Annotated in this window: 53 protein-coding genes and 1 tRNA gene (2 of these 54 only partly in view); 33 read left to right on the top strand and 21 right to left on the bottom strand. The window is 44.2% G+C overall.

The features are described 5' to 3' along the window. From gloA to rpmE, 3 genes are all read left to right on the top strand, one after another. Window positions 1–323: the 3' portion of a lactoylglutathione lyase gene (gene gloA, locus FTU44_RS07825; RefSeq protein WP_005096493.1), read on the top strand. 79 nt of this gene lie to the left of the window's left edge; the window shows 323 of its 402 coding nt (coding positions 80–402); its start codon lies off the left edge, out of view; the stop codon is at window positions 321–323. A gap of 145 nt (window positions 324–468) precedes the next feature. Then, complete coding sequence (locus FTU44_RS07820; protein ID WP_005171651.1) at window positions 469–1449, top strand: bile acid:sodium symporter family protein; 981 nt, start codon at window positions 469–471, stop codon at window positions 1447–1449. A gap of 195 nt (window positions 1450–1644) precedes the next feature. Next, complete coding sequence (rpmE, locus tag FTU44_RS07815; RefSeq protein WP_005096496.1) at window positions 1645–1869, top strand: 50S ribosomal protein L31; 225 nt, start codon at window positions 1645–1647, stop codon at window positions 1867–1869. 85 nt (window positions 1870–1954) lie between these two features. Here rpmE and FTU44_RS07810 read toward each other — a convergent pair whose 3' ends face one another. The 3 genes from FTU44_RS07810 to epmB are packed head-to-tail and all read right to left on the bottom strand — an operon-like array spanning window position 1955 to window position 6879. After that, window positions 1955–4120, bottom strand: a complete 2166-nt coding sequence (locus FTU44_RS07810) for an EAL domain-containing protein (RefSeq protein ID WP_180050015.1) — start codon at window positions 4118–4120, stop codon at window positions 1955–1957. Next, window positions 4102–5847 (bottom strand): GTPase, encoded by a 1746-nt coding sequence (locus FTU44_RS07805; protein WP_180050013.1) that lies wholly within the window; start codon window positions 5845–5847, stop codon window positions 4102–4104. The genes FTU44_RS07810 and FTU44_RS07805 overlap by 19 nt, the downstream gene beginning before the upstream one ends. Window positions 5848–5856: 9 nt before the next feature. Then, a complete protein-coding gene (gene epmB / locus FTU44_RS07800; RefSeq protein ID WP_100358087.1) occupies window positions 5857–6879 on the bottom strand; it encodes an EF-P beta-lysylation protein EpmB in 1023 nt (340 codons plus the stop codon). Between the two features lie 386 nt (window positions 6880–7265). Here epmB and efp point away from each other — a divergent pair, with 386 nt between their 5' ends. The 8 genes from efp to FTU44_RS07760 all read left to right on the top strand — a co-directional run bounded on the left by efp (window position 7266) and on the right by FTU44_RS07760 (window position 16226). Then, window positions 7266–7835 (top strand): elongation factor P, encoded by a 570-nt coding sequence (gene efp, locus FTU44_RS07795; protein WP_005171644.1) that lies wholly within the window; start codon window positions 7266–7268, stop codon window positions 7833–7835. A 171-nt stretch (window positions 7836–8006) separates the two neighbouring features. After that, entirely contained in the window at window positions 8007–10106 is a 2100-nt protein-coding gene (locus FTU44_RS07790; protein ID WP_180050011.1) for a carbon starvation CstA family protein, read from the top strand. 10 nt (window positions 10107–10116) lie between these two features. After that, a complete protein-coding gene (locus tag FTU44_RS07785; RefSeq protein WP_180050009.1) occupies window positions 10117–10419 on the top strand; it encodes a YbdD/YjiX family protein in 303 nt (100 codons plus the stop codon). Window positions 10420–10850: 431 nt separating this feature from the next. Then, the gene (locus FTU44_RS07780) at window positions 10851–11813 is read left to right on the top strand and encodes a MoxR family ATPase (RefSeq protein ID WP_005096506.1); all 963 of its coding nucleotides are present in this window, start codon (window positions 10851–10853) and stop codon (window positions 11811–11813) included. A 12-nt stretch (window positions 11814–11825) separates the two neighbouring features. Next, the gene (locus FTU44_RS07775) at window positions 11826–12731 is read left to right on the top strand and encodes a DUF58 domain-containing protein (protein ID WP_180050007.1); all 906 of its coding nucleotides are present in this window, start codon (window positions 11826–11828) and stop codon (window positions 12729–12731) included. A 13-nt stretch (window positions 12732–12744) separates the two neighbouring features. Next, on the top strand, window positions 12745–14736 hold the full coding sequence (locus FTU44_RS07770; protein WP_180050005.1) for a DUF3488 and transglutaminase-like domain-containing protein: 1992 nt from the start codon (window positions 12745–12747) through the stop codon (window positions 14734–14736). Between the two features lie 47 nt (window positions 14737–14783). Next, window positions 14784–14860, top strand: a tRNA-Val gene (locus FTU44_RS07765). Between the two features lie 328 nt (window positions 14861–15188). Further along, entirely contained in the window at window positions 15189–16226 is a 1038-nt protein-coding gene (locus FTU44_RS07760) for a metallophosphoesterase (RefSeq protein WP_180050003.1), read from the top strand. An 88-nt stretch (window positions 16227–16314) separates the two neighbouring features. On the opposite strand, the gene FTU44_RS07755 is transcribed toward FTU44_RS07760, so the two are convergent. Continuing rightward, window positions 16315–16737 carry an OsmC family protein gene (locus FTU44_RS07755; RefSeq protein ID WP_005171632.1) on the bottom strand — a complete coding sequence of 141 codons (423 nt, stop codon included), beginning with the start codon at window positions 16735–16737 and terminating at the stop codon, window positions 16315–16317. 147 nt (window positions 16738–16884) lie between these two features. Here FTU44_RS07755 and crp point away from each other — a divergent pair, with 147 nt between their 5' ends. The 4 genes from crp to FTU44_RS07735 all read left to right on the top strand — a co-directional run bounded on the left by crp (window position 16885) and on the right by FTU44_RS07735 (window position 23503). Further along, entirely contained in the window at window positions 16885–17592 is a 708-nt protein-coding gene (gene crp / locus FTU44_RS07750; RefSeq protein WP_005171629.1) for a cAMP-activated global transcriptional regulator CRP, read from the top strand. Window positions 17593–17783: 191 nt separating this feature from the next. After that, a complete protein-coding gene (locus FTU44_RS07745; protein WP_180050001.1) occupies window positions 17784–18833 on the top strand; it encodes an NADP(H)-dependent aldo-keto reductase in 1050 nt (349 codons plus the stop codon). A gap of 578 nt (window positions 18834–19411) precedes the next feature. Next, window positions 19412–21991 (top strand): ATP-dependent chaperone ClpB, encoded by a 2580-nt coding sequence (gene clpB / locus FTU44_RS07740; RefSeq protein ID WP_180050000.1) that lies wholly within the window; start codon window positions 19412–19414, stop codon window positions 21989–21991. A gap of 228 nt (window positions 21992–22219) precedes the next feature. After that, a complete protein-coding gene (locus tag FTU44_RS07735) occupies window positions 22220–23503 on the top strand; it encodes a DUF945 family protein (protein ID WP_074382984.1) in 1284 nt (427 codons plus the stop codon). A gap of 90 nt (window positions 23504–23593) precedes the next feature. Here FTU44_RS07735 and rlmKL read toward each other — a convergent pair whose 3' ends face one another. Beyond that, entirely contained in the window at window positions 23594–25798 is a 2205-nt protein-coding gene (rlmKL, locus tag FTU44_RS07730; RefSeq protein WP_005096529.1) for a bifunctional 23S rRNA (guanine(2069)-N(7))-methyltransferase RlmK/23S rRNA (guanine(2445)-N(2))-methyltransferase RlmL, read from the bottom strand. Between the two features lie 238 nt (window positions 25799–26036). Between rlmKL and FTU44_RS07725 the strand changes: the two genes are divergently transcribed. The 4 genes from FTU44_RS07725 (at window position 26037) to FTU44_RS07710 (ending at window position 30540) form a co-directional block, all read left to right on the top strand. Continuing rightward, complete coding sequence (locus tag FTU44_RS07725) at window positions 26037–26381, top strand: hypothetical protein (protein WP_159137940.1); 345 nt, start codon at window positions 26037–26039, stop codon at window positions 26379–26381. A 219-nt stretch (window positions 26382–26600) separates the two neighbouring features. Next, a complete protein-coding gene (locus tag FTU44_RS07720) occupies window positions 26601–27617 on the top strand; it encodes an aspartate carbamoyltransferase catalytic subunit (RefSeq protein WP_005171612.1) in 1017 nt (338 codons plus the stop codon). Window positions 27618–27627: 10 nt separating this feature from the next. Further along, on the top strand, window positions 27628–28863 hold the full coding sequence (locus FTU44_RS07715) for a dihydroorotase (RefSeq protein ID WP_100355093.1): 1236 nt from the start codon (window positions 27628–27630) through the stop codon (window positions 28861–28863). A gap of 192 nt (window positions 28864–29055) precedes the next feature. Next, entirely contained in the window at window positions 29056–30540 is a 1485-nt protein-coding gene (locus FTU44_RS07710; protein ID WP_100535529.1) for an OmpA family protein, read from the top strand. A gap of 55 nt (window positions 30541–30595) precedes the next feature. Here FTU44_RS07710 and FTU44_RS07705 read toward each other — a convergent pair whose 3' ends face one another. The 8 genes from FTU44_RS07705 to FTU44_RS07670 all read right to left on the bottom strand — a co-directional run bounded on the left by FTU44_RS07705 (window position 30596) and on the right by FTU44_RS07670 (window position 40082). Next, window positions 30596–32008 carry a short-chain fatty acid transporter gene (locus FTU44_RS07705; protein WP_005096535.1) on the bottom strand — a complete coding sequence of 471 codons (1413 nt, stop codon included), beginning with the start codon at window positions 32006–32008 and terminating at the stop codon, window positions 30596–30598. A 97-nt stretch (window positions 32009–32105) separates the two neighbouring features. Then, on the bottom strand, window positions 32106–32744 hold the full coding sequence (locus FTU44_RS07700; RefSeq protein WP_005096536.1) for a CoA transferase subunit B: 639 nt from the start codon (window positions 32742–32744) through the stop codon (window positions 32106–32108). A gap of 2 nt (window positions 32745–32746) precedes the next feature. Continuing rightward, window positions 32747–33451: a CoA transferase subunit A gene (locus FTU44_RS07695; protein WP_074382978.1), complete on the bottom strand. Its 705-nt coding sequence runs from the start codon at window positions 33449–33451 to the stop codon at window positions 32747–32749. A gap of 101 nt (window positions 33452–33552) precedes the next feature. Further along, complete coding sequence (locus FTU44_RS07690; RefSeq protein WP_100329795.1) at window positions 33553–34455, bottom strand: hydroxymethylglutaryl-CoA lyase; 903 nt, start codon at window positions 34453–34455, stop codon at window positions 33553–33555. After that, window positions 34452–36446 carry an acetyl/propionyl/methylcrotonyl-CoA carboxylase subunit alpha gene (locus tag FTU44_RS07685; protein ID WP_005096540.1) on the bottom strand — a complete coding sequence of 665 codons (1995 nt, stop codon included), beginning with the start codon at window positions 36444–36446 and terminating at the stop codon, window positions 34452–34454. Before FTU44_RS07685 ends, FTU44_RS07690 begins: the two co-directional genes overlap by 4 nt. Window positions 36447–36465: 19 nt before the next feature. Continuing rightward, window positions 36466–37260, bottom strand: coding sequence for an enoyl-CoA hydratase/isomerase family protein (locus FTU44_RS07680; RefSeq protein WP_074382975.1), 795 nt, complete (start codon window positions 37258–37260; stop codon window positions 36466–36468). A 12-nt stretch (window positions 37261–37272) separates the two neighbouring features. Next, complete coding sequence (locus FTU44_RS07675) at window positions 37273–38874, bottom strand: carboxyl transferase domain-containing protein (RefSeq protein ID WP_180049998.1); 1602 nt, start codon at window positions 38872–38874, stop codon at window positions 37273–37275. Between the two features lie 35 nt (window positions 38875–38909). After that, window positions 38910–40082 carry an isovaleryl-CoA dehydrogenase gene (locus tag FTU44_RS07670; RefSeq protein ID WP_005096545.1) on the bottom strand — a complete coding sequence of 391 codons (1173 nt, stop codon included), beginning with the start codon at window positions 40080–40082 and terminating at the stop codon, window positions 38910–38912. A gap of 147 nt (window positions 40083–40229) precedes the next feature. Here FTU44_RS07670 and FTU44_RS07665 point away from each other — a divergent pair, with 147 nt between their 5' ends. The 5 genes from FTU44_RS07665 to FTU44_RS07645 all read left to right on the top strand — a co-directional run bounded on the left by FTU44_RS07665 (window position 40230) and on the right by FTU44_RS07645 (window position 45410). Then, entirely contained in the window at window positions 40230–40865 is a 636-nt protein-coding gene (locus FTU44_RS07665; protein ID WP_035337915.1) for a TetR/AcrR family transcriptional regulator, read from the top strand. Between the two features lie 98 nt (window positions 40866–40963). Next, entirely contained in the window at window positions 40964–42652 is a 1689-nt protein-coding gene (locus FTU44_RS07660) for an AMP-binding protein (RefSeq protein ID WP_180049996.1), read from the top strand. Window positions 42653–43018: 366 nt separating this feature from the next. Further along, complete coding sequence (locus FTU44_RS07655; protein ID WP_180049994.1) at window positions 43019–43690, top strand: class I SAM-dependent methyltransferase; 672 nt, start codon at window positions 43019–43021, stop codon at window positions 43688–43690. Between the two features lie 63 nt (window positions 43691–43753). Then, on the top strand, window positions 43754–44551 hold the full coding sequence (locus FTU44_RS07650) for a thioesterase family protein (RefSeq protein ID WP_180049992.1): 798 nt from the start codon (window positions 43754–43756) through the stop codon (window positions 44549–44551). An 82-nt stretch (window positions 44552–44633) separates the two neighbouring features. Next, window positions 44634–45410, top strand: coding sequence for a Rossmann-like and DUF2520 domain-containing protein (locus FTU44_RS07645; RefSeq protein ID WP_159138064.1), 777 nt, complete (start codon window positions 44634–44636; stop codon window positions 45408–45410). A gap of 92 nt (window positions 45411–45502) precedes the next feature. Here FTU44_RS07645 and trmB read toward each other — a convergent pair whose 3' ends face one another. After that, on the bottom strand, window positions 45503–46219 hold the full coding sequence (gene trmB, locus FTU44_RS07640; RefSeq protein WP_100355085.1) for a tRNA (guanosine(46)-N7)-methyltransferase TrmB: 717 nt from the start codon (window positions 46217–46219) through the stop codon (window positions 45503–45505). Window positions 46220–46370: 151 nt separating this feature from the next. Beyond that, on the bottom strand, window positions 46371–47816 hold the full coding sequence (locus FTU44_RS07635; protein ID WP_180049990.1) for a SulP family inorganic anion transporter: 1446 nt from the start codon (window positions 47814–47816) through the stop codon (window positions 46371–46373). Between the two features lie 215 nt (window positions 47817–48031). Here FTU44_RS07635 and FTU44_RS07630 point away from each other — a divergent pair, with 215 nt between their 5' ends. From FTU44_RS07630 to FTU44_RS07620, 3 genes are all read left to right on the top strand, one after another. After that, complete coding sequence (locus FTU44_RS07630; protein WP_005171574.1) at window positions 48032–48643, top strand: glutathione binding-like protein; 612 nt, start codon at window positions 48032–48034, stop codon at window positions 48641–48643. A 73-nt stretch (window positions 48644–48716) separates the two neighbouring features. Continuing rightward, window positions 48717–49127 carry a DUF4878 domain-containing protein gene (locus tag FTU44_RS07625; RefSeq protein ID WP_100329791.1) on the top strand — a complete coding sequence of 137 codons (411 nt, stop codon included), beginning with the start codon at window positions 48717–48719 and terminating at the stop codon, window positions 49125–49127. Window positions 49128–49224: 97 nt separating this feature from the next. Further along, window positions 49225–49731 (top strand): YiiX/YebB-like N1pC/P60 family cysteine hydrolase, encoded by a 507-nt coding sequence (locus FTU44_RS07620; RefSeq protein WP_157797502.1) that lies wholly within the window; start codon window positions 49225–49227, stop codon window positions 49729–49731. 64 nt (window positions 49732–49795) lie between these two features. On the opposite strand, the gene FTU44_RS07615 is transcribed toward FTU44_RS07620, so the two are convergent. From FTU44_RS07615 to FTU44_RS07595, 5 genes are all read right to left on the bottom strand, one after another. Continuing rightward, window positions 49796–50578, bottom strand: a complete 783-nt coding sequence (locus FTU44_RS07615) for a thiazole synthase (RefSeq protein WP_100329789.1) — start codon at window positions 50576–50578, stop codon at window positions 49796–49798. Window positions 50579–50592: 14 nt separating this feature from the next. After that, window positions 50593–50790, bottom strand: a complete 198-nt coding sequence (gene thiS, locus FTU44_RS07610) for a sulfur carrier protein ThiS (protein WP_100329788.1) — start codon at window positions 50788–50790, stop codon at window positions 50593–50595. A 35-nt stretch (window positions 50791–50825) separates the two neighbouring features. Beyond that, window positions 50826–51191, bottom strand: coding sequence for a DUF423 domain-containing protein (locus FTU44_RS07605; protein ID WP_005096565.1), 366 nt, complete (start codon window positions 51189–51191; stop codon window positions 50826–50828). A 119-nt stretch (window positions 51192–51310) separates the two neighbouring features. Beyond that, window positions 51311–52180 carry an RNA polymerase sigma factor RpoH gene (gene rpoH, locus FTU44_RS07600; protein ID WP_005096567.1) on the bottom strand — a complete coding sequence of 290 codons (870 nt, stop codon included), beginning with the start codon at window positions 52178–52180 and terminating at the stop codon, window positions 51311–51313. A 136-nt stretch (window positions 52181–52316) separates the two neighbouring features. Beyond that, window positions 52317–52550 carry a sulfurtransferase TusA family protein gene (locus tag FTU44_RS07595; RefSeq protein ID WP_180049988.1) on the bottom strand — a complete coding sequence of 78 codons (234 nt, stop codon included), beginning with the start codon at window positions 52548–52550 and terminating at the stop codon, window positions 52317–52319. Between the two features lie 385 nt (window positions 52551–52935). Here FTU44_RS07595 and FTU44_RS07590 point away from each other — a divergent pair, with 385 nt between their 5' ends. Both FTU44_RS07590 and rhlB read left to right on the top strand, forming a co-directional pair. Beyond that, window positions 52936–53151, top strand: a complete 216-nt coding sequence (locus tag FTU44_RS07590) for a cold-shock protein (RefSeq protein WP_004280099.1) — start codon at window positions 52936–52938, stop codon at window positions 53149–53151. Between the two features lie 101 nt (window positions 53152–53252). Continuing rightward, window positions 53253–54404, top strand: coding sequence for an ATP-dependent RNA helicase RhlB (gene rhlB / locus FTU44_RS07585; protein WP_005096570.1), 1152 nt, complete (start codon window positions 53253–53255; stop codon window positions 54402–54404). A gap of 58 nt (window positions 54405–54462) precedes the next feature. Here rhlB and FTU44_RS07580 read toward each other — a convergent pair whose 3' ends face one another. Then, window positions 54463–54840, bottom strand: coding sequence for a hypothetical protein (locus FTU44_RS07580; RefSeq protein WP_005171568.1), 378 nt, complete (start codon window positions 54838–54840; stop codon window positions 54463–54465). Window positions 54841–55104: 264 nt separating this feature from the next. Here FTU44_RS07580 and FTU44_RS07575 point away from each other — a divergent pair, with 264 nt between their 5' ends. The 4 genes from FTU44_RS07575 to gspL form a co-directional block, all read left to right on the top strand. Then, the gene (locus FTU44_RS07575; protein ID WP_074382970.1) at window positions 55105–55686 is read left to right on the top strand and encodes a nitroreductase family protein; all 582 of its coding nucleotides are present in this window, start codon (window positions 55105–55107) and stop codon (window positions 55684–55686) included. Between the two features lie 33 nt (window positions 55687–55719). Next, window positions 55720–56793 carry an NAD(P)H-dependent glycerol-3-phosphate dehydrogenase gene (locus FTU44_RS07570; RefSeq protein WP_005096576.1) on the top strand — a complete coding sequence of 358 codons (1074 nt, stop codon included), beginning with the start codon at window positions 55720–55722 and terminating at the stop codon, window positions 56791–56793. A gap of 78 nt (window positions 56794–56871) precedes the next feature. Then, complete coding sequence (gene sixA / locus FTU44_RS07565; RefSeq protein WP_005096577.1) at window positions 56872–57327, top strand: phosphohistidine phosphatase SixA; 456 nt, start codon at window positions 56872–56874, stop codon at window positions 57325–57327. Window positions 57328–57356: 29 nt separating this feature from the next. Next, on the top strand, window positions 57357–57671 hold the 5' portion of the coding sequence (gspL, locus tag FTU44_RS07560; RefSeq protein ID WP_100329786.1) for a type II secretion system protein GspL. Its footprint extends 825 nt past the window's final position; only the first 315 of its 1140 coding nucleotides appear in the window; it begins with the start codon at window positions 57357–57359; its stop codon lies off the right edge, out of view.

The raw sequence follows: 57671 nt of genomic DNA, 5'->3' as shown, positions 1-57671 counted from the left end.
CTTTGCTTCGTAAACGTGATTACGAAGAGGGCCGTTTTACCCTGGCTTTTGTCGGTTATGGCGATGAAGAAAATCACACCGTACTTGAATTGACGCATAACTGGGATACAGACAGCTATGAGCTGGGCAATGCCTATGGTCATATCGCGATTGCAGTCGATGATGCTTATAAGGCATGTGAAGAGATCAAGGCACGTGGTGGTAATGTCGTGCGTGAAGCTGGTCCAATGAAAGGCGGTGTGACTGTCATTGCATTTGTAGAAGACCCAGATGGCTATAAAATCGAGCTGATCCAGCAAGATCAGGATGCACGTAATAACTAAGTGGGATGTAGAGTGATAGATGAAATGTATTCACGTATAGATGAAAATATTACATCAACCTGAGTGCATAGCATGGGCCCGGCATCTGTTAAGATAGCCGGGCATTTTTTTATCGAACAATAAAACTTTAAGGGAAGAACAGCAGATGCTTAAATTGTTGGCATTGGACCGCTTTACGATATTGCTATTTGTCATGGTGCTGTTGGCCAGTGTAGTGCCTGTCTCCGGACAGGCCGCTGAAGTTTTTGGCTGGATCACGACAGGCGCGATTGCCATTCTATTTTTCCTGCACGGTGCCAAGCTGTCCCGCGAAGCGGTGGTGGAGGGGATCATGCACTGGAAATTACATACTTTGGTCTTTGCACTGACTTTTGCCTTGTTTCCTATTCTAGGTTTGCTGGCCAAGCCGATTTTATTGCCAATGCTCGGGCAGGAGCTGTACTGGGGCTTCCTATTTATGTGCTTCCTGCCATCTACCGTTCAGTCTTCGATTGCTTTTACTTCCGTCGCACATGGGAATGTGGCCGGTGCTGTCTGTAGTGCATCATTTTCTAATATTATCGGCATGTTTATCACCCCGGTATTGGTGGCATTTTTTATTTTAGGTCAATCTGAGCACGGGTTTGACCCAACCGCTTCGATTATCCAGATTACGCTGTTGTTATTGGTACCTTTTATCTTGGGGCAAATTTTACGTCCCTGGATTTATCCAAAAATGATGAAAATGCCAAAAATCGTCAAGGTCTTCGATCAAGGCTCAATTTTATTGGTGGTCTATGGTGCTTTTAGTAGCGCCGTAGTAGCGGGACTTTGGAATGAAGTCAGTCTCAGTACATTATTGCTGTTATTGCTAGCCTGTTCGGTGCTTTTGACCCTAGTGATGCTGTTGTCGCTGTATATCCCACGCTGGCTGGGTTTTAGTCGCGCTGACCAGAAAACGGTATTTTTCTGCGGTTCTAAAAAAACCCTGGCCAGTGGCGTGCCGATGGCACAAATTCTATTTATTGGCCAGCCACTGGGCATGATTGTCTTGCCGATCATGATTTTTCATCAGATTCAATTGATGGTTTGCGGGATTATTGCCAATGTGTGGGCCAAAGAGGCTGAGTCAGAAGCTGAAGAATAATTCGCATATTGAATTTGTTTCACGTATAATAATGCCCACTTGTTGTGCTTAGCTCTGACGGTATCCGTCTCGGTGGGCCAAAAGAATGGTCTGTTGTGGTGTTGATCTGCATGAACTTTGTTCCTGCTTCCTCATTTGAGAGTGATCAATAGCGATGACAGCTAAACCTTCTTGAATCTAATGGAGTAATCGACCATGCGCGCCGATATTCACCCAAAATATGAAACTTTAGTTGCGACTTGTTCATGTGGTAACGTAATCGAAACTCGTTCAGCTGCTGGTAAAGAAACACTTTACCTAGACGTATGTTCAGCTTGCCACCCATTCTACACTGGTAAGCAAAAGAACGTTGACACTGGCGGTCGTATCGACAAGTTCAAACAACGTTTTGCTGGTATGTCACGTTCTGTTAAACGTTAATACCCAAAATAAAAGAAACGGGTCTCAAGCCCGTTTTTTTGTGCCTGCCATTTGGAAAGTAACCGCATGGCAGGCATATAACTATTTAATGCTCTTGTACATCAATCAGGTGATCGAGTTTTTTCTGGAAATAATCCCCTTGAATAAAGCGGGCATCGACATTCCAGGCATTGGCGAACAGGGTCATATCATTTAATTCGCGGACCAGAATATTCAGCGGTTTGATATCATTATAGCTGGTGATTTTTTCCTGCAGCTGCTCGACTTCAGTCTCGTTATTCAGCATCTGGGTCAAGCTGGAATGCAAGCTGACACCATCTATTTCCAGCTCACGCAGCAAATTCGGACTATACATCGATTGACCAAAATCACGCAGCGCAATCAGCGCGCCATGTTCATGCAGAACACGTAGATATTTCTGTGCATCCTGTTGATTCAGCAGAATATCTTCTTCTGAGAATTGCAGGATCAGCGGATGTCGGACTTTGCTACGAATAATCGTAATCAGCTTGGAAATAAATTCCGGGAAGCTACGGTCTTTAAACAGTACCGCACGGTTCAAATTCACGATTAAGGTCGCATCCGGATACTGGGTAATAAAATTGTGCAACTGTTTACTGGCTTCAACCAGAATCCAGCGATCCAGTTTAATTGACAGCTCATCATCTTCATGCAGTTCAAGCAGTGTAGAAATATCCTGCCATTTATTCTCATAAATGAAGCCGCTGGTCACTTCATAAGTATAAAGACGGGTATCTTCTTTATCATACAACTGCTGATATTTTAAATGGATTTCACCACGATCCAGACATTCACTCAAAGCTTTCAGGATATGAGGTGTCGCCGCAGGAATAGAGCTGACTGCTGGACTGATCGCCGTAACTGTTGGGCTTTCGATTGGTGTTTCAGCCACACTAAAATCGATCTGCGGCATTTCTAGAGATGGCTGGTTGCTCAGTGAAGCAGGAATATCCAGTACAAATTCAGGTGCTACTTCTGCTTGAGGTAAAGACGTAGAGAAGGCTCGTGCAATCAGTTCATTGCAGTGCGCTTCATCATTTAAACCCTGTTCCAGAACCACATAACCCATGCGTAAATTGAGCGGGAACGAATGTTGTCCCACTGTCACTAATTGCGGCTTGCTGAGCGCATTTAATCCGATCAGTTTGGATTCAAGAATTGCTTTGGAATCTGCCTGGAACAGACCGACAAGGACGTCATATTCCAGCTTAAATAATGGAACATGGGTTTGTTCTTTGAGGAATTCTTTAACAGCTTTGAAATATCCACTAAACGTCGTCCACTCAGACTGTAGAACTTCTGGTTCATAGGAACTTAAAGAGAAAGTTACCATGGCATTTACAGGTGCGGACTGTTTGGTTATTTCACGTTTAAGGAGCTGGAAAGTACTTGGTTTTCCGGCCGGCTTCTCGGTATTGCCTGCTTGAGCCTGAGTATCAATAGTAATTTGTAGTGCATCTTCTTCAGCGCTGGATGGCAAGAATTCCAGTTTTAATGGCTTAGATGCGGCGACACGCGGATTAAGAGAGTGGATTTCAACCCGGCCTAAATCGACCTGGCCTTGAGAAATCTTTTTGAAACGTGTTTTAAAGTCGTTTAGATCAGAAGGTTGTAATAGATCTAGCAGCGGCAGGCCAATAATCTCGTCTTCACTTTGTAAGCCAAACAGTTTCAGATAGTCTGCATTGGCCTGAATATGAATCCCTTCTTGAATGGTTGCGATGGCACGATTACTATCTTCGACTAAGGATTGTGTCTGACTTTGTGCTGCTTCCAGTTCATTGAGCAAATGTTGCTGAGTCTGCGATATACGGCTAAATGACAATGCCCGAATCAATCCCACATAAAAGCGTTCCAGGTAGTCAAAATTGAGAATGTCATAAATTCCTTTATGAATATACTGGGCATAGTGTTCAGCCTGATAGTCATCCGGTTTAAGCAAAATCATCGGCAGATGAGGCTGCTGGGAAAGACGCACCAGACTTAAGGCCTGTTCATATTTCAGATCATAAGCACGGCCAAAGATAATCAGATCCCAGTTAAAATTTAACTGTTTTTCAAAAGATTGCAAATCATCAAGCAGGACAGCATCAACCTGATAGTCATTGCTGGTCAGAAGATCACGGATTTGGTTATATCTAATTTGATTATCATCAATAATCAGTAAACGTGTTTCGGTACGTTTTAACTTTTTAGACAATAATGGATTTCTCACTTCAATGCTTCCCATAAATCATGATTTCTGCTTTCATTCATGTGCTGACCGATAAAGTTTTCTATCATTTCTTCTTCTTGATCATTCAATAATTCATAATCAAAACGGATAAAACTCTGCGTAATCAGTTGTGCTTTGGTCAGATAGATTTTTAATTCTTTCTGACCGAGGCGTAAATGAATGGTTTGTTTTTCCCTAAACATCTGTGAACCAGAGACAATCACACTGGTCGTGACCTGATCCAGTTGCGTCATTTTTACCAGCAGTGCAGGCTGATAATTGACATGATGGCGTTCGGTACGGCTATAAGCCGCGCAAGGGAATAATTCCTGAGCCAGAACTTCCAGACCAATTTCCAGACTCTTGTCGGTCGATTGCTTGATCCAGCGAATCACACCACCACGCCACTGACGCTGTGATTTTTCCTGAACCAGAATAAATTCACCGGTTTTCAGATTGGCAGGGGTAATGCCTGACCATTTAATCCGGTAACCATTGACACTAATATCCAGAACTTCAGCGCTATGAATCTGTTTGGTTTCGCGATCGAGGGCCTTGATGCTGCTAAAACCACTTGGAATGGCATTTTCCATTGAGCTGACAAAACTGCTTTCACTCTGGAAATTATAATTGGCCTCAAGTTCCAGGGTCTCGTTAAAGTTTTTACCTTTGGATAGATAAAAATGTGCCACCGTCAAGCCAAAGCAGATATTGATCTGGGCTGAATATTCATAACGTTCGTGACGGCGTTCGATATTATTCGAGAGCAGATTGTAGATATGAAAATGTAGTGCAGGGGTCAGGAACAGTTTTTCATTACGCGACAGATACTGAGCATTTTTGCTTTGAGTATGGGTCAAATGTTCCATCAGATTCTGGGTGGAAATATAGAAGCTTGGCTGAAAATGTTCACCCTGATGTGAATTAAAGATCGGGGGGTGATCTTTGCTGGCGTCGACTACATAGCGCGAAAGTGTGGTTTCTTTCGGCAGAATCTGCACCAGTTTGGCCCAGTCAAAACTGCATAAATACAGCCCTTGAATTTCTGCAGGGCGAATCTGATGGGTATTAAAAATATCCAGTAAAATCAGTTGAGCATAAGCATGTGCAATATTCTGGATCTCGTGCTGGGTGCCTAAGACCTGATTGATATTGCTTTGGTAGAAATTATTTTCGATTGCACATTCAAGCAGTTGATGTGCAGCCAACCATTGCCCCATACCCGGTGTGCTATATAACATATGCTGTTGATATAACAGCAGGCTGAGCTGTTGCAAAGCATAATAAATCGACACCATACGCGCAGTTTGAATGCTTTTCTTTTTACCCAGAGAAAACAGGGAAAATTTTTGATGGGTCAGTTGATGATTACAGCGTTTGACGATATCAATATAAATTTTGGCAAAATGGCTACGCAGCAGCATGGCCAGTTCAATGATTTGATCGTTACGATCCGAAGTAATCAGCCCCTGATTGACAAAATGCTTTTCCAGACTGGTCAGAACATTTTCAAGGGTCGGATGCAAGACCTGAATCAGGTCAAAGCGCAGGGTTTCTGTGCATTTCAGCTCAGAAATTTCTAATAAGGCATTAAACAGGGATTTGGATGAATTTCCCAGTTGCAAAATTGAAATACCGGAAACCCACTCTTGCAAAGCTTTGGCAGTCGTCGGGCAAAAGCTCAGCTGATCCCGTGTGAGTTCCGTCGGTGTCTGAAAAATGTCGGACGTATGCTTGCTCATCTTTATTATTTAACTCAAAAATGTTGAAACCCCAAAAAGCGGTGTCTTATTGTTCTCGCCCGCTATTTCTCGAACCAGTTTAGGAACCAAATACCCCGGAAGGTTCGCTAAAACTTCAGTATAAATCTCATAAATGTCATCAGGTGGTAAATCAAAATGATGTGCACCTTTTACTTTATCAAGTACATGTAAATAATACGGCATCACCCCGGCATCAAACAAGCGATAGCTTAAATCTGTCAAAACCTGAGCAGAATCATTCACACCTTTTAATAAAACTGTCTGATTCAGCACAGTAATCTGTTGTTGAACCAACTGGTTCAAACGCTTGCAGGTGAAGTCATCCAGCTCCGATGCATGGTTGGAGTGTACCACCAGAATAATACGTAGCCTACTGTTTTTTAACATGCTAAGTAGCTCTTCGTCCACCCGGTTAGGGATCACAATGGGAACTCGTGAATGTATTCTTAAAAATTTGAGCTGTGGTAGAGATTCTAGTCGCTCAATCCAGAGTTGCAATTTCCGGTTGGATAAGGTCAGTGGATCACCACCGCTCAGAATCACTTCATTAATATCAGGCTGGCTTTGCAGATATTGCTTGATATTGATCCAGTCTTCATTTTTAGGCAGGTTGTCCTGATAAGGAAAATGCCGGCGGAAACAGTAACGACAATGCACGGCACAGGCACCGGTCAGTGTCAGCAAGAAACGCGATTTATATTTATGTAATACACCGGGCTGCTGATTGGCCTGTTCTTCGCCCAAGGGATCGGTAACAAATCCCGGATGATCTTCCAGCTCCAGATGATGCGGCAGGACTTGTAACAGTAGCGGGTCTAAAGGATTGCCTGGCTGCATTTTGCCGACAAAAGCACGTGGCACGCGTAATTTGAACTGTTCACTAGCCAAAATGGCACCTGAGAGCAGCTGCGCCGGGGCGAGTTGCAGCAGTTCAAGCAGTTCGTGCGGATCGGTAATCAGGTCGCTAAGCTGTGATTGCCAGTTTTGTTCTTGATATAAATAATTCGTCATGCTGGAAGATTAACAGTAGAAGTGGGAGGGCAAGGCCAGAGGGTTGCAGTTTAACAGTTTGTCGAGAACCAGAATAATCTGCTGTGCGATAAAATTTGTCGTCATGACTATATGTCATGTCAAAAATGATGACAGCCGGATGGCATTTTAGCGTCCAGCAAGACATGAATAAACAAAGGATTTTCATGCCTGATGCTAACTTAGGCAGTGTGAAGGGCTGAAAGCGGAATTTTTCATTGCGGCGAGCGCCATTGCTCATTTAGAATACGTAACATTAAATGAATGTGCATGTGGCAACTTAATGTTCGTGTCAGACTTGCTAAATGACATTGCAACAGCCCTTAGCATCGATAGATTAAAGTTAGTAAGTTTGGAGAGCGCCAGTCATGGCCTATTATTCTACGAATGATTTCAAGTCAGGCCTTAAGGTTATGCTTGATGGTAACCCATGTTCAATCATGGAAAACGAATACGTAAAACCAGGTAAAGGCCAAGCCTTCAACCGCGTAAAATTACGTAACCTTAAATCAGGTAAAGTTCTGGAAAAAACATTCAAATCAGGCGAGAACCTAGAAGCGGCTGATATCGTTGAAGTAGAAATGGAATACTTGTACAACGATGGCGAAATGTGGAACTTTATGGATCCTGTATCGTTTGAACAAATCGCAGCTGATAAAACAGCGATGAGCGATGCTGCAAAATGGTTAAAAGACGATTCAAATGAAAAATGTACCATTATGCTGTTCAATGGCGTGCCGTTAAACGTGACTCCACCGAACTTCGTGGTACTTAAAATCGTTGAAACTGACCCAGGCGTTCGTGGTGATACTTCTGGCGGCGGCGGTAAGCCGGCGAAACTTGAAACAGGTGCTGTGGTACGTGTTCCATTATTCGTACAGCAAGAAGAAAGCGTTCGTGTAGATACCCGTACTGGTGATTATTTAGAACGTGCATAATGGTTTTAAAATAGACTATTATCGAGAGGGATGATCTAGATCATCCCTTTTTTTATGCCAAAGTCTTAGAGGAAAGTGAAAAGAACAGGCGTAAAGTCGCAAGGGAAAACAGCAGTACTTCGAACAACAACAACCGCGCTGATTTGTATGCATCACAATATGAGGGATTGAATGGAAACTTTACAAAAGAAGTCCACGCTGACTTCGAAAATAATTTGGCTTTTGGTAGCCATAGTGGGTGCAGTCTCCTTTGGAGTGCTGGCCCTGAGTCGGGGTGAGCATGTCAATGCAGTCTGGCTGGTACTGGCAGCTGCCTGTGTCTATAGCATTGCTTACCGTTTCTATAGCCTGTTTATTGCCACCAAAGTATTCGAGCTGAATGAGCGCCGTTTAACCCCTGCGCATCGTCTGGCCGATGGTCTGGACTATGTGCCAACCAATAAAAGTGTTTTGTTTGGCCATCACTTTGCTGCAATTGCCGGTGCAGGCCCGCTGGTCGGTCCGATCCTGGCTGCGCAAATGGGTTATTTGCCCGGAACCATCTGGCTCTTGGTCGGTGTAGTACTGGCCGGTGCGGTACAGGATTTTCTGGTGCTGTTTATTTCGACCCGTCGTGACGGTCGTTCACTTGGTGAAATGGCCAAGCAGGAACTCGGCACCTTTGCCGGTATTATCGTCATGCTGGGTGCCTTGGGTGTGATGATTATCATCCTGGCGGTGTTGGCACTGGTGGTCGTCAAAGCCTTGACCAATAGTCCGTGGGGCGTGTTCAGTATTGCTGCCACGATTCCGATTGCGATCTTTATGGGCGTGTATATGCGTTTTATCCGTCCGGGTAAAATTGCAGAAGTGTCGATTATTGGTTTTGTATTGATGATGCTCGGGATCATCTACGGTGAAAACATCGCGCAACATCCGTACTGGGGGCCGTTCTTCACACTATCGGGAACTGAGCTGACCTGGGCATTGATTATCTATGGATTTATTGCATCAGTATTGCCGGTGTGGCTGTTGCTTGCACCACGTGACTATCTATCCACTTTCTTGAAAATTGGTGTAATTGCTGGTCTGGCGATTGGTATTCTGTTTGCCATGCCTGAAATGAAACTGCCAGCGGTGACCAAGTTTATTGATGGTACTGGCCCGGTATTTGCAGGCTCCATGTTCCCATTCCTGTTCATTACCATTGCCTGTGGTGCGATTTCCGGTTTCCATGCCTTGGTCTCTTCGGGAACGACACCGAAACTGGTCAATAACGAACGCGATATCCGTGTGATCGGTTATGGTGGAATGTTGATGGAATCTTTTGTGGCGATCATGGCTTTGATCTGTGCCGCAGTTCTGGATCCGGGAATTTATTTTGCGATTAACTCGCCAGCCGCCTTACTTGGGACTACCGCAGAAAGTGCGGCAGAAGCAGTGCGTACCCTTGGTTTTGTGGTAACCCCTGAAGCCTTGACTTTATTGGCTCAAGAAGTCGGTGAAAACTCGATTCTGTCACGTACTGGTGGTGCGCCAACTTTTGCAATTGGTATGGCACATATCATTACGGAAATTTTCAATAGCCGTGAAATGATGGCGTTCTGGTATCACTTTGCGATTCTGTTTGAAGCATTATTCATTCTGACTGCTGTTGATGCAGGTACGCGTGCCTGTCGTTTCATGGTGCAGGATACTGTGGGTATTGTGATTCCTGCGGTAAAACAATCACATAATTTCTTCGGAAACCTGTTGGGTACTGCGGTTGCAGTCGCAGGCTGGGGCTTCTTCGTCTATCAGGGCGTGGTCGATCCACTCGGCGGCATTAACAGCTTATGGCCGCTATTTGGTATTGGTAACCAGATTCTGGCTGCGATGGCGCTCATTCTCGGTACAGTCATTCTGTTCAAGATGAAAAAACAGAAATATGTCTGGGTCACCATTATCCCGACCGTTTTCCTGTTCATTACTTCCATGACTGCCGGCTGGCAGAAGATTTTCCACGAAAATCCGAAGATTGGTTTCCTGGCACAAGCTGATCGTTTCAATACGGCCATTGCCAATAATGAAATCCTGGCGCCGGCTAAAAGTATTGCAGAAATGCAGACTGTGGCCATGTCGAATCAGATTAATGCCGCACTTTGTGCCTTCTTTATGATCGTTGCTTTTGTGATGCTGTTCGCCGCGATTCGCGTGATTCGTCGTGCTTTAGCAGATCCGAATCCTTCTGTGCATGAAGCAGAAGCCATCTATCGCGATCCTGAAGACATTCAGCCAGCGAAAGGTCATTAAGGAGAGTCTTATGAATCTGAAATTTGCCAAAAGCGGAAAAACCATGATTTATAAAATCATCAAAATGACCGTGATGTCACAAAAGGACTTAATCCTGAATCCGAAAAACTGGTCACGTATTGCGACCTTGTGGCAACGCTTGCAGCAAAGTTTCCGCCTGATGGTTGGGGTGCCAGATTACCAGACCTATGTGGAGCACATGAAAGAACATCATCCAGATCTGGAAGCGATGGACCCGAAAACATTTTATCGTCACTGTGTGGATTCGCGTTATCCATCGGCAGGCGGCGGGATGAAAAAGTGTCCGTGTTAATCATTGAGTAAAACAAGCGCCTTTCGGGGCGCTTTTTTATGCCTAAATATCGGTCTTAAAAATGGCCGAGCGAATGACCTCTCATTTCATTCACTCAGTTGTTTCAGAATATTCTTGATTCAAATCCAGGATAAAAATAAATCTGCATACCTTTTAAGTATGGTGTTTTAACTATCATACATAAAATGTATGCGAGGATTAATACTCGCACTAGAAGAAAAAATGATTTCCTCTTGAACCAGTTTTTTTTGCCTGTTTTCTGTGTTGCCATTTTCTCCGTACTTGATAAAACCCACCTATTTTTATTTGAATTTTCGCCATTTTGTCGCGGGTATTCTCATTCAGTTACACAGATAGAGAATTGATCTTTTGGGGAAATTAAAATTTCAGTGTATGTTAATCCTAGACCATGTTTTATTAGGAAAATTAGTGTGATCTGGGGCATGAAACAAAAGGAAAATAACGATACTGCACATCTCAATACTGTGCTTGAACAAAAGATTGCAAGTTATGCACCCAAGATCCAGCATTTTTTTGAAGAGGTCAATGCCATCGTACTGGACAAGCAGGCCCAGACCAAGTTGGCGCTGTGCTGTCTGATTGCAGGTGGTCATGTTCTATTTGAGGATTTACCGGGTCTCGGGAAAACCACATTGGCGAGTAGTCTGGCACATCTGGCAGGATTGAAGTTCCAGCGGATTCAATTTACCAACGATATGCTGGCCAGCGATGTCATTGGTATTAATATGTTTAACCAGAAAGAACATCAGTTCGAGTTTAAACAAGGCCCGATTTTCACCCAGATTTTACTGGCAGATGAAATTAACCGTTGTAGCCCCAAAACCCAGAGTGCCTTACTTGAAGCCATGGAAGAGGGTTATGCCACCATTGATGGCGTACGCTATGCCTTGCCAAAACCATTCTGGGTGATTGCCACACAGAACCCGCTGTTTCAAAGCGGCACTTATGCCTTGCCGGAATCGCAGCTGGATCGTTTTCTGATGCGTTTGTCTTTGGGTTATCCATCGCGTCATGCCGAGAAGCTGTTATTACAGCAGGAATCCCGTTTTGCCCTGATTGCCAGTCTGGCGCATATTTTTACTGAAGATGAAATTCTGGATCTGCAAAGTCTGGCGCATCAGGTCTTTATGAGTGAAGCGATTCAGGAATATCTGCTCGATCTGGCGGAAGAAACCCGCAAGAACCGTCATGGCCTGTCCACCCGTGGTTTATTGGCACTCAAGCGTGCAGCACAAGCGCATGCGCTGATTCAGCAACGTGCCTTTGTCACAGCGGATGACGTACAGGCCGTATTTGTGGCGGTGACTTCACATCGTCTGGGTTTGAGTGAAGCTGAAACTTTGAATGTCATGCAACAGGTTGCGGTCAGCTAAAGGAGTCCTCTCTTGGATAAAACCTGGCAAAAATGGCTGGCCAAACGCTTTCAATTTTCACAGCAGAAACAGCTCTCGCAGAAAGACGTCTTGGTATTTATTTATCAGCAGGGCTATCTGTATCTGGTGTTGATCTTGATCACCTTTGTGGCAGGGGTAAATTATGCCAACAACCTGATTTTAGGTTTCTGCTTTTTAATCAGTGCTGTGCTGTGTATCAGTTTTTATCTGACGTTTAAGCAGCTGCATGGCTTGAAGATTGAATTAATTGCGGATGAAGTGGGGCAGGTCGGACACAGTCTGAATCTGCAAATGTATTTTCAGCAGCAGCAAGTTCGACCACATTATTTGTATATTAAAGCTGGAAATCAGCTACACAAGGTTTATCTGAATGCACAGAAGCAGCAGTTTATCCTGCCATTTTATGCAGAGCAACGCGGTAAATTTGATTATCCCGTCATTCAAATATATTCGGTTTATCCTTTTGGATTGGTTCGGGCCTGGACTTATCTTTATCATCAGCATACTGCTTGGGTTGCGCCCAAAGCAGAAGTTTTTAGCGCAGAAAATAAATACCATCTGAACCGCTTTGAACCAGATATGGATGAATTTCGCGAACTGCGAAATTACCAGACTGGCGATTCCTTGCAGTCGGTATCCTGGAAGCAGTTTGCGCGTGGACAAGGCTTGTATGTCAAAGTCTTTGAGCAGTATCAGGATGAACACAGTATCGAGATTCATTATGCACATATGCCGAGCCAGTCACATGAAGAAAAACTTGAATTTGTGATGGGTCTGGTCGAGCAGTGCGAGCAGCAGCAATGTGCGTATAGTCTGCATTTGCCACAGGCCGAATTGCCTCAGGGCGCAGGTGAAGAACAACTGCGGAAAGCCAAACAATTGTTGGCGCAGGCCTAAGGCAGGTAAATTCATGATCAATGCAAAAATCCGCACCTCAATTGTCCTGACTTTGGGCCTGATTCTCATCGCCCAGATGGTATTTATTCCGGTTCTACTCAGTATTATTTTTGCGATTAGTATTGTGTGTATCTGGATTTTCCTGAAACGTCAGCAGCCATTTCCTAAAACGGGCACTTTCCTGCTGACGGCTTTGGCACTCGGCAGTATTTATTTGAGCCATCAGAGTTTTATTGGTGTCGAGGCTGGGGTAGCGGTTTTATCTACTTTTTTATTTGCCAAATCACTGGAAAGTAAAAATAAACGTGACTTAATTATTTTGTTTAATTTTGCCCTATTTGTCGCTGCCAGTTCATTTTTATACAGTCAGTCATTTGGCATGGCGATCGTGATTGTGCTGTGTTTAATCAGCTGTCTGATTGGCCTGTACCGGATTCAGACCAGCGAGTTTGAGCAGGAGCCGACCACCCAGCGTGCCGCCTTACAACAGGATGCCAAGCATGTAGCGAAGTTTATCCTGTACGCCATTCCATTTTTTATCCTGCTGTTTATTTTCTTCCCGCGTTTGCCACCACTTTGGCATATTCCCATCCCAGAAAATAAAGGTGTGACCGGTATTAGCGACAGCATGTCGCCCGGTGATATTGCTGAATTATCGCAGTCTAGTGCATTGGCTTTCCGGATTATCGGTGATGTCAGTAAACTCCCACCGCGTTCAGAGCTGTATTGGCGCGCCTTGGTACTGGATGAATATGATGGTCAACGCTGGACCAGCAGTTTCGTCAATCAGCAACCTTTAATGCGACAGCCCATGGATAGCTCGCCAGTGCCGGTTGGATGGAACTATCAATATCTGGCTGCGGATCCTTCGGTGTTCTGGATCATGGGGCTGGAAAAATCAATACCTGTGGAGCGCCGTTATTATAACCGTCAGGACTGGAGTATTGTGCCGCGACGACTCACGCAACGTGTTGAACCGATTCCGCTGCAGTGGATTGGGACACAATATGATCCTCAGGCTGTAGGTCAATATCTTGCGCGAATCAATACCCAGGTACAGCGCAGATTGGATCCTCAAGCGCAGCAGCTGGCACAACGCCTATATATGCAAAGTGCTGAAGATCCACGCCGTTATGTGCAGAACGTTCTGAACTGGTATCAGCAGAATAACTTTGTTTATACCCTGAAACCGGGCCAGTTGGGACAAAACCGGATTGATGAATTTCTATTTAACTCCCGGCAAGGGTTTTGTGAGCATTATGCATCGAGTTTCGTCATGCTGATGCGTTATGTCGGGATTCCTGCACGTGTGGTGACTGGTTATCAGGGTGGAGAACTGGCACCGGATCGTAAGAGTTGGGAAGTCCGGCAACTGGATGCTCATGCCTGGACAGAAGTCTGGTTAGATCAGAAATGGCAGCGCTTTGATCCGACCGCCATGATTGCGCCGCAACGTATAGATGGCGGAATGCAAAACCTGCTGTCTCAAGATGAAAGAGTCTGGTCAAATAATTCGACCTGGACATCGCAGAATAATCAGTGGATGACCAAGATGCGGGTCTGGAGCGATTATGCCAGCTACCAGTGGCAAAGCAAGGTGGTGGGTTATAATGCAGAATCGCAACAGAACTGGCTATCAAAATTAGGTCTGAGTTCGGTTTATTCGAGTATTGTGGTTTTGCTCGGCAGTATTGCATTACTGATTCTAGCTTATATATTAAGAATTTATCTAAAAGCCCGACAGGCTCAATCCCCATTTGATCGTGCTATCCAACAGTTGAATCAATCTTTAGCTGACGATCTCAAAAAACAGCCTGCTGAAACTTTTCATCACTGGATGCAGCGTTTATCCCAACAGGTTAAGGACGAAAATCAGTCTGCATTTATAGAGGCAATCCGGATTTTTGAAAAGTATCTTTATTCAGGAGCAGAACTTACTGATCAAGAATTGAAAAAATTCAAGGATTTGCTTAAAACTTGTGCTGACAGTTTGAAAATCAAATGAAAAGACTTGTCTTCAGTCAGAAAAATTTATAATATGCCATACATTCTAGGTGTATAGCTCAGTTGGTTAGAGCGCTACGTTGACATCGTAGAGGTCTCCAGTTCGAGTCTGGATATACCTACCAAGATTCAAAAAAGCCCATTCAAAGAATGGGCTTTTTTATGACTTAATTTTAATGTAATAAATTTAATTGTTTCATAAAGTCCAGCCTGCACTCAAAAATACAAAAAATAGCAGGACTAAACTCTTAAAGCATATAAGGATTATGTCTGGTATTTTTTAGGTCATTTTAAAATCAAGATAAAATATATTTTATAAAAAATCTTTATTTAAACCTGACATATTTTAACTGAACTATTTAAAGTATCTAGTGTTCTGTATTCCGATCTAAAAAAATTTAAAGCATACTCCAAGGATGTTCATCTGGCTTCATTTTAACTCAGGATGCATAAGTGAAATATTCATTTATACAACAGGCTTTCACTGGCCCCGTGGATATCGTTGGGGATATTCATGGCGAGATTGCAGCACTGGAACAACTGATTCATGTATTGGGTTATGACCGGCACGGTCGTCATCCTGAACAGCGTAAACTGATTTTTGTTGGTGATCTGTGTGATCGGGGGCAGGATAGTGTCGCGGTGATTAAACGGGTCAAACAACTGGTAGATGAAGGCTATGCACAATGTGTCATTGGCAATCATGAATTGAACCTGTTGACCGATACTTTTCGGGAAGGCAATGGCTGGTTTTTTGGTTCACCGCATCAGGATGATCTGAAACCTTTTGATTCCATACAGGCTTCAGCCACAGACCGTAAGTGGATTCTAGATTTTTTAAATCGCTTGCCGGTGGCGCTCGAGTCTGAGCAGCTGCGTGTGGTACATGCCTGCTGGCATCAGCAATCCATTGATCGATTACGTGATTCTCATTTCAATTCGCTCAGAGAAGCCTATGCTAAATTCGTTGAGCATACAGCGCTGGATTTGCAAGCCTTAGGTATTAATGAATTAATGCAGAATGAACAGCAACAATACCAACACCAGTTCAAAGACCCAGCTGCAACTTTACCTTTATTGCAACACCTCGCAGAAAAAGAGCTGCGTGAGCAAATGCACAATCCAATTCGGGTCATCACTTCAGGTGCAGAACAGATCGCGGTGCAACCCATTTACGCCGGTGGCCGATGGCGCATGATCGATCGTTTGCCATGGTGGGACAGCTATACCGATCAAATTCCAGTGATTACTGGGCATTATTGGCGAAACTTTAAAACTACTGAAGAAAAGGCCGGACTATTTAAATCGATCGATGCATTGCAATGGTATGGACAGCAACAAAATGTATTTTGTGTGGATTATTCAGTGGGTAAACGATATCTCGATCGTCAGCAGCAAGTGGCATTTCGTCACCGGCTGGGCGCTTTAAGATTTCCAGACAATATTCTGATCTTTGAAGATGGCACCCATTACCTGGTTCAAGGGACTTAATCAGATAGAGTCTTCAGAAGTTTTGCTCGGCAATTTGTTGGTATAAAAAAGCAGCCATTCAGGCTGCTATTTTTAGAAGATTGCAAGTTTATTCTGCTTCGATAATTTCATAATCATGGGTAATTTCAACGCCGCCATCCGAAAGCATTTTGCTGGCAGAGCAATACTTTTCTGCAGAAAGTTCTACGGCTTTTGCCACCTGTTTCTCTTTAATGGCTTTGCCTGTCACGACAAAATGTAAGTGAATTTTCGTGAAAACTGCCGGAATTGTATCCGCACGTTCAGCCTTTAACTCACAACGTACATCGCTAATATCCTGACGGGCTTTCTTCAAAATGGTCACAATATCAAAAGATGCACAGCCACCCAGACCGGTTAAAAGGAGTTCCATTGGACGGGGACCACGGTTTTCACCGCCATATTCCGCTGAACCATCCATAATGATGGTATGACCACTTTGAGTTTTTGCTTCAAAAGCAACATTCTCTAACCAATGAACGCTTGTTTGCATTGCAACTACCTAAAAAAAGCTATAAATTTGTCAAGTAACTGTACACTAACATAAATTGGGTTGATACGGAATTTCAATCCCACTGTGTGACAAGTTCACATTAGGTCTTGTGCGATCTATACATTATCCATATTCGGAACCGTAAGCATGACTTCAAACTTTTCACAATTAAGCACAGATGCGCTTTCTCCGGGGCAATTACCAGAATCCGTGAAAGCACTGTTAAAACGTGCATATATTAATCGTTATCCAAAACGTACTACGATCATTGATGCAGGATCAGAATCTAAATCTTTGTATTTGATTTTGAAGGGGTCTGTATCCATCATTCTTCGTGAAGATGATGATCGTGAGATTGTCGTGGCATATTTAAATCCAGGTGACTTTTTTGGGGAAATGGGTTTATTTGAGGTAAATCCACAACGTACTGCAGAAGTTCGTACACGTGATGTGTGTGAAATTGCTGAAATCACCTATGAAAATTTTCATGAAATCAGCAAGCAATATCCTGATCTGAGCTATGCGGTATTTGCTCAGCTGGTACGCCGTCTGAAAAATACCACACGTAAAGTGACTGATCTGGCATTCATTGATGTTTCAGGCCGTATTGCACGTTGCCTGATCGACTTGTCTTCTCAGCCTGAGGCGATGATTTTACCAAATGGCCGTCAGATTCGTATTACCCGTCAGGAAATTGGCCGTATTGTCGGTTGTTCCCGCGAAATGGTCGGCCGTGTACTGAAGACACTTGAAGAACAGGGTATGATTGAAACTGATGGTAAAGCCATTCTGATTTTCGATGTTTCTCTGGAGGAGCCAGAAACGGTCAGTGCCGGTGAGCTCGAAGACGAATAAGTCAAAAATAAAAAAAAGCAAATCTTCTGATTTGCTTTTTTTATCCCTACTTTAAAAGCACAAATTCATTCGAACATAACAATTTGGCACAAGCTTTTTAGAAAAGATAATTTAAGTCCCCTTATCATTCCGATAGGCTATAGCGCATGTGATAGCAATAAACGACCGATAAATTTTAAGGATATTTTTTTATGCAGTTCAGACCATTGGCAGATACAGGCATTCTTTTGCCGGAAATTTGTTTGGGCACCATGACATTTGGTGAGCAAAACACACAGGAAGAGGCTTTTCAGCAACTGGATTATGCTTTGGATCAGGGACTGTATTTCTGGGATACTGCTGAAATGTACCCGGTACCACCAAAACCTGAAACGCAAGGTGCAACCGAGCGTATGATTGGTAACTGGATTGCCTCTCGCGGTGGCCGTGACCAACTTTTTCTGGCCTCAAAAATTGCCGGTCCTTCACAAGGCGGCAGTCATATCCGGGATGGCAGAACCCGTTTCGTTGCAGATGAAATTGCATCAGCGATTGACCAGTCCTTGGCACGTCTGCAAACCGATTATATCGATTTATATCAGCTGCACTGGCCGCAACGTCCAACCAATTTCTTTGGCAAGCTGGGCTATGGTAATGCAGAAGCGGCAGAAGATCGTGCAGTAACAGATCTGGAAGAAACCTTAACCGCTTTACATCAAGAGATTCAAAAAGGCCGCATTCGTTATATCGGCCTGTCCAATGAAACCCCATGGGGCACCATGAAATTTTTACATCTGGCTGAAAAACTTGGTTTATCTAAGTTTGTCAGTGTGCAAAATCCCTATAGCTTATTGAATCGTACTTATGAAATGGGCATGTCAGAAATTGCCAAATACGAAGGTGTAGGCCTGTTGGCTTATTCACCTTTGGCATTCGGTTATCTGACCGGTAAATTCCGTCATGGTGCGCGTCCTGCCAATGCTCGGGTTACTTTATATTCGCGCTTTAGCCGCTATAGCAATCCGGAAAGTGAATGGGCGACCGAACAATATGCACAACTGGCCGAGCAGCATGGTCTGACTTTGACGCAATTGGCTTTGGCCTTTATCAAACAGCAGTTCTTTGTAACCAGTACTATTATTGGGGCCACCAATCTGGATCAGTTAAAAGAAAATATTCAGGCCTTTGAAATCGATTTATCTGAAGACGTACTGAAAGGTATTGAAGCGATTCACTGTCAGCAGCCAAATCCGGCTCCATAATTTTTATCGTTATTTAGACGCACCCTTGATTGAGGGTGTTTTTTTATTGTTGATTACACGCTTATTTTAATGAAAAAGAGTATGGGAAAGGATCGTCAAATCCGCATAATTAAAACATCATCCATAAAAGATGCTCTTATAAAAATGAATCATGAAACTACTTTGTCCCAAACAAAAGTATGAGCGAAAGCCATACGGAAGTTGCTGAACTAATTTTTCTTTATCAGTGATAAGGCCATTAATCACCTCGAGTATTGATTCAAACTGAACAGAAACTCTCTGAAGTTCTTCATTTGGTAGAAGGGTTAGGACAGCATATGTAAGCCAATTTTGTTTTAAATTATCCCGATACAACTAAATAGCTTAATCAAGATGATGAGTTAGCGCTAGTCTTGGGGTCTCATTAAAAATTCTCTTTCGCTTACTTGAAATATGATTTGACTACACCAATATTATAATTGAAATCTGTATATTTTTAGATAATAAGTTTTTGAAAAATATACAAAAATAATTTGAAATCTGATTAATCGCACCCATATATCCATCAAGTAGAAAATTTGTTGTGAGGAATAACAAAAATGCGTTTTGAGAAATTTACCAATCGCCTGCAGCAAACCCTTTCCGATGCACAATCATTGGCCATGACTAAAGACCATAGCTCGATTGATGGGATTCATATTCTGGCCACCTTGATGGATGAAGCATCCAATGTCAGCTTGCTGCAGCAGGCCGGCGCCAATCTGCGTGAATTGCAAACCAAGCTGCAAACGGCCCTAAGTAATGTAGCAACCCTGAGCAATCCCTCCGCGGATATCAATCTCAGCCCTGAAGCGGCAAAAGTATTACATTTGGCAGACAGCTTCGCGCAAAAAGCCGGAGATGAGTTTCTATCTACAGATTGGGTACTGTTGGCGCTGGCAGAAACAGGTAACACAAAAACCTTATTAAACAGTGTTGGCCTAAAGGCAGAAACCTTAGGCCAGATCATTAATCAATTTCGAGGCGATGAAAAAGTCATGAGCAATAATCATGAAGATCAGCGTGATTCACTGAATAAGTACACCATTGATTTAACTGAACGTGCTTTGGCAGGCAAGCTTGATCCTGTGATTGGCCGTGATGATGAAATCCGCCGTACCATTCAGGTTCTGTCACGCCGCACCAAAAATAACCCGGTACTGATTGGTGAGCCGGGTGTGGGTAAAACGGCAATCGTCGAAGGTCTGGCACAGCGGATTATTAATGGTGAAGTACCTGAAGGACTGAAAGGTAAACGTGTTTTATCGCTGGACCTGGGATCTTTACTGGCCGGTGCCAAATACCGTGGTGAGTTTGAAGAACGCTTAAAAGCCGTTCTGAAAGATATTGCCAAACACGAAGGCGAAATCATCTTATTCATCGATGAGCTGCATACCTTGGTGGGTGCCGGTAAGGGTGATGGTGCGATGGACGCCGGTAACATGCTGAAACCGGCGCTGGCACGTGGCGAGCTGCGCTGTGTCGGTGCGACTACGCTGGATGAATATCGTCAGTATATTGAAAAAGATGCAGCGCTCGAGCGTCGTTTCCAGAAAGTCTTGGTGGATGAACCGAGTGTGGAAGACACCATTGCGATTCTGCGTGGTCTGAAAGACCGCTATGCAACGCATCACGGGGTACAGATTCTGGACTCTGCGATTATTGCTGCAGCGAAAATGTCACATCGTTATATCACCGATCGCCAGTTGCCGGATAAAGCCATCGACCTGATTGATGAAGCAGCATCACGCATTAAAATGGAACTCGATTCCAAACCAGAAGCTTTGGATAAACTGGAGCGCCGTCTGATTCAGTTAAAAATGCAGCTGGAAGCGGTGAAAAAAGATGAAGACTCAGGTGCCAAAGCTGAGATTCAATATCTGTCTGACCAGATCGCCACGGTTGAAAAAGAGTATCAGGACCTAGAAGAAATCTGGCGTGCCGACAAAGCCTTGGTTGCTGGTAATAAAGACATTCAAGTCAAACTGGATCAGGCCCGTATTGCACTGGACAAGGCGCAACGTGAAGGTGATCTGGCTGAAGCAGCACGGTATCAATATGGCGTCATTCCAGAGTTACAAAAACAGCTGGAACGTATTGAAGCAGCTGAAGAAAGTGAGGCACCGAAACTGCTGCGTGACAAAGTCACCGACAATGAAATTGCCGAGGTGGTCAGTGCGGCCACCGGTATTCCTGTGGCGAAAATGTTGCAAGGTGAGCGTGACAAACTGCTGCATATGGAAGAGTTCCTGCATAACCGTGTGGTGGGGCAAGAAGAAGCTGTGGTTGCGGTGTCGAATGCGGTACGCCGTTCACGTGCAGGTCTGTCAGACCCGAACCGTCCAAGTGGCTCATTCCTGTTCCTGGGTCCAACGGGTGTGGGTAAAACAGAATTGACCAAAGCATTAGCAAACTTCTTGTTTGATAGTGACGATGCCATGATTCGTATTGATATGTCTGAATTCATGGAAAAACATTCGGTCAGTCGTTTGGTCGGTGCGCCTCCGGGCTATGTGGGTTATGAAGAAGGCGGGGTGCTGACGGAAGCGGTACGTCGTAAACCCTATAGCGTGATCTTGTTCGATGAAGTCGAAAAAGCGCATCCGGATGTGTTTAACATCTTGCTACAGGTGCTGGATGATGGTCGTTTAACTGACTCGCAAGGCCGGGTAGTGGACTTTAAAAACAGCGTGATCGTTATGACGTCGAACCTGGGTTCGCAGGATATGCGTGAACTGGGCGTTAATGCAACACGTGATGAAGTTCGTACAGTAGTGATGAATGCGGTCTCGGAACATTTCCGTCCGGAGTTTATTAACCGTATTGATGAACTGGTGGTCTTCCATGCGCTGGAAAAAGACCAGATTCGCGGTATTGCCGATATCCAGTTGAATCGCTTGCGTCAGCGCCTGGCAGAGCGTGATATGCGTCTGTCGGTAGATGATAGTGCTTTCGATCAGTTAATTGATGCCGGTTTCGATCCGCTGTATGGTGCGCGTCCGTTAAAACGTGCGATCCAGCAACGTATTGAAAATGGTCTGGCTCAAAAAATCCTTGCAGGGGAATTCCAGCCGGGTGATACGATTCTGGTCCAGGCCGAAGCGGGTGATTTAATCTTCGAGAAAATGAAACTTAGCTAATATTGCCTGTCCTTTTAATTTTCAGAAAACCTAGCTTCGGCTAGGTTTTTTGATGGCTGACAATTCAGGTCATATCAGTAAAAAAATTGCTTAAAAGTGACAGCTATTTTTAATATTTTGTGATGAATATTATGTTTAAGTGATTTATTTGCAAAACAATTATCTTTATTTTTTAAGATTAACTATAATTTATGTTCAATAAAAATAGATAAATTCTGAGCAAAAACTATGTCGAAAATAGTATGGGGTGGAATTGGTGTCGTGGTGTTGGCGGGGGCTGTGAGCACGGGTAATTTATATGCAGATAAGAGCTTGAAAGCGCATTATCAACAAAATTTAAAACCAGCGCCGAACATTAGTGTGCAATATACTGACTACGCTATGGGGGCTCTACAAGGCACGGCCAAGTGGAGCATGAGCATTGTGCCAGACGCGTGTAATGCCAAAGAAAAATTAGTATTTAATGGTCAAGACCAAATTCAGCGTACCTGGAAAGGCTATACCATTCATTCTCAACTCGATTTAGCACAAGGACAGGGCGCATATGCTGAATTTTTTCAGCAACCTTTAAAAGTGACGACGCAAGTCAACTGGTTGGGTGTATCGACCACACAATTACAAACCCCTGTCATCGAAAAAAAAGAAGCAGGTTTATATACCAGAATTGACCCTATACAGATCAAGTTTCAGGCAAAACAGAGTCAGGGACAACATAAAATTTTAAATATGAGTTTTGATGTGCCAGAATTGTCTATTCGTGATCAGTCTGGAAATACACAACTCAAGGGTGTGCATTTTAAAACCAATCAGGCTCTGAATGCGCAGTATTTAGAACCGGGTTATTTCGAGTTCAATATTGTCAAAATGCAGCGCCAGGATGCTAAGGCAGAAGGCTCAGGACAACTGAAAGACCTGAGCTGGCGTATGGATACCCAACTGCATGAGCGTACAGTAGATGTTCAATCAAAATTTAAAATTGCCGAAATGGGCTTAAATAATGTCCCTGCGATGCAAGACTTAGAACTCAATTGGGAGCTCAAAGACTTACAGCGTCAAAAAATGCAGATATTATTTGATATTCTGCAAAAGCAAAATAACTCTTGTCTGGAAGCAGGAAATTTTGAAAAAGATGCGATACAAGCCATGCTGGCGGTGATTAATGATGGCTTCAAGTTTGAATCGAAGCAGAATCAGTTAAAGTTAGGTACAGGCAGTATTCAGGCAGATTTAGTCGGAAAAGTAATGCCAGGCCATCAAACCACCTTGGAAAGCTTGGCAAAAATGTTCCCAAATCTGTTAGAAGTGCAAACCAATATCAGTTTCAATAAACAGGTAGTAAAAACCTTCACTCATCATTATATGCGTGCCGCAGGTAAAAATATGTCCGATCAAGAGCTGGAGCAAATGCTGAGTGCGATGCAAGCTAATCAGCAAATTCAGCGAGATGGTGATGTGTTTAAACTATCCATGCATTATCTGTATGGTGAAAAGAAGTTCTTAACTGCACAATAAGTTGTAAGTCGCTTTTTAACAGCGAATCTAAGAAGAAAAAGCCTGTTCAACTGAACAGGCTTTTGTTTTATCACAATCTAATACCAGTGATTACACTTTAGGATGGCCGATTTTCCAGGCACGGTGAATCTTCTGGTTACGCTTGAAATCAGGCCCAATGGTTTCTTGAGTAATTTCTTCAACATCATAGAACGCCAGAATTTCTTCATCCATCTCGAAACCACGATAGTTGTTCGAGAAGTACAGGGTACCATCGCTGGTTAAACGGTTCATGGCGCGTTTCAGCAAGGATAGATGGTCGCGCTGTACGTCAAACGTCCCGTAGAATTTTTTCGAGTTTGAGAAAGTGGGTGGATCAATAAAGATCAGCTCATATTGCTCATGACCTTCTTTGAGCCATTCAAAACAGTCAGATGCAAAGAACTGATGCTGTTCATCGGCGTGATCCACGGTTAAACCGTTCAGCACGAAGTTTTCCTTCGACCAGTTCAAATAGGTATTGGAAAGATCGACACTGGTGGTACTTGCAGCACCACCCAAGGCAGCATGTAGGCTCGCCGTAGAGGTGTAGCTGTAGAGGTTCAGGAAGTGTTTGCCTTTGGCCTCACGGGCAATACGCAAACGCATTTGACGATGATCCAGGAACAGACCGGTATCCAGATAATCGGTCAGGTTAACCAGAATCTTGGCCTTACCTTCCTGTACGATAAAACGCTTCGATGCGGTACTTTGTTTGGTGTACTGGTTTTTACCTTCCTGACGTGCGCGGGTCTTGATAAAGATCGCATCACGGCCCAGACCGGTCACAGCGCGAATGGCTTGCAGTGCCAGGTTAAAGCGTTTCTTGGCTTTTTCAGGGTCAATCGTTTTAGGTGGAGCATATTCTTGCACATGCAGGCGCTCACCATACAGATCCACCGCGACATTAAAGTCTGGTAAATCGGCATCATACAGACGTAAACAGTGTACGCCTTCTTTGACTGCCCATTTTTTCAGGGCTTGCATATTTTTGGTCAGACGGTTGGCAAACTCCATCGCACCTTCGATTGGTTCGAATTGTTGCGGCTGCCAACCTTCCAGAAACGGACGCACCACAGCCGCAGGTTTAACCGTACCAAAGCGGATATAGATCGGCAATTTACCATTCATCAAACGCAGGATTTGCGGATCATTAAAGGCCAGCACGTCAGCCTGTTCGACTTGAGAGGCAATCACCGCCGCTTTTTGATTCGGGAAATTCTTTTGCAGTAAAGCCGATAAACCAAGATATAAAGAACGGTTCTGCGCTTTATCACCGAGACGCTCACCATAAGGCGGGTTGGTTACGAAGAAGACTTTCTTGCCTTCAGCCTGAAAATCCGGCCAGTCATTTAAAGTACGCTCTTCGATCATGATATTGTCGAGAGCAGCTTCAAAACCTGCCGCGATGATATTTTGACGTGTCGCTTTTACAGCTTCCCAGTCTGCATCGAAGGCATAGAATTGCGGTAATGGATTTTCCATTGCCGCTTGGTGGCGTTCAGCTGCTTCAGCTTTAATGCCCATCCAGAGTTCATGGTCATGGCCATTCCAGCCATTAAAACCGAAACGACGCACCAGACCCGGCGCACGGTCGGTCAGGATCATCAGTGATTCAATGATAAAGGTACCTGAACCACACATTGGATCGACAATGATGTCCGGATTAATCTGTTTAAGCTGACCTTTTTGCAAAATTGCAGCAGCCAGATTTTCCTTGATTGGTGCATCGGTCATAAAGTGGCGATAACCACGTTTATGTAATGAGTCGCCGGACAAGTCCAGACAATAGGTATGTTCTTTCTTCCCAGCCAGAATATACATGGTAATTTCTGGCTGTTTGGTATCGATACTTGGGCGTTTACCCACAGCTTCCATGAAGGAATCTACGACACCATCTTTGGCACGCAAAGTTGCGAACTGGGTATTGACCTTGATGTCACGCTCGACATGCAAGCGAATCGCAAAGGTACTTTGTGGTGCAAAAATGAGCGACCAGTCAAAGCTGATTGCACCTTCATATAGCTCTTCTGCCACATCACGGGCATCGTGAGAAAATTCAATTTCATGGGTATGAATTGGCATGAGCACACGTGAAGCCAGACGTGACCACATACAAATCCGATAAGCATTTTCCAGACTGCCTTTAAAGATTAAACGACCGGGAAAACGCTCAATATTCTGAACACCTAAGCCTTGTAGTTCTTCTTCTAATAAGGTTTCCAGACCATCGGCACAGGTGACCCAATAATTGCTTAAACGTGGAGAGGTATTCATATAATAGAGAGACCAAAAAAGATAAATAAAAAACTGCGCCAAGTTTACCGTATTTTTATATTGAAAGCTTTTTAAATTCTCTGAAAGGCCTTGCCGTGTACGCGTGAAAAATAATATTCACATGATAAATTGATGAACTGGTACGCATTTTGCTCTATACACAGCAAATCAGGCAGTCAGTCGGAGGAGAGCGATGGCTGCCTGATTCTGATTTTTCAATTTTATAATGGGGGTTAAAATGTTAGAGAATCAGTTACGCAACCATGACGCTTTTTCAGTGGCCACTTTAATTTATACACGTTTGAGACGTGTGTCAGGCCGGGTCGTGGATGCGCTTTATCTGGCAGAAAATCTGGACTATGCACGGCATGTGATTGAACTGGTAGAACAGACCCAAGATCCAGAGTTGCAGCGTTTAATCGAGCGCTTAAAACAGGTTTGGGATCTGCCTGTGGTTCGGCAGCAACAGTTTGAAAAATCTGCACATCTGCCACAGCAGGAGGTATTGGTCTCGGTTGAACCCGATCAGGACGATATCTACCGTGCACAGGTTGCACATCATTATATCGGTGCGCTGCGATAAAACGATGGGTGTGAATGTGCCAGACTGAAGCACCCATAATTTTGTACTGAAAGTCAGCAGGATGGAAAATGGTTAAATTATCTTATTGAAAAAATACATAGGAATTTCAATTTCTATTTTTATTATCGAGGTGGTTTTTGTACAAGTAGTCACATTGCCAACTACTCAGACTGGCCAATCTCTGTATAATATGTTGACTTAACGCATAAGGAATCTCTCATGCACTTGGCGGCATTGCATACACCGAGCCAGATTCAACTCAATAAAGAAGGTAATCTAAAACACTTCTTGACCATCGAAGGTCTTTCCAAAGAAACCCTGACAAAAATATTGGACACTGCGCAGTCCTTTTTTAATGACCAAAATCAGCTCATTACCAATAATTTGCTGGAAGGCAAAACGGTGATGAACCTGTTTTTCGAGAACTCTACCCGTACCCGCACTACTTTTGAAGCCGCTGCCAAGCGCCTTTCTGCCAACGTTCTGAATATCGATATTGCCCGTTCGAGTACCTCTAAAGGTGAAACCCTGCGTGACACCTTATGGAACCTTGAAGCGATGGCCGCCGATATTTTCGTGGTGCGTCATTCATCTTCAGGTGCGGCGCATTTTATTGCCAAAGATGTCTGTCCGACGGTGGCGATTATTAATGCCGGTGATGGCCGTCATGCCCATCCAACCCAGGCGATGCTGGACATGCTCACCATTCGCCGGGAAACCCATAAAAAATTTGAAGAGATGTCGATTGCCATTATTGGTGATATCAAACATTCACGTGTCGCGCGTTCAGATGTAGCGGCTTTGCAAACCTTAGGCTGCGAAGATATTCGGGTGATTGCACCAAATACCTTGCTGCCATACGGTTTTGAAGAATATGGTGATGGTATTCGTCTATTTAACAACATGGAAGATGGCATCAAAGATTGCGACGTGATCATTACCCTGCGTATTCAAAATGAGCGGATTGATTCTCCGGCACTGGCATCGCAAGCTGAATTCTACAAGATGTATGGCCTGAACAAAGAACGTTTAGCGATGGCAAAACCGGATTGTATCGTGATGCATCCGGGTCCAATGAACCGTGGGGTGGAGATTGACTCCAGTATTGCCGATGGACCGCAGTCGGTGATTCTGAATCAGGTGACCAATGGTATTGCGGTACGTATGGCGGTGTTGGCTTTGTCAATGCAAGGCCAGCTTCAGGAACAGGGTTTGATTGCAGCGATTGCGGGTTAAGGAATAAGTCATGACTATTGTAAAAATTGAAAATGTTCGTGTGCTCGATCCGATCCAAAACACTGATTCTGTTCAGACCGTGTATCTGGAAAATGGTAAGTTCGTTGCGGAAACGGCTGCTGTTTCTGAAACGATTGATGGTCAGGGCAAATGGTTGATGCCCACCATGGTCGATCTGTGTGCACGTTTACGGGAACCGGGTCAGCAACAACATGGCACCTTAAAATCTGAAGGTAAAGCAGCACGTGAAAATGGGATTTTGCACGTGTTTACACCACCAGATTCAAAGCCGATCGTGCAGGACAATGGCGCACTGATTCATGGTCTGGTTGAGAAAGCCATGCTGGACGGTGGTATTTATCTTGAAGTGATTGGTGCTCAAACCCAAGGCTTGCAAGGCCAGCAACCTGCCAATATGGCCGGTTTGAAAAAAGGCGGATGTACTGCGGTGTCCAATGCCAGTGCGCCTTTTGTCAATGATGACGTGGTACTACGTACCCTGGAATATGCTGCAGGTTTAGATCTGACTGTGGTGTTCTATGCAGAAGAGCCGCAAATTGCCAAAGATGGCTGTGTACATGAAGGCTTTATTGCCTCGCGTCAAGGCTTGCCGATGATTCCAGCACTTGCTGAAACCGTGGCAATTGCCAAATACCTGTTAATGATTGAAGTGACCAAAGTTCGTGCGCATTTCGGTTTATTATCTTGTGGTGCGTCAGTAGAGCTAATCCGGATTGCCAAAGAAAAAGGCTTGCCTGTCACCTGTGATGTGGCCATGCACCAATTACATCTGACCGATGCCTTAATTGACGGTTTTAATTCGCTGGCACATGTACGTCCGCCACTGCGTGCTGAACAAGACAAAGAATTGCTACGCCAAGGAGTAAAATCTGGGGTGATTGATGCGATTTGTACCCATCATGAACCGCTGAGCAGCTCTGCGAAAATGGCACCATTTGCTGAAACCCAGCCTGGCTTTAGCGCTTTTGATACTTATGTACCTTTTGGGATTCAACTGGTCAATGAAGGTTTGTTTACACCACTGGAATGGGTAGAAAAAGTGACTTTGGCTCCGGCACGTGTTGCACAAATGGCAGATCGCTGGGCAGACGAGGCGGGTTGGGTGCTGGTAGATCCAGAGCTAGAATGGACGCTGAACAAAGAAAGCATCGTGTCGCAAGGTAAAAATACACCGCTGATCAATCAAAAAGTGCGAGCTAAAGTTTTAAAAACGTTCCTCGCTTAATAGATCCAGCTTTTATAAAAGTCAGCTTCGGCTGGCTTTTTTTGTTTTTGAATTCTGTGTCAGTAAAATGAGTACTCAACAAAAACAGTGAAACTTTATGATATTCATACAATTATTTACATTTTCAAAAAACTGGCATCGTTACACTGATTGAATATTAAACATTAGAAAAATCAAAAGAATGGTGACAATATGAATGTAGATCTGATGGAACGCTTAAAAAGCGATGTTACAGCGATTGTGCTACAAGGTGAAACCGAACATCTATTTGCCAAAGATCAGGCACTGAGTCAGTTCTATCCCATATTCTTAAGTATATTGCGTGCACGTCCTGCATGGATTGAAAGTTTAAGCCAGCAACTCAATCCAAAAATCCATGAACTGTTTAATGGAAATTCGGCACTCAAGCAGCAGTTTCTGGATCAACTTGATCAGAGCGCACCACAAGATCAAATAGAGCAAACCCTGAATCGGGCCATTGTACCGACCCTCAATTTTTTACAGACCGAAGCCGGTGCTTCAAGTCCAGAAGCGATTAGTCATTTGCTGGAAACCCACGCCGAATCGATCCAGCGTGCATTACCTGTTTGGGCCGGATCAATTTTAGCGGCATTAGGTGTTTCTCCATTGGCAGGGCAGCATTTGAATCAGGCGCCTGAACTAGAACCAGAATATACTGTTGTGGTACAGCAACAGAAAAAAAGCGGTTTTTTATGGCCGTTTATTATTTTTCTGATTCTGGCAGCTTTAATCCTGTTTTTTGTTCGTAGCTGTATGCAGGATGATGCTGAGGATTCGGCAAACACCCAAACGACCCGTGAAATTGCCGCAGCCCAACCGGCTTCTTTACAGTTGAGTACCGGCACTAATGGTGAAATTATCAGTTGTCAGTTACAGCTGAATAATCCCCAATATATGCAAATTTTGCAAACCGAGATTAAACAGATCTTTAATTATAATATTGGTTGTGGGGCGCTCAGCAGTGAGGTTTATCATTCGGAATTTATTGATCAGGATAGCATTCCTTCCGTTTTGAAACTGATTCAAGGCATGCCAAATGTCTCACTAGACTGGATTGGTAATCAGGTTGCTATACGTGCAGCGAGTAATGCAGAAGCAGAACGTCTGGCAACACAAATTCGTAATCTGGCCAAAAATGTCACTGTTGTGACTCAACAGCCGGTCAATAGGAGTGAGGCGATTCAGGCTGCCAATAGCGAGGCAGAACAAGCATTGGCGAGTATCAAAACTGATCATGTTCAGGCCTTAGATGTTGCGACCGCACTGAATTTGCAGATTATTAATTTTGATACTGCATCGACTACCGTGCCGGAAGTGAATAAATCGGTACTGGATCAGGCTGCCGCATTATTGCAGCGCGCACCGCATGTTATTCTCAAGGTCAAAGGACATACCGATGCGCAAGGAAGTGAGGCCGAGAATAAAGTGCTGTCTGTGCAACGCGCGCAAGCAATTGTGGGTTATCTGATTGAAAAGGGGGTTGATCCTGCGCAATTGCAAGCTGTAGGCGTGGGAGAGGGCCAGCCTGTTGAACCGAATGCGACACCTGCCGGACAGTTTCAGAACCGCCGCGTAGCTTTTGAAGTGGTTAATACTGAAACAGGTACTATACGTGCAGTGGATAGCGAGGGTGTTGTAGAAAAGAAAGCCAGCTGAAATAATTTTCCAGATGAAAAAGGACGAATGATTCGTCCTTTTTATATGGCTTAAATTAAGAAAAGACCGGTGGACTATAGGTCAAAGTTCGGCCGAGGAACCAGAGTAAAAACAGCACCAGCGGGATATGAAAAACCAGTTGGGTCACGGTAAAACCGATCACATCTTTGGCCTTTAACTTCAGGATGCCCAGCATCGGCAACATAAAGAAAGGATTGATCAGATTAGGCAAGGCTTCGGCAGCATTATAAATCTGCACTGACCAGCCCAGATGCACTTTCAGATCATGCGCAGCCTGCATTACATAAGGGGCTTCAATAATCCATTTACCTCCACCGGAAGGAATGAAGAAACCCAGGATTGCCGAATAGAGACCCATCACGATAGCAAAGGTTTCCTGTGAAGCAATCGAAACGAAAAATTCGGCAATATAGTGTGATAGGGACAGATCCGCAGAATTCAGCGCATTGGTCATCATAAAGGCAATGCTGCCATATAAAGGAAACTGGATCAGCACACCTGAAATTGCTGGCACAGCCTTGGAAACGGCATTGAGAAAATTCCGTGGTGTGCCATGTAGTGCGACACCCAAAATCAGGAAGATAAAGTTATAGGTATTTAAACTGGAGATGGCCAGAATAGGATTGCTTTCGGAAAATTCGTTAAACATCCATACAGCACCTAGCACCACAATCAGAATACTTAAAATAGGTGAGTTTTCCAGCCAGTCGCCCGGACGTTTTGATGAAGATTCTTCCGGTTTTCCTTCTTCAATCTGAACCGGAAAATGTTCAATGGTTTTAATATGACTGCCTTTCGGCGCTGACCAGTAGGCAATGGCAATCGAGGCAATAATTAGAACCGCCGTCATGATCATGGATTGCGGCAGGAAAATCGTTTCGGTAAATGGAATGACACCGGTCAGATTGTAAATCGGTTCAGGCAGGCTGCTTTTATTGGCCTGTAATTGTGCAGCAGAGGAACTGATGCCGAGTGCCCAGGTGGCTCCCATCCCGATAATCGCTGCTGCGGCTGCAGCGCGGTAATCCATATTAAGTTCTTTACGTTGTGCCAGTGCAATCACGAGTAATGCAGTTAGAACTGTGCTCATGGCCCAGTTAATCAGGGAAATGAGCAGGCTGACTGTCGCGACCAATACAATCGCACCACGCCCTGAATGGGGCAGACATGCCATTTTTCGGATCAGAAGCTGCATTGGTTTTGAAACCGAAACCACATAACCGACCACGATCAGCATGCACATCTGCAAGGTAAAGGGAATCAGGCTCCAGAACCCGTCACCAAAGGAAATGGCAACGTCCTGTGCCGGCGCGCCAATTCCGATAGCGGCAATTGCGACAATGATGACACCGAGCAGGGCAAAAATATAAGAATCGGGAAACCATTTTTCTGACCAGTCACTGACGCGCAGGGCGAAGCGTTGTAAGATATTTTGTTCTGTTTGCATGATTAAAATTCATTTATTCTGCATTCATTTTTAAAATTAGAGTTTTCTTTGGTCGAAAAGAAACCCTTAAAATTTTTCATTTTAAGGGCCGGGAAAATCAAGCTGCTATTTTTTGTAAAGCCACACCCGTGACTTTCTGAATCTCCTCAAAACTGACCTCTGGTGCCAGCTCAACAAGTTGAATACCATCTGGAGTGACATCCAGCACACCTAAATCGGTAATGATCCGGTTGACCACAGCCTGTCCGGTAAGGGGCAGACTGCATTGCGCAACAATTTTAGGCGTGCCATCTTTGGCGCAGTGTTCCATCAACACCACGACTTTTTGTACCCCTGCGACCAGATCCATGGCACCGCCCATACCTTTGACTTTTTTGCCCGGAATCATCCAGTTGGCCAGATCGCCAGTTTCGGACACTTCCATGGCACCTAAAATGGCGATATTGACATGACCGCCACGGATCATGGCAAAGGAATCGGCACTGGAAAAGAAAGAAGCGCCCTTACGGGCAGTCACGGTCTGTTTACCAGCATTAATCAGGTCGGCATCGACGGTTTCAGCCGTTGGAAATTCGCCAATACCGAGCAAGCCATTTTCCGATTGCAGCCAGACGTTGATATTTTCTGGAATGTAGTTAGCAACCAGCGTTGGTAAACCAATCCCCAGGTTAACGTAGAAACCATCTTCCAGCTCTTGTGCAGCGCGCTGCGCCATTTGATTACGTGTCCAAGCCATGATCAAGCCTCCGCCTTTAAGGTCATCTGTTCAATACGTTTTTCCGGTTGGGTATTTAAGACAATTCGATTCACATAAATACCGGGCAGATGAATGTCATCGGGATCCAGCGCACCAATCTCGACAATTTCTTCTACTTCAGCCACGGTGATTTTGCCAGCCATAGCGCAGACCGGATTAAAGTTTTGTGCAGTTTTACGGAAAATCAGATTACCTGCTTTATCGGCCTTATAGGCTTTGACCAAGGCGATATCGGCAGTCAAGGATTCTTCCAGAATATAAGACTTGCCATTAAACTCACGTACATCCTTGCCTTCAGCAATCACGGTTCCGACACCGGTGGCGGTATAAAAAGCCGGAATACCGGCACCGCCAGCACGTAATTTCTCCGCCAAGGTGCCTTGTGGGGTCAGTTCGACTTCCAGTTCGCCACTCAGGTATTGACGTTCGAATTCTTTATTCTCACCAACATAAGATGAAATCATTTTTTGAATCTGTTTGGTTTCCAGTAAAACGCCCAAACCAAAACCATCGACTCCGGCATTGTTGGAAATACAGGTCAGATTTTTGGCACCGGTCTGTTTCAATGCGGCAATCAATGCTTCCGGAATACCGCATAAACCAAAACCTCCGACTGCCAGTGTATGTCCATTCTGAACCACGCCGTCTAAAGCGGCCTCTGCACTGTCATAAACTTTATTTGACATTTTTTACCTCGATTTATTCTTGTCTTGCAGATTCCTTTTTGGTCAGGAAACTACTGATGTATATCCTTGAGGACTTGTATCGTGTCCGGGTATTGCTATTGTTAGGCACAGGCTTTTTGCCAATAGGCATTGGCATAATTGGAGGGATTATTGCGCTGCAACACCTCACTGATATTACGGCTGGCCTGCATCAGGGCATCCAGTTGAATACCGGTTTCAAAGCCCATATTCGAGAGCAGGTAATACAGGTCTTCAGTTGAAACATTGCCTGAAGCACCCTTGGCATAAGGACAGCCACCCAGACCGGCAATGGATGAATCAAATACCCGGATGCCTTGTAACAGCGACTGGTAAATATTGGCGATGGCCATGCCATAGGTATTATGGAAATGACCTGCCAAAACCTTGGTATCGATCTGAGCCAGGCAAGCATCCCAGACTTTTTGCACCCGATCCGGTGTGGCTGTACCAATGGTTTCACCCAACGACACTTCATAGCAGCCCATATCCAGCAAACGTTGGGTGACTTTGACCACCTGTTTCGGATCAATCGCACCTTCATAAGGGCAGTCCACCATACAGGACACATAACCGCGTACCCGAATATCATTGGCTTTGGCGGCCGCCATCACATCGGCAAACTTTTCAAAGCTTTCATCAATCGAGCAGTTGATATTTTTTCGGGTAAAACTTTCGGACGCTGCGGTAAAGACCGCAACTTCCTTGCAACCCACCGCCAGTGCTGCTTCAAAGCCCTTCAGGTTTGGCGTGAGTAAACTGAACTGAATATTTGGGTCTTTTGGCAAGCCGGCAAACAGCTGATCGCTGTCTGCCATTTGTGGCACCCATTTGGCTGAAACACAGGAACCGACTTCAATCGCCTGTAAACCGGTTTTCATCAGATCCAGAATCAGATTTTTCCGGTCATCCAGCGTTAATGGCGTTTTTTCATTTTGCAGGCCATCGCGTGGCCCGACTTCTACAATTTTGACAAATTCGGTCATGCAACATCCTCCGTCAGTGGCTGGAACTCAAGCAGTTCATCACCGGCTTTGACCTGATCACCTTTCTGGAAATATGAACTGGCGATGATGCCGTCATGTGGTGCACGAATCGAGTATTCAATTTTCATCGCTTCCAGCGTCATCAAGACATCGTCTTTTTTGACCTTGTCATTGGCAGCGACCAGTACTTGCGTGATCACACCTGGCATTGGTGCAGTGAGGTTGTTTTCTGTCCCTTGATCATCATGCTGATCATAATCCGGCTGGATAGACTCGAATTTATGTGTCTGACCATTCTGGAACAGGGTAATGCCATGTTCAGTCTGGCTAAAGGCCAGTTTTTGCTGTTTGCCTGCCAGTTGCAAAGCTAAAGTATGTGCATCAATCAACTGACCTTGTAGCTGAATCTGCTGACCATTATAAGTGGCGATAAAACCTTGCTCTTGCGTACTGAACTGAACTTTAAGCATAATGCCATTGCGTTGTAATTGCACTGTATATGCATTTTGCTGATTCAGGCGCCAGAAAGCGTGTTGTTGCCAGACTGAGTTATTCGCAACCGGGTTTTGAGCTTGGCGTGATAATAATTCGATGAATGCAGCACTAACGATCAGTTCAGCATTGATCTCAGTCGAAGGTTTTAATAAGAACTCTTCTTCACGTTGAATCAGGCCGGTATCCAGATGGGCATTTTTAAACGAATCACACAGCACCAAACGGTCGAGGAATGCAATATTATTGCCCAAACCATCCACATGGAAATGGCCCAGGGCATGATGCATTTGCGTTAAAGCAGCTTCGCGGTTTTTGCCCCAGACAATCAGTTTGGCAATCATCGGATCATAATAGGTGCTGATTTCATCACCTTCGACAATGCCACTATCCACACGTACACAGTCATTTTGCTCTGGATAGTGTAAATAGCTGATCTGGCCAATCGCAGGAATAAAGCCTTTCTCTGGTTCTTCGGCATAGACACGTGCTTCCAGTGCATGCCCGTGGATCTGTAATTCATGCTGCTGTTTGGGTAAAGGCTCACCAAAAGCTACGCGCAGTTGCCATTCCACCAGATCCTGACCTGTAATCATTTCAGTGACCGGGTGCTCAACCTGCAAACGGGTATTCATTTCCATGAAATAGGCAGTACCATCTTGCTCGACGATAAACTCTACCGTACCGGCACCGACATAATCGACCGCACGTGCGGCATCAATCGCGGCCTGGCGCATCGCTTCAAGTTTGTCTTCTGGCATTTTTGGTGCAGGCGCTTCTTCAAGGACTTTTTGATGACGACGTTGTACCGAGCAATCACGTTCAAATAAATGCACATAATTGCCGTGGGTATCGCCAAAAACCTGTACTTCAATATGACGTGGCTGAATCACATAGCGTTCAATTAGCACATCTTCATTGCCAAAACTGGAACGCGCTTCGCTTTTACATGAAGCCAGCGAACTCAGAAAATCTTCACTGCGCTCGACCAGACGCATGCCTTTACCGCCACCGCCAGCACTGGCTTTGATTAGCACCGGATAGCCGATGCTGTCAGCCTGCTGTTTCAGGAAGTCGGCATCCTGATTGCTACCGTGATAGCCCGGGGTTAAAGGCACACCAGCTTTTTCCATCAGCGCTTTAGAGGTGGCTTTGAGACCCATCGCCAAAATGGCATCGACAGGCGGGCCAATAAAGACAATATTATTGTCCTGACAGGCCAGGGCAAACTGGTCATTTTCCGACAAAAAGCCATAACCTGGGTGAATTGCTTGCGCACCGGTGTTTTTGGCCGCCTGAATAATACGTTCGATCTGTAAATAGCTTTGTGCTGCTGGCGATTCACCAATATAGATCGCTTCATCCGCCAGTTTGACATGCTGTGCCTGTGCATCGGCATCGGAGTATACGGCAACGGTGGCAATACCGAGTTTTTTTGCTGTACGAATCACACGGCAGGCAATTTCACCACGGTTGGCAATTAAAATCTTTTCAAACATCGTAGCATCCTTCTTGTTGTTATGCCGTGGTCTTGATCCAGGCCGGGCTTTGTTTGTTTAAAAATGCATTCAGTCCATTTTTCGCCTCATCTCCCTGGCGAATATGGGCAATATGCTGTGCTGTTTTAAGAAGTAAATCTTCGGTCAAAACCTGTTGGTCGACCAGTTGAATCAGTTGTTTTGAGGAATTTTGTGCAGCAGGGCCACCGAGTAACAGGGCTTCCACAATTTCATCAATTTTGCTGTCGAGCTGTTCCGGTGGAGTGACTTCATGCGCCAGTCCAATGGTTTTGGCCTGTTCCGCAGAAATTCGCTCGGCGGTCAGGAAATAACGTGAAGCCTGACGCGCACCAATCGCACGAATCACATACGGGCTGATGGTCGAAGGTGCCAGACCCAAGCGTACTTCAGAGGTGGCAAACTTGGCATCGGTACTGGCCACGCAAATATCACAAGCTGATGCCAGACCCATACCACCGCCAAAAGCAATGCCATGCACCCGGGCGATGGTTGGCTGCTTTAAAGTCGCTAGGCTTTGCAGCATTTTCGCCAGTTTTAATGCATCTGCTTCGTTGTCTGCTTGAGAAGCCTGACCGGCCTGTTTCATCCAGTTCAGATCGGCACCAGCCGAAAAGCTTTTGCCGCGCCCTGCCAGAATCACCACACGTACATCATCACGGCTATTTAAAGATTGGAAGCAGCGATACAATTCTTCAATGACCTGAGTATTAAAGGCATTGTGCAGTTCAGCGCGATTAATCCAGACAGTTGCCACTTGATTTTGCTGTTCGAGCTGTAAAAATTGATATGTCATTTTTTTCACCTCTTACATGCGGAACACGCCAAACTTGGTCGGCTGGATTGGCGCATTCAGTGCCGCAGCTAAACTAAGACCTAACACTTCACGAGACTGGGCAGGGTCAATGACACCGTCATCCCATAAACGTGCAGAGGCATAATAAGGATGACCTTGGCGTTCGTACTGATCACGAATTGGCTGTTTAAACTGGTCTTCTTCTTCCGCAGACCAGTTAGCGCCTTTGGCTTCAATCTGATCACGTTTTAAGGTCGACAGTACGCTCGATGCCTGTTCACCGCCCATCACTGAAATACGTGAGTTTGGCCAAGTCCACATAAAGCGTGGTGAATACGCGCGGCCACACATACCATAGTTGCCGGCACCAAATGAGCCGCCAATCACCATGGTCAGTTTAGGCACATTGGCATTGGCCACAGCCATCACCAGTTTGGCGCCATTTTTGGCAATGCCTTCATTTTCATACTGGCGACCGACCATAAAGCCAGTGATATTCTGAATAAACAGCAGCGGAATATTGCGCTGACAGCAAAGTTCAATAAAATGCGCACCTTTTTGTGCAGATTCGGAAAACAGAATGCCGTTATTGGCAATAATCCCGACTGGCATACCGTATAGGCTGGCAAATCCGGTAATCAGAGTGGTACCAAATCGAGCCTTAAATTCATCAAAACGCGAACCATCGACAATCCGGGCAATCACTTCACGGACATCAAAAGGTTTACGCGAATCTGTTGGCACGATACCGTATAGCTCTGAAGCATCAAACAAAGGTGCTTCCACATGTTCAGGCAACGGATTTGGTTTTTTATTTAAATTGGCCACAATATTGCGGGCAATTTCCAGGGCATGCTGGTCATTTTCAGCCAGATGATCGGCTACACCGGAGAGGCGGGTATGCACATCACCACCACCAAGGTCTTCACTGGAAACCACTTCACCGGTTGCTGCTTTGACCAGTGGCGGGCCACCGAGGAAAATGGTTCCCTGATTGCGCACAATAATCGTTTCATCCGACATGGCAGGCACATAGGCACCACCCGCCGTACAACTGCCCATTACCACGGCAATCTGGGCAATGCCTTGGCTCGACATACGCGCCTGATTATAGAAAATACGTCCGAAGTGATCACGATCCGGGAAGACTTCATCTTGTAGCGGCAAATAGGCACCGCCAGAATCGACCAGATAAATACAGGTCAAATGATTCTGCTCGGCAATTTCCTGAGCACGTAAATGTTTTTTCACGGTCAATGGATAATAAGTGCCACCTTTAACAGTCGCATCATTGGCAATGATCATGCAGGTCACGCCATTGACCTGACCAACGCCAGCGACCACACCCGCAGCAGGCACATCGTCCTGATAGACCTGATAGGCAGCCAGTTGTCCAATTTCAATAAATGCCGTACCAGGATCAATCAGATGATCAATACGTTCTCTGGCCAATAATTTACCGCGATCCAAATGTTTTTGACGGGCAGTTTCACCCCCACCCAAGGCAATTTTTTGGACTTTCTGTTTCAGGTCTCCGACCAGATTTTGCATCGCCGCCTGGTTGTTTTTAAATTCGTCGCTGCGAATATTAATTTTGCTCTTTAATTGATTCATGCCGAACATCCTTGTCTATTCTTGTGATTTATTTTTTAGGCAGTTTCATTAAACAGTTCGCGGCCAATCAGCATGCGGCGAATTTCTGAAGTGCCTGCGCCAATTTCATACAGTTTGGCATCACGCCATAGACGTCCCGCAGCAAACTCGTTGATATAACCGTTGCCACCCAAGGTTTGAATGGTTTCGCCCGCCATCCAGGTGGCTTTTTCAGCTGCATATAAAATCGCACTGGCGGCATCTTTACGAAGGCTACGGCTATGCTCTGCCTTGTCACATTCTGCGCCAACTGCATAGACTAGGGCTTTACAGGCCAGCCAGGTTGAATACATGTCAGCAATTTTGCCCTGCATCAACTGGAATTCACCCAGCGCCTGACCAAACTGTTTACGGTCATGAATATACGGAATCACGGTATCCATACAGGCATCCATAATGCCGAGTGGGCCTGCACTTAAAACAGCACGTTCATAGTCCAGACCGCTCATCAGCACTTTGGTGCCATTGCCGACACCGCCGAGCACGTTTTCTTTGGGCACTGCGACATTGTCAAAAAATAGTGGATAAGTGTTTGAGCCACGCATGCCGAGTTTGTCTAGGTGCGTACCGTGACTAAACCCCGGCATATTTTTTTCAACCAGAAAAGCGGTCATGCCTTTGGCACCGGCTTGTAAATCGGTTTTTGCGTAGACCACCAGTACATCGGCATCGCCGCCATTGGTGATCCACATTTTCGAACCATTCAGCAGGTAATGATCACCTTTGTCTTCAGCTTTGAGTTTCATACTGACCACATCGGATCCGGCATTGGGTTCGGACATGGCCAATGCACCGACATAATCACCAGATACCAGTTTAGGCAGATAGCGCTGTTTCTGTTCTTCACTGCCATTACGCTTAATCTGGTTTACACATAGGTTAGAATGTGCGCCATAGGACAAACCAATCGATGCTGAAGCGCGGGAAATTTCCTGCATGGCAATGATGTGCGCCAGATAACCGAAATTTGAACCGCCATATTCCTCACTGACCGTCAGACCGAGCAGGCCCATCTCGCCAAATTTTTTCCAAAGGTGAGCAGGGAATTCATTGTCACGGTCCACTTGTTGAGCAATTGGAGCAATTTCCTTGGCGCAAAATGCAGCCACTGAATCACGAAGTGCAATAAGTGTTTCGTCCAAACCGAAATCCAAGCTTTGTAAATTCATTGTTCATCCATCCTGTGGTTCTATTTGTTGTATCCAAAAAAGCATTTTTGTTGTGCTTGTTATTTAACATACATCGAAAATTTAAAAAAGTGAATCAATATTCACAAAATGATTTACAATTCATTTTATCTTGTTGAGATTAATTTTATGAGTTATAAAAGATCATCATTGATGCAGGAACGAATGGAGCAAAATCGCTTGGCGATCTTGCAATCTGCTCGTGAGCTGATTACTCAAGGGGGCTTTAAAGAGGCGTCGATTCAGGCGATTGCAGAACGTGCAGGCGTTTCTACAGGCTTGGTATATCGATATTTCGAAAACAAGAATCAGATTTTGATTCAGGTTTTGTCAGAAGCAATTCGGCTTGAGATTGAGATTTTAAATCACATTGCTGCCTCGGATTTATCGCCAAAACAGAAATTGCAAAAATCTGTTACAACTTTTGTGAAGCGAGCCATGAACAGCCCCCAGTTGGCGTATTCGCTGATGTTCGAACCGGTCGATCCGGAAATGGAACATGAGCGTTTTCACAGTAAACAGCTAATCAAGCAAAGCATTAAGGAAATTTTGGCTGAAGGAAAAGTCAATGGCGAGTTTGAATTTGAAGATTTAAATACCGCAGCGCTGGGTGTGGTTGGTTCCATGACCTTTGTGGTAATTGAACCTTTGAATCCATCTCGGAATATCAGGTTTGATCAAAATTATAAGGATCACTTTGTCAAACAGATTGCCGATTTTTGTGTCAACGCAGTACGTCGACAGGAGGGAGTAGCAGGAGCATAAAACACAAAAAAACAGGCAGGAAGACAGGGTTGTCGTGGTCAAAAAACAATTAATAGAGTTGAAAATCAGAATTACAAAGAATCAAGGAGATCGATTCAATGACACAAGTACGGTTAAGCTATGCCTACGGAACAAGCAGCCAACCCTTATTGGGCATGACAATTGGCGAAAAATTTGATCAGGCATGCGAACAGTATGCATATTCTGATGCAATCGTCAGCTTGCACCAGAATGTGCGTCTGAGCTATCAGCAGTTGCAGCAGCAAGTGAATGCTTTTGCCTGTAGTTTGCAGAAACTGGGCCTGGAAAAAGGTGACCGTCTGGCCATCTGGTCGCCGAACTGTGTGGAATGGACCATTACCCAGTTTGCTGCATTTAAGGCCGGGATTATTCTGGTGAATTTGAATCCAGCTTATAAAAGTAATGAACTGGAATATGTCTTAAACAAGGTCTCCTGTAAGGGACTGGTGATTGCAGCGCAGTTTAAAACCACTGACTATCAGGAAATTCTGACTAAAATTGCTCCTGAGCTAATGCAGACTGAAAGTAAATTACTCAATGCAGAGCGTCTGCCGCATTTGAAGCATGTGATTAAAATTGATGAACAGGAACATGCGGGTCTACATCGTTTTCAGGACTTATTGGTGGAACCGAGCGCAAACGCCTTAGAAAAATTGCAGCAAGTTTCGAGTGAATTGCAGTTTGATGAAACCATCAATATTCAGTTCACCTCGGGTACAACGGGGAATCCGAAAGGTACTATGTTGACCCATAACAATATTTTAAATAATGGCTATTTTGTCGGTGAAGCCATTCATTTAAGTCCAGAAGATCGGGTTTGTATTTCGGTACCACTGTTCCACTGCTTTGGTATGGTGATGGGAAATCTGGCCTGTATTACCCATGGTTCAGCCATGATTTATCCATCTGCCGTTTTCAATCCTCTGGAAACCCTCAAAGCCATTCAACAAGAAAAATGTACGGCGGCTTATGGGGTGCCGACCATGTTTATTGCCATTCTTGAGCATGAACAGTTTGATGAATTTGATCTGAGCAGTTTGCGTACCGGTATTATGGCCGGCAGTCCATGTCCACAGGAAATTATGCAGCGTGTGATTGACCGGATGCATATGTCAGACATTACCATCTGTTATGGCATGACTGAAACCGCACCGGTCAGTGCGCAAAGCTCTACCGCAGACTCTATTGAACAGCGTGTTACGACAGTCGGCCGGGTACATCCGCATCTGGAAGTGAAAATTGTCGATGAAGATGGCAAGGTGGTGCCGCGCGGACAACTCGGTGAACTCTGTGTGCGTGGTTATTCGGTGATGCTTGGTTATTGGGAAGATCAGGATAAAACTGCAGAAGTAATTGATAATGCGCGCTGGATGCATACGGGTGATATTGCTGAAATGGATGATGAAGGCTTTGTCAAAATCAAGGGGCGAATCAAGGATGTCGTCATTCGTGGCGGTGAAAACCTGTTCCCCAAAGAAATTGAAGACTTCCTTTATACCTATCCTGCAGTTTCAGATGTTCAGGTGATTGGTGTACCAGATCATAAGTATGGTGAAGAACTCTGTGCCTGCATCATTTTGCATGAAAACGATCCGTGTACTGAAGAAACTATTCGCCAGTATTGTGCCGAGCATATCTCACACAATAAAGTGCCGCGCTATGTGCGTTTCTTCCATGAGTTCCCGATGACAGCTTCCGGTAAGGCGCAGAAGTTTAAATTGCGTGAATTTATGCGTGAAGAGTTGAACTTAAAGGAAATAGCTTAAGTATTGTTTAGTTTTTGAGATTGGTGAATTCTTCAACTTTTTTATCATTAAAAAAAGTTGAAGAGAAACTATTAAGAAAAAGCGAAAGATCTGCACAGCCTCACTTAGAAAGAAAGATTTTGATTTTAACGTGTAGGCCATGCTTTGACTTTTGATGGGCCAAAATAAACAAAAGCCCTTTATTTTGCTGAAGGGACATCCATCTCCTTCAGCAAAATGGCGACATTCATGTCGCCTGTCATGTGATTAGATTTAGGATAATGGTCGAAAATTTAAAACCTTTAGATGGAATCTTTATCAATATTGTAATAACTGATAAACCGAATGCTCTTTAGTCTGTTGAATGGTGTGAGGTAAAGTGAAAATATGGCAAAAAACTTCCATAGTGAACTCGTCGTCGCTAATTATGATGAGCACATCCGTAAACTGATTCCCGGCTATGAACTGGTACATCAGCAAATTGATGCCATTCTAACCACTCATTTACCCGAAATTGCCCATATATTGGTGGTTGGTTGCGGGACAGGCTATGAGCTATCTTATCTGTTGCAACGCCACCCAAACTGGATATTTACTGCAATTGATCCATCGGCGACTATGCTGGAACAGGCGCAGAAAAATATTGGGTTAGGCCTGGAATCGCAGCGGATTCGTTTTATTCAGACAGATACACAAAGCTTAAATCAAGATAATCAGTTCGATGCGGCTCTAGCAATTTTGGTGGCACATTTTATTCCATCAGAAAATAAAGCTGAATTTTTTCAGGATATATCCGATAGTCTTAAGACCGATGGAATCCTGTTAACCTATGACTTGATGCAACCTGAAAATGAAACTGCATTAAAAATCTTGCAAAAAATGGCACAGCAGACAGGACTCAGTATTCAACAAAGCGAAAAAATGATTGAACGATTACAGCAGGATTTTCATTTAATCTCTGCCCAAGATTTAGCAGCGCTTTTAACCAAAGTCGGATTTAAACATAGCAAAATTTACTGTCAAATCATGAATTATTATGGTTTTTTTATACAGAAATAAGCATAGCTAACTGAAACAGTTAACTAGAAATTTAAATATAAGATTCAAGGAAGTGTAAAAACAATGTCAGCCTACTATCGTTTCATCAACCGCGAACAGCATGCCGATGGCAGCAGCACTGCTTATTATGAATCTAATATTCATGCGCAAGGTGCATGGAATCCGCATGAGCAGCATATGGCGCCCGCGACTGGCATTATTTGTGCAGAACTGGAACAGTTTCAGCCACGTGCAGAGATGCGCATTGGCCGGGTGAGTCTGGATATCTTTGGACTGATTGCTTTTGGTGAATTTTCCATTACTACGCGCATGATTCGTCCGGGTAAAACCATCGAGCTTATTGAAGCAGAAATGTGTGCCAACGGGAAAACCTGTATTGTGGCACGTGCCTGGAAAATGATGACTTCGGATACCCGTGCGATCGCTGGTCTGGAAGATTTTCCGGTTCAGCACCCTGAAGACCTGCCGGTGTGGGAAGGGATGCGCTGCTGGCCAGGTGGTTATATTCAAAGTATTAATACCCGTGCCCATGTCGATCATCGTGCGGGCAAAGGTATTGTCTGGTTATCCAATGCCCTGGAAATGGTAGAAGGTCAGATGACCAGCGACTTTAGCCGTTTGATGGGAATGGTGGATACAGCCAATGGCGTGGTGCCGCGTCAGGATCCAAATGCGGGATGGGGTTTCCCAAATCTGGATTTGCAGATTCATTTGCATCGTTTACCTAAAGGCACATGGCTAGGACTAGAAGTGCTACAGCAATATGGTGAAGATGGCATTGGTTTAACCAGTGGAATTTTACATGATCTTCATGGGCCTTTTGGTCGCAGTGAGCAGATTTTAACCTTACGTAAATTTTAAAATCTGATTTACACAAAAGGACGAATTGCTTCGTCCTTTTTTTATTGGCATGCTGTGCGCAATTATTCAGGAAGATCAGCAGATGCGGATTAGTATTATTGGGGCAGGTCGAGTTGCCTTTCATCTTGCCCAAGGCTTAAATGGACAGCATGAGCTTGTACAAATCTATAGCCGCAGTTTTGCCAAGGCAGAACAGCTGGCATCTAAATTTAAGGCTCAGGCGATCAACGCTCCTGAATTACTGCATTCCGAAATTGATCTTTTAATCATTGCCGTCAGTGACCAATTCATTCGATCTGTCATCGAGCAGGTACATGCCTATCTTCCTGATGTGTTGATCGTACATACTTCTGGCAGTACCCACTTAAACGTTTTGCAGGATGTTCACCCACGTTCAGGTGTATTTTACCCTTTACAGACTTTTAGTCTGGAACGTGACATCGACTGGTCGAATACGCCTTTATTTATTGAAGCGGATAATGCTGAAGATCAAGAAAAACTGCATGATCTAGCAAATAGCCTAAGCAATAGAGTCTATCACTATAGCTCTGAACAACGCTTAAGTTTGCATCTGGCCGCAGTATTTGCCTGTAATTTCAGTAATTATTGTTATGATATGGCCAAACAGATTGTAGATGCTGAGCAGGTCGATTTCAGTCTGCTGTATCCCTTAATACTAGAAACTGCCCATAAAGCTACCGAAAATGATCCAAGGCAAATGCAGACTGGCCCCGCCATGCGTGGTGATCAAAATATCCTAAATATGCATCAGCAGATGCTGGCGAATCGGCAGCGAGCAGATTTACAAAATGTCTATCAGTTGTTGAGCCAGCAGATTCTCACGCGTCATCAAAAATGAAGAAGCTAATGATTTATCTACAGAGCAGGGTTCAAAGACAAATTTTCTCTATAAAAAAGCGCTGAATAATCAGCGCTTTTGTGAGTCTTAGATTAAGAAATTTTCTTGAAGATAAAGTCATTAATCTTGTGACCGGCTTCAATGCCGCGACGCTCAAACTTGGTTTGTGGACGCCAGTCAGGACGAGGATAGCTGTTGCCTTTACCTGCGAGGTTTTCCAGGCGTGGACGTTCTTCCAAAACTTCAAGCATCCATTCTGCATATGGTTCCCAATCTGTTGCAGCATGGAAGGTGCCGCCCAGCTCCAGCTTTTGCTCAACCAGTGGCATACGTTCATGTGAAACAAAACGGCGTTTAAAATGACGTTTTTTCTGCCATGGATCAGGGAAGTAAAGCTGAACCGTATTGATACTATTGTCCGGCATTTCACGCAGCACTTGAATCGCATCGGCATCCAGTACGCGTAAGTTGGTTACGCCGGCCATACCTGCTTCATAGACACACTGCGCAATGCCTGGTACATGAACTTCAATCCCGACAAAATTACGCTCGGGATTGGCCTTGGCCATCAGCACCAGAGAACGACCCATACCAAAACCGATTTCTACCGTTAAAGGACGCTCCGGATGTTCAAAGTGTTGACGTAAATCGCCCACCGGATATTCCAAAATTAAGTGACCATATTGTTCAAGCGCAGTACGTTGAGAGGTGTTCAGCGGCATTGAGCGGCGCATAAACGTCACGATTTCACGGTGCTCGCTTAAATTGTCCAGCTCCACGACTTGCTGGTCTAATTGATCGTTCGACATAACTTTGGCAAATCTAAAAATTCAGAATGCGGTATTTTAAGTCCTGAGCCGAGCAAGTCAAACTTTTCTCGGTATTTCTCCATAAAAATCGGCAAGATCTTCCAGATACAATAAAAGAGCCAAGCGAGGCTCTTTTATTAATCATCATGCCTCAGCTACTAAAACGGTCAATCAAGGTGCTGCTGGCTTCATTTAAACCAATCACGGTCACCTCTATACCTTGAGCTTTAAATTTCTGGATGACGTTATTCAGCATATTGACTGAAGTCACATCCCAGATATGTGCATGGGTCAGATCCAGCTCGACATGTGCAAGCTTTTCTTTAAAGTCAAAGAACTGATAGAATTTTTCTGAACTACTGAAAAAAATCTGTCCGGAAATAATATAGCTGCGGGAGTGAGCTGAATTTAAATGGGTAGATACATGCACGGTTCTTTCCAGTTTATTAATAAAGAACAGGGCAGAAAGTAGCACGCCAACAAATACACCCAGTGCCAGATTATGGGTGGCTAAAACCACCAGCACCACCGCAATCATAACCACATTAAATTCCAGCGGATGTTTATTGAATTGTTTGACTGAACCCCACTGGAAAGTGGTAAAGGCGACCATCACCATAATCGCCACCAAAGCCGCCATCGGAATATAAGCCAGCCAGTCTTTCAGAAACACCACCAGGCACAGCAAAAATACACCGGCAATCAGCGTCGATAAACGGGTTCGTGCACCGGAAGACACATTAATAATCGATTGACCGATCATGGCACAACCGGCCATGCCACCCATAAAACCACTGACAATATTGGCCATACCCTGACCACGACATTCCTGATGACGGTCACCTTCAGTTCCGGTGACTTCATCAATTACAGTCGTGGTCATCATGCTTTCCAGCAAACCGACAGTCGCCAGCGTCAATGAATAAGGCAGTACAATTTGTAGGGTTTCCAGATTGAGCGGAATCTCCGGCAGCAGGAACACTGGTAAGGTGTCCGGAAATTGCCCCAGATCACTCACGGTTCGCATATCTGTACCCAAGAACAGCGCCAGTCCACTCAGCACGATGATGCAAATTAGCGGAGAAGGAATGGCTTTACCAATTTTAGGCAGATAAGGAAATAGATAGATAATCGCCAGACCCATGGCAATAAACAGATAGCCCATCCCATCCATTTTTTGCATCTCGGGAAGCTGTGCGACAAAAATCAGAATTGCCAATGCATTCAAAAATCCATACACCACAGCTTGCGAAACAAAGCGCATCAACTTGGCCACTTTAAAATAACCGGCAATGACCTGAATAATTCCGGTCAGAATAGTCGCTACCAGCAGATATTGCAGTCCATGGTCTTTTACCAGCGTAATCATCAGCAGTGCCATCGCACCCGTAGCCGCTGAGATCATGGCAGGGCGGCCGCCAAAAAAAGCAATCGTCACAGCAATACAAAACGAAGCATAGAGACCGACCTGCGGATCGACGCCAGCAATTGCAGAGAAGGCAATCGACTCGGGAATCAAGGCCAGTCCAACCACCAAACCTGCGAGTACATCAGTCCGAACATTGGAAAACCATTCTTCTTTTTTAAGGCTAATCACGAAATATCATCTAAATTTGGAAAACCTGGGTATCTTAAACAGATGCGGTCAAAAATCTACAGAGATGGGCTTGAAAAAGCCGTTAATTTCCTGAATATTGAATGAGTAAATGTCCTGAGGGGCAGTTACGCTTTTTTGCAATTTACAGGTTTGATCACTTGAAAGTTTGACAGAAGCGATTTAAAACATAGAGAAGTGTATAACAAGGATCAGAAATGAAGCTTTACTATTCGCCGGGTGCATGCTCACTGGCAGCTCATATTATTTTAAATGAAATTAATGTCGATTTTGATTTGGAACGTGTTGATTTAAAAACACATAAAACAGAGAAAGGTACGGATTATTACGAAATTAATCCTAAAGGCTATGTACCAGCCTTAGAAATTAATCCTGGTCTGATCCTGACAGAAAACGTAGCCATTTTACCTTTTCTGGCTCAACACGATCCAAAACAAGATCTGATTCCACCATCTGGAATGGGACGTGCCAAAGTTCTGGAATGGCTGGGTTATCTCAATTCAGAATTGCATGATGCTTATGCGGTGTTCTTTGGTGGCAAGTTATCCGATGATGAAAAGAAAAAAGCCTATGCAGAAGTCGATCGTCTATTAAGTTATATCGATAAAGCGATTGCTGAATCAGACAATGACTATCTGGTTGATGATAACTTTGGCCCAGCCGATGCTTATCTGTTTGTGTTGACCAATTGGTCGAATCATATTGAGCATGATTTAAGTCCGTATAAGAATATTATTCATATCCGCAATAAAGTCGCAGAGCGTCAGTCTGTACAGATTGCAATGCGAGATGAAGGTCTAATTCCATAAAATTTAAAAAAAAGCATAATTATTATGCTTTTTTTTTGACTTTCATTTAATAATTGCTATTGGAATAAATAAGATGAAGAGAATACTGAATTTAGTATTAAGTTTCGGTTTAACGGGAATGCTGGTTGCATGTAGTAGTGTTAAAAATCCAGAAAATGTAGCTCAAGAATATGTTACAGCAGCCTATAAAGGCGATTCAGAAAAAATGCTCTCTTATATTTATATACCTGAAAATGTTAAAGCCCAAGCAGGTTCTGAAGAAATGATTCAAGGCAAAATAAAAGCTGGCGCGGCAAAGGCTAAAGAGCAAGCTGAACGTAAAGGCGGAGTCAAAGAAATTAGTGTGGTAGACAAAAATATCGATGAAGCAAATGGAAAAGGACGGGTGACTATCGGAGTCAGCTTTAAAAATGAAGGCTCTAATTCTGTAACAGATCGAGTAAAACTTATCAAAAATGAAGATAAATGGAAAGTTGATTTATAATCGGTTTAGTTTGATTTTGGGCAGATTAGTTATTCTAATCTGCCTTTTTATTGGGTTTCCCCCCCAAGATACTATAAAGCAAGATAAACAGATTTATATGCCCGAGCACGCATTTCAAGTGGGTGATTGGATTGTTCGGGAAGGGGTGGGTTACGAAAGTTTTTTAATCAAAAAACTGAGTGGGAGTGAATACTCACATATTGGCGTGATTGCAGAAACTCAACCGAATATTTTGGTGGTGCATGCGACCACAGATGATGATCCCTCACATGTAAATCAAGTGATTCAATCAGATATCAGTGATTTTATTGACTCAAAACGAGCAAAAAAGTGGGCAGTTTATAGAGAAAGCAGTTTAGAGCCATATAAAAGAAAAGATATTGCTAGGGCCGTAACAAGGCAGGTAGGAGAGCAATTTATTTTAGGATCAAGAGGTGAGACGCATCGTTATTGCACTACGATTATTGCAGAGAAACTTCCATTGTCTTTACGTAATAAACTGGTCTGGAGCAAGATTGAATTGCCAGGCTTGCAGGGGGAGCTGCTTTTTCCTGATGCTTTATTAAAGCTTGAATCCGTCGAGCTGATTTATAAAAATAGATAATTTAGGATGAGTAAAAGCTAAATGATAGTCAAAGAATCATACAATCCTTTGACTACGATGAGATTTATTTAAAGAAATAACCAGTTTCCGGCGAGCTGGCATTGGCCATACGTTTGCGTGGCATACGGCCGGCCAGAAAAGCTTCACGGCCAGCTTCGACTGCTTTTTTCATGGCTGAGGCCATGAGTACCGGATTCTGTGCAGCCGCAATCGCCGTATTCATCAGTACACCATCACAGCCCAGTTCCATCGCAATTGCGGCATCACTTGCAGTACCAACACCGGCATCGACCAGTACAGGCACTTTGGCATTTTCTTTAATAATCGACAGGGTATGTGGATTGAGAATTCCCAAGCCCGAACCAATCAGGCTGCCCAAAGGCATAATTGCCACACAGCCCATGCTTTCCAGTTCTTGCGCCACGATTGGATCATCCGAAGTATAGACCATGATCTCAAAGCCATCGTCAATCAAGGTACGTGCAGCTTTCAGGGTTTCGGTCACATTCGGATATAAGGTCTTTTCATCGCCTAAAACTTCAAGCTTGACCAGATTATGGCCATCAAGGAGTTCGCGTGCCAGCATACAGGTGCGAACGGCACTATTGGCATCGAAACAACCTGCGGTATTTGGCAAAATGGTATATTTTTCCGGAGGAATGACTGACAGCAGATTCGGCTGATCTGGATGCTGTCCAATATTGACCCGACGAATCGCGACAGTAACAATCTCTGCGCCACTGGTTTGAATGGCTTGCTGAGTTTCATTTAAATCTTTATATTTGCCTGTGCCTACCAAAAGGCGAGACTGGAATTGGCGTGAACCAATCTGTAATAAATCTTGCATAATTGTCCCGAGTATTAGCCGCCACCGACCGCGTGAATAATTTCTATTTTGTCTGTATCGCAAATCGGCGTATCGCCTAATTTGCTTTTAGGAATAATCATTTCATTGACTTCAACTGCAAAACGCTTACCCTCAAGCGCCATACTCTGAATCAGTTCCAGCAGATTCTTGCAGTGAGTTTCCTGTTGTTCGCCATTGATATAAATCATCATTCTAGCTACCCTCCATGATTAAGTGATTTTCAGACTTATCTGGCGTATTTTAAAGCATTCCAAGCCAGAATTAACCATCCTGCAATCATTAAAGCACCACCAATTGGCGTAATTGCGCCTAATCCACGTGGTAAACCCAAGGCCATGATATACAGTGAACCAGAAAATAATAAAATACCGACCTGAATCAGCCAAAAACTCCATTGAATCGGGAGTGTCGGAATGACTTTCGCGAGCAAGGCCAGAATAAGCAAACCTAAGGCATGATAGAAAAAATAATCCGTTGCCGTTTGCCACCAGCCGAGCTGGGCTTCAGTCGCGCGCGCTTTTAAACCATGTGCACCAAAGGCACCGAGCATCACTGCAAGCGCCAAGTTGAGTGCTGAAATCGCAATCCACATTTGAATTGATCTTCCTGATAAAGTTTGCGCTCAACCTTAGCATAAATTCAAAATTTGGACATAAAAAAGCCTTCATCAAAGAAGGCTTTTTCAGATTAAATCAGTAACAGAATTTGGTGTTAATTGGAGGACATCGCCACTTTAATTTTTTCCATGGCATTTTTTTCGAGTTGGCGAATACGTTCCGCAGAAACGTTATATTCGGCGGCCAGCTCATGCAGGGTTGATTTCTCGTCATCTAGCCAGCGGCGCTGCAAGATATTACGTGAACGATCATCGAGCTGATCCATGGCTTCGTGCAGAGCAGAGGTACTTTGTTCCTCATAATCCTCATTTTCAATCAGACGGGCCGGATCATAACGGTTATCTTCAAGATATAAAGCCGGTGCAACATAAGTTGAACCTTCATCATCGTCATCGCCGGAAGCATCAAAAGCAGCATCATATGCCGTCAAACGGCCTTCCATCTCCAGAACTTGTTCTGGTGTGACATTTAAATCATTGGCAATCGACTGTGCTTCTGCGAGGGTCAACTTTTTCGATGATTTTTTCAGGCTACGCAGATTAAAAAACAGTTTACGTTGCGCTTTGGTGGTGGCGATTTTAACAATACGCCAGTTACGGATCACATATTCATGAATTTCCGCCTTAATCCAGTGCACAGCAAATGACACCAAACGTACGCCCATATTCGGGTCAAAACGTTTTACAGCTTTCATCAGACCCAGGTTGCCTTCCTGAATCAGGTCGCCTTGTGGCAGACCATAACCTGCATAACTGCGTGCAATATGCACCACAAAACGCAAATGTGACATGACCAGCATTTTTGCTGCATCTAAATCCTGGTCATAGTAATAGCGTTCAGCCAACTCTTTTTCTTGTTCGGCCGTTAAAATCGGAATCTGATTGACAGTGCTGATATAAGCACCGAGGTTGACCCCTGGCGCCGATAATGACAGGGGCATCAACTGATTGCGGCTGTCACTCATGTGTTCTCCTTGAAATGCGGGATAACCCTAAACATAGGTTTTATCTTAATCCAATCTCTCCGCAAATAATGGATATTTGGGTAGAGAAATGTAAAAAAGTATACGAAACTAAGATAAACAGTTTAATTGAAAATTTTTAAGATTCAATCAAGTAGTGAAATTCTGAATCAGAAACTTTTTTTGATTCAAGCTTGAGTTGATGAATCTGGCAATAACGGCTGACATCCGTCTGACTATGTGGATCAGAGGATTTGAGCAAGAAAGTTTTCTGATTACCGGCCTTTAGTGCCCGTTTTAACATTAATAGCGGCATCGGGCAGGGTTTTCCCATGGCATCGATAAGACAATATTGCTGTGGATTTTGCGACATTAGGGTTTCATACATATAGCAAAAAAATGACAATAAATAGTAACAAAGAAGCGTATAGAACCAAACTGCTTTAATAAAAATCAGGATCTAAAAGAAGATATAAAGTCTTTTGACAATTTTCATGAAAAAAATAACTAAATCAAACAGAACATGCTAAAAAAAATCTATTAATTGTGATAAACCCATGTTAAGCTCGTTGCGTATTTGGGACTTTGAATAAACAAAGTGATTGTTTTTCACCCTATTACATAAATGGATGTAACCGGGATTTTGTTGATAGTTTTACAGAATGATTACAAGCTTAAAAATAATATTTTCAAACTTGTTTGCTCTGCTGTTTGCAACACCGGGTGGTCCTTCTTTTAGTTTCAATGAGGATTAACTTATGACAGCTGCTCGCGAACAAGGCGTAGTTAAGTGGTTTAACGATACTAAAGGCTTCGGCTTTATTCAACGTAACGGCGGTGATGACGTATTTGTTCATTTCCGTGCTATCCAAGGTGACGGCCACCGTTCACTTCGTGATGGTCAACGCGTTGAATTCAGTGTTGTTAAAGGCCAAAAAGGCTTTCAAGCTGAAGAAGTTCAACCATTAGACTAATCTTCGGATTAAGCTAAAAAGAAAACGCTCCAATATAACTTGGGGCGTTTTTTGTTTATACTATCCCCATCTTAGTGATTACCCAAGTAGAGCACCGCTTTATGTCATCTGGTTTTGAAACCTTAAATTTACATCCCAATCTAAAAAAAGCGATTGATGCTTTAGGCTTTACCACCATGACGCCTATCCAGCAGAAGGTTTTAAAATTCACGCTGGCAGGACATGATGCCATTGGCCGCGCACAGACAGGTACAGGTAAAACTGCAGCTTTTTTAATTAGTATCATGAATGATCTATTAAATAACCCAATTCAGGAGCAGCGTTATCGTGGTGAACCGCGTGCCCTGATTTTGGCACCGACCCGTGAACTGGCACTGCAAATTGAAAGCGATGCACAGGATCTGGCCAAATATGCCGGTCTCAATGTCGTGACTTTGCTGGGTGGTGTAGATTTTGACAAGCAAAAGAATCAACTAAATAAAGCACCTGTCGATATTATGGTCGCGACACCCGGTCGTTTGATCGATTTTGTCGAGCAAAAAGAAGTCTGGCTGGATCAGATTGAATTTCTGGTCATTGATGAAGCGGATCGTCTACTCGATATGGGCTTTATTCCTTCAGTGAAACGCATTGTGCGTTTTTCGCCGCGTAAGGAGCAACGTCAGACTTTAATGTTCTCTGCAACATTTAGCTATGATGTACTAAATTTGGCACAGCAATGGTTATTTGAACCGGTCACAGTTGAAATTGAACCGGAAAAGAAAACCAATGCCGATGTCGAGCAACGGGTGTATATGGTGGCTAAGGCCGATAAATATAAACTGTTGCAAGAAATCTTGCGTGATGAGCCGATTGAAAAGGTGATGATTTTCGCCAACCGTCGTGATCAGGTGCGTAAGCTTTATGATCATTTAAAACGTGATGGTTATAAGGTGGTCATGCTGTCTGGTGAGATTGCTCAAGACAAGCGTCTAAAAATGCTAGACCAGTTCAAAAATGGTAAGCACAACATTATGATTGCAACAGATGTTGCGGGTCGTGGTATTCATGTGGATGGTGTTTCACATGTGGTGAACTTCACTTTACCTGAACAGTCAGATGATTATGTACATCGTATTGGACGTACTGGCCGTGCGGGAACACGTGGTGTGAGTATTAGTTTCCTTGCCGAAGATGATGCGTTCTATCTACCAGAAATTGAGAAGGCGATTGGACAGAAATTGCCTTTGACCCGTCTGGAAGGTTATTGCTAATCCAGATTAAAAAAACCGCTCTTGAAGAGCGGTTTTTTTATGACCATGTGATCTGGACTTATTTGGCCTGACAACGGAAAGTCAAAATGGTTTGATAGTCATCATTCTGGTTTAAACCGGTATTGGTGCCTGCGATATTACCTAAAACAGTCGCTGCTGCCTGAATCATCTGTCCAGTCTGATCATCAACGACACCTTTTAATGCCCCGTTATAACCCGTCTTTTCATCGATAATAATCGCAGTAGCTTTCGAACCACAGGTTTTGCTGGCAGCATTAATGGCATTATTTTTGGCAGTTAATTGATTTTTACCTAATCCGGTGACCTCAAACTGATTATTTTCTTTCTGAATTGCCAGTGAGGTTGGGTTGGAAGCACAGGCAGTTAAAAGTAGAGCTGAAGCTGCTAATCCGCTGATCGCAATTGTTTTTTTCATGATAAAATCTCGGGTGAAAACAGAATTAAGCTTATTTGAGCATAGTAAAGCGCACAGAGTTTGGAGCTGTTGTATAAGTTTGGAAATTTTTAGTGTGACTCTATGCTAAAAAAGTAATTCAGCTAAGCATTTCATTGATTAAAATAAAAATATTGTAATGTTCTTGAGTGATTTTTGCGGCTAAGTCGCGGTGAAGTTTATAGAGTATTACAGCGGGAATATGCTAATCTTGAAAACAGTTTTTAAGTATAGATCTACAAAGCAATGACGGAATCCGTGGTCGACATCGTTCATCAAAATATTCACCAACGTCAATCAATAGGACATTTGCTGGCACCGGCACCGAATGCAGAACAGCTGGAGCTGGCTTTTCAGGCGGCATTGACAGCACCGGATCATCATCGGTTGAAACCCACCACCTTTGTGGTGATACCTGATGCACAGCGTGAAGCATTTGGGGAGCTGTTGTCTCAGGCACTGGTCGATCTGGGTGAAACTGAAACGGCACAGATTGAACGGGTCAAGAATCATCCATTCCGTGCGCCACTATTGGTGCTGGCTTTAACGCGTTTGCAAGATCATCCTAAAGTTCCACATTTTGAACAGATTCTCAGTTCAGGTGCCGCCATACAGAATTTTCTGTTATCACTCCAGGTTCAGGGTTTCTCGACCATGTGGCGCAGTGGTGCTGTAGTCGAATCTGGCCTGTTTAAGCAGGCATTAGGAATTTCAAAAGACGATCTGGTCTCGGGTATTATTTATATTGGCACTGCAGCAAAAGCAATTCCAGCACGCGCAGAGATTCAGACCAGTAATTTTGTAAGTTATTGGAATCAGAACGGTTAATTTGCACGGTATAACAGGGTATTAAAAAATAACATGTCAGAATTAAATTTTTCAGCACTGGTCGAGCCGGTTGCAGTCGATCATAAGACCGCTTTAAGAGTCACGGTGTTGGGTGGGGGCAGTTTTGGTACCGCAATGGCCAATACCGCAGTGCGTAATGGTTGTAATACCATGATCTGGATTCGTGATGAAGCTGTTGCGGCAGATATCAATGCCACGCATATCAATAAACGTTATTTGCCAGATTTCCAGCTGGAAGAAAACTTACTGGCTGTGTCGGATCTGGAACTGGCTGTGCGTGATCGCGATATTATTTTAGTCGCGATTCCAAGTCATTCTTTTCGGGATGTCCTGCAACAAATCAAGCCTTTTATCACCTCACAAGCCGTGATTTCACTCACCAAAGGGATTGAAGCCAAAACTTTTAGCTTCATGAGTGATATTATTCGGGAAGTGTTGCCAGAAGTGCCTTATGGAGTGTTGTCCGGACCGAATCTCGCCAAGGAAATTGTGGCAGGTCAGCCGGCAGGAACCGTGATTGCCAGCGAGTCTGAGCTGGTACGTTATGCCGTACAGCAAGCCTTACATAGTGCCTTGTTCCGTGTTTTTGCCAGTGATGATGTACATGGTGTAGAACTCGGTGGTGCCTTAAAAAATATTTATGCCGTCGCGATGGGGATGGCAGCCGCGTATAACGTGGGTGAAAATACCAAGAGTATGATCCTGACCCGTGCACTGGCCGAAATGAGCCGTTTTGCGGTAAAATTGGGCGCGAATCCGCTGACTTTCCTCGGGCTTTCCGGTGTGGGTGATTTATTTGCGACTTGTAGCAGTCCGCTGAGTCGTAATTATCAGGTTGGTTTTGCCTTGGGCAAAGGCAAGACTTTGGAGCAGGCTACTACTGAACTGGGTCAAACTGCAGAAGGGATCAATACCATCGTACAGGTCAAGGCGCGTTCCGAAGAACTGGATGTCTATATGCCAATTACTTCTGCCTTGTATGATGTGATTTTTGAAGGTGCACCACCACTCAATATTGCCTTGTCATTGATGAAAAACGGTCATCGCAGTGATGTGGAATTTGTCTTGCCACATCATCAAGTCTGATCTATAACACAAAGGGACTGTATGTGAATTGTCATATTGGCCAGTTATCATGCAGGCAAAAGAAAATAAGGAAACCCAATGCAACTGACTTTAGTGCGACATGGTGAGGCTGCTCCACCAGTCAATGGCAATGATAGCAAGCGTCCATTGACGGAGCGTGGTCATCAGCAGGCTGAGCAAACTGCACAGTTCTTAAAAAATATGATTAAACCTGAAGTATTTGTGGTCAGTCCCTTATTGCGTGCGCAGGAAACCCTGGCCCATCTGCAGCAGTATTTTCAAGATGTGCCGGTGGTGATCTGTAATGCGATTAAACCCGATGATGATGCCAAGGTCGCGGTTGAATGGTTGTCGCAACTGCCTTATGAATCGATTGCCGTGGTGTGTCATATGAATGTGGTGGCGCACATTTCTTCTATTTTGCTGGCGGAGTCTTTTCATCCCTATGCATTGGCAGAAGCACGTATCTATGCGCAGCCAGTCATTGCCGCGGGTTTGTCGACAACAGTTAAAAGTTTTATTCCTACATTATAAAAACCAATTAAAACGGTAGTACACAATCGATGTTGTATTTATGGATGCCTGAGGCCAATGGGGTTTGGCAATGGTCAACTGGGGAATTCTGGAATACTGCGGAAACACTTGAGCAGTTGATTCAGGAGATCCAGGCTCATCATGGCGAAGAAGCAGTAGTGTTTTTCCCGAGCCGTCATGTGCAAATTTTGCAGCAGACTTTGCCCAAGAGCCAATATAAAAAAATGGGCAATGAGGGCATCAAGTATCTGCTTGAAGAATATGTGGTGCTGCCCGTCGATGCCATGAAAGTGCTGCATCATTTTCAGCAGCCTGATCAGGTCAGTATTATGGGGATTGCGAAT

This window comes from Acinetobacter sp. YH12105 (assembly GCF_013419095.1).
GTDB lineage: Bacteria > Pseudomonadota > Gammaproteobacteria > Pseudomonadales > Moraxellaceae > Acinetobacter > Acinetobacter pseudolwoffii.
This window is presented reverse-complemented; position numbering and strand designations above follow the sequence as displayed.

What these genes read in the sequence shown, in the direction of transcription:
- FTU44_RS07820 (WP_005171651.1), top strand. Translation starts at nt 469, where the DNA reads ATGCTTAAATTGTTGGCATTGGACCGCTTTACGATATTGCTATTTGTC.
- rpmE (WP_005096496.1), top strand. Translation starts at nt 1,645, where the DNA reads ATGCGCGCCGATATTCACCCAAAATATGAAACTTTAGTTGCGACTTGT.
- FTU44_RS07810 (WP_180050015.1), bottom strand. Translation starts at nt 4,120, where the DNA reads ATGGGAAGCATTGAAGTGAGAAATCCATTATTGTCTAAAAAGTTAAAA.
- FTU44_RS07805 (WP_180050013.1), bottom strand. Translation starts at nt 5,847, where the DNA reads ATGAGCAAGCATACGTCCGACATTTTTCAGACACCGACGGAACTCACA.
- epmB (WP_100358087.1), bottom strand. Translation starts at nt 6,879, where the DNA reads ATGACGAATTATTTATATCAAGAACAAAACTGGCAATCACAGCTTAGC.
- efp (WP_005171644.1), top strand. Translation starts at nt 7,266, where the DNA reads ATGGCCTATTATTCTACGAATGATTTCAAGTCAGGCCTTAAGGTTATG.
- FTU44_RS07790 (WP_180050011.1), top strand. Translation starts at nt 8,007, where the DNA reads ATGGAAACTTTACAAAAGAAGTCCACGCTGACTTCGAAAATAATTTGG.
- FTU44_RS07785 (WP_180050009.1), top strand. Translation starts at nt 10,117, where the DNA reads ATGAATCTGAAATTTGCCAAAAGCGGAAAAACCATGATTTATAAAATC.
- FTU44_RS07770 (WP_180050005.1), top strand. Translation starts at nt 12,745, where the DNA reads ATGATCAATGCAAAAATCCGCACCTCAATTGTCCTGACTTTGGGCCTG.
- FTU44_RS07755 (WP_005171632.1), bottom strand. Translation starts at nt 16,737, where the DNA reads ATGCAAACAAGCGTTCATTGGTTAGAGAATGTTGCTTTTGAAGCAAAA.
- crp (WP_005171629.1), top strand. Translation starts at nt 16,885, where the DNA reads ATGACTTCAAACTTTTCACAATTAAGCACAGATGCGCTTTCTCCGGGG.
- FTU44_RS07745 (WP_180050001.1), top strand. Translation starts at nt 17,784, where the DNA reads ATGCAGTTCAGACCATTGGCAGATACAGGCATTCTTTTGCCGGAAATT.
- clpB (WP_180050000.1), top strand. Translation starts at nt 19,412, where the DNA reads ATGCGTTTTGAGAAATTTACCAATCGCCTGCAGCAAACCCTTTCCGAT.
- FTU44_RS07735 (WP_074382984.1), top strand. Translation starts at nt 22,220, where the DNA reads ATGTCGAAAATAGTATGGGGTGGAATTGGTGTCGTGGTGTTGGCGGGG.
- rlmKL (WP_005096529.1), bottom strand. Translation starts at nt 25,798, where the DNA reads ATGAATACCTCTCCACGTTTAAGCAATTATTGGGTCACCTGTGCCGAT.
- FTU44_RS07725 (WP_159137940.1), top strand. Translation starts at nt 26,037, where the DNA reads ATGTTAGAGAATCAGTTACGCAACCATGACGCTTTTTCAGTGGCCACT.
- FTU44_RS07720 (WP_005171612.1), top strand. Translation starts at nt 26,601, where the DNA reads ATGCACTTGGCGGCATTGCATACACCGAGCCAGATTCAACTCAATAAA.
- FTU44_RS07715 (WP_100355093.1), top strand. Translation starts at nt 27,628, where the DNA reads ATGACTATTGTAAAAATTGAAAATGTTCGTGTGCTCGATCCGATCCAA.
- FTU44_RS07710 (WP_100535529.1), top strand. Translation starts at nt 29,056, where the DNA reads ATGAATGTAGATCTGATGGAACGCTTAAAAAGCGATGTTACAGCGATT.
- FTU44_RS07705 (WP_005096535.1), bottom strand. Translation starts at nt 32,008, where the DNA reads ATGCAAACAGAACAAAATATCTTACAACGCTTCGCCCTGCGCGTCAGT.
- FTU44_RS07700 (WP_005096536.1), bottom strand. Translation starts at nt 32,744, where the DNA reads ATGGCTTGGACACGTAATCAAATGGCGCAGCGCGCTGCACAAGAGCTG.
- FTU44_RS07695 (WP_074382978.1), bottom strand. Translation starts at nt 33,451, where the DNA reads ATGTCAAATAAAGTTTATGACAGTGCAGAGGCCGCTTTAGACGGCGTG.
- FTU44_RS07690 (WP_100329795.1), bottom strand. Translation starts at nt 34,455, where the DNA reads ATGACCGAATTTGTCAAAATTGTAGAAGTCGGGCCACGCGATGGCCTG.
- FTU44_RS07685 (WP_005096540.1), bottom strand. Translation starts at nt 36,446, where the DNA reads ATGTTTGAAAAGATTTTAATTGCCAACCGTGGTGAAATTGCCTGCCGT.
- FTU44_RS07680 (WP_074382975.1), bottom strand. Translation starts at nt 37,260, where the DNA reads ATGACATATCAATTTTTACAGCTCGAACAGCAAAATCAAGTGGCAACT.
- FTU44_RS07675 (WP_180049998.1), bottom strand. Translation starts at nt 38,874, where the DNA reads ATGAATCAATTAAAGAGCAAAATTAATATTCGCAGCGACGAATTTAAA.
- FTU44_RS07670 (WP_005096545.1), bottom strand. Translation starts at nt 40,082, where the DNA reads ATGAATTTACAAAGCTTGGATTTCGGTTTGGACGAAACACTTATTGCA.
- FTU44_RS07665 (WP_035337915.1), top strand. Translation starts at nt 40,230, where the DNA reads ATGAGTTATAAAAGATCATCATTGATGCAGGAACGAATGGAGCAAAAT.
- FTU44_RS07660 (WP_180049996.1), top strand. Translation starts at nt 40,964, where the DNA reads ATGACACAAGTACGGTTAAGCTATGCCTACGGAACAAGCAGCCAACCC.
- FTU44_RS07655 (WP_180049994.1), top strand. Translation starts at nt 43,019, where the DNA reads ATGGCAAAAAACTTCCATAGTGAACTCGTCGTCGCTAATTATGATGAG.
- FTU44_RS07650 (WP_180049992.1), top strand. Translation starts at nt 43,754, where the DNA reads ATGTCAGCCTACTATCGTTTCATCAACCGCGAACAGCATGCCGATGGC.
- FTU44_RS07645 (WP_159138064.1), top strand. Translation starts at nt 44,634, where the DNA reads ATGCGGATTAGTATTATTGGGGCAGGTCGAGTTGCCTTTCATCTTGCC.
- trmB (WP_100355085.1), bottom strand. Translation starts at nt 46,219, where the DNA reads ATGTCGAACGATCAATTAGACCAGCAAGTCGTGGAGCTGGACAATTTA.
- FTU44_RS07630 (WP_005171574.1), top strand. Translation starts at nt 48,032, where the DNA reads ATGAAGCTTTACTATTCGCCGGGTGCATGCTCACTGGCAGCTCATATT.
- FTU44_RS07625 (WP_100329791.1), top strand. Translation starts at nt 48,717, where the DNA reads ATGAAGAGAATACTGAATTTAGTATTAAGTTTCGGTTTAACGGGAATG.
- FTU44_RS07620 (WP_157797502.1), top strand. Translation starts at nt 49,225, where the DNA reads ATGCCCGAGCACGCATTTCAAGTGGGTGATTGGATTGTTCGGGAAGGG.
- FTU44_RS07615 (WP_100329789.1), bottom strand. Translation starts at nt 50,578, where the DNA reads ATGCAAGATTTATTACAGATTGGTTCACGCCAATTCCAGTCTCGCCTT.
- thiS (WP_100329788.1), bottom strand. Translation starts at nt 50,790, where the DNA reads ATGATGATTTATATCAATGGCGAACAACAGGAAACTCACTGCAAGAAT.
- FTU44_RS07605 (WP_005096565.1), bottom strand. Translation starts at nt 51,191, where the DNA reads ATGTGGATTGCGATTTCAGCACTCAACTTGGCGCTTGCAGTGATGCTC.
- rpoH (WP_005096567.1), bottom strand. Translation starts at nt 52,180, where the DNA reads ATGAGTGACAGCCGCAATCAGTTGATGCCCCTGTCATTATCGGCGCCA.
- FTU44_RS07595 (WP_180049988.1), bottom strand. Translation starts at nt 52,550, where the DNA reads ATGTCGCAAAATCCACAGCAATATTGTCTTATCGATGCCATGGGAAAA.
- FTU44_RS07590 (WP_004280099.1), top strand. Translation starts at nt 52,936, where the DNA reads ATGACAGCTGCTCGCGAACAAGGCGTAGTTAAGTGGTTTAACGATACT.
- rhlB (WP_005096570.1), top strand. Translation starts at nt 53,253, where the DNA reads ATGTCATCTGGTTTTGAAACCTTAAATTTACATCCCAATCTAAAAAAA.
- FTU44_RS07580 (WP_005171568.1), bottom strand. Translation starts at nt 54,840, where the DNA reads ATGAAAAAAACAATTGCGATCAGCGGATTAGCAGCTTCAGCTCTACTT.
- FTU44_RS07575 (WP_074382970.1), top strand. Translation starts at nt 55,105, where the DNA reads ATGACGGAATCCGTGGTCGACATCGTTCATCAAAATATTCACCAACGT.
- FTU44_RS07570 (WP_005096576.1), top strand. Translation starts at nt 55,720, where the DNA reads ATGTCAGAATTAAATTTTTCAGCACTGGTCGAGCCGGTTGCAGTCGAT.
- sixA (WP_005096577.1), top strand. Translation starts at nt 56,872, where the DNA reads ATGCAACTGACTTTAGTGCGACATGGTGAGGCTGCTCCACCAGTCAAT.